The organism is Bradyrhizobium prioriisuperbiae, from assembly GCF_032397745.1.
Lineage (GTDB): Bacteria > Pseudomonadota > Alphaproteobacteria > Rhizobiales > Xanthobacteraceae > Bradyrhizobium_A > Bradyrhizobium_A prioriisuperbiae.
Window position 1 is genome coordinate 4,598,476 of the sequence record NZ_CP135921.1, and the last position, 57,410, is coordinate 4,655,885.

Here is a 57,410-nt window from a genome sequence, read left to right on the forward strand (position 1 = left end):
CGCGCACAAGAACCCGATCCCGAACGCCTGCCGCATCGGCAACCTGCTGATATCAGGCGTCATCCTGGGACGCGATCCCCAAACCAACGAGATGCCCGCTGACATTGCGACCCAATGCGCCAACATGTTCGCCCACATGAAGGCGATCGTGGAGGCCGGCGGCGGTTCGACCGATGACATCATCAAGATGACGGTGTGGCTGCAGGACCGCTCCCAGCGCGCCCCGGTCAATGTCGAATGGCTCAAGATGTTCCCCGACGAACATTCGCGCCCGGCGCGTCACGCCCAGCAGATGGACATGGAAGGCGGCGCGCTGGTGCAGTGTGATTTTGCGGCGGTGATCGGGTGAGGATTGGATCACCTCGCATTGTCGTTGCCGGGCTTGTCCCGGCAACCTCGCTTAGGGACGCACTGCCCACCTAAGCGGGATCACCGGGACAAGCCCGGTGATGACAAAGAGGGAAAGTAAGCATCGCGGAAACACGCGGTCTCGGTCATGACATCGAGCTAAGGACGCATACCATGCCCGCCTATCTCCCGTTCGACCCCAACCCCCGCCGCCCATCTAAACCGCCGCCACCAAAATCCATCGACAGCCAATTCCACGTGCTGGGACCGCTGGACAAATATCCGATACGCGCGGGGGCGGCGTATCAGATGCCGACCGCCACCTGGGAGGCGGCACAACGGGTGCATCGCGCGCTGGGTTTCGAGCGCGGCATCATCGTGCAGACCACCACTTACGGAGCCGACCACGCGGTGGTGCTGAATGCGCTTGCGGCCATGGGGCCGAATTATCGCGGCTGCGCCAATGCGCTGGTGTTCGCGGAAGCCGACGACGCGTATCTGGCGAAGCTGCATGACGCCGGGGTGCGCGGCGCGCGTTTCTCGTTCCGCCAGGAACTCGGCGCGGTGCTGTCGGACAAGGATTTCGCCCGCGCCATCGCGCGTATCCGCGAACTCGGCTGGTACGTAAAGATCCAGCCGGAGAAGGACGGCATCGTCTCCAGCGTGGACAAGTATCGCGCGCTCGATGTTCCCGTGCTGATCGATCACATGGCGCGGCCGGACCCGACCCGTGGCAAGGACGATCCGAATTTGAAGATCATGCTGGAACTGCTGGCGCAGGGCAATTTCTGGGTGATGTTGTCGCTGGGCGAAAAGACCTCCAGGGACGGTCGGCCGTGGGACGACGTGATTCCGATCGCGCGCGCCTATATCGAGGCCGCGCCGGACCGCTGCGTCTGGGCGAGTGACTGGCCGCATCCGGTCTCGGTGGTGCAGCCGCCGAACGATGCCGATCTGCTGGAACTGCTGTATCGCTATGCGCCGGATCAGGCGGAGTTGCAGAAGATTCTGGTCACCAATCCGGCGAAGCTGTTCGGATTCGCGGATTAAGCAGGCTCGTGTGTCTGATACGCGCATGGCCGGGGCGTTTCTACACCCCGCGTCAAGCTGGATTGCCCGGCGACTCGACAAAGCCGCCGCCGCGCCCAGCGATGCCATCCGCTATCTCCCCTTCGCCTTCTCCAGCGCCAGCGCGCGAAAGCGTTTCGCTGTGCTGCTGTCGTGGCGCGGGTCGTAGGCCAGCGCAATGCCGATGGTGGCGGAGGCCGAGGCATCGGCGAGCTTGCGGAACACCACGGCTTTCGAGGCGCGGGATGCGGCAATCGAGGGCACCAGCGCCACGCCGAGCCGGCTTTCCACCAGCGAGACCACGGTGTCGACCTGGACGGCTTCCTGCGCCACGCCGGGCGAAAAACCGGCGTCCTGGAACATCGCGGTGGTGACGGCGCGCATGCCTCCGACTTCGCCGGCGGCATAATGCACGAACGGCTCGTCCGCGAGGTCGCGCAGCGCGAGGCGGCGCTTGTTCGCCAGCGGGTGGCCGGCCCACAACGCCGCGATCAGCACGTCGCGTTCGATGGTGATGCAACGGATCGCATGGCGATTGCGAAACGGCATGCGGACAATGCCGATGTCGAGGGTATGGGCCTCGAGCATGGCGACGATCTGCCCGTTGGTGCCTTCCTGCAGTTCGAGTGCGACGTCCGGATAGCGCGCGCGGAACAGCGGCAACAGCCGCGGCAGCAGCGCGTAGGTTGCCGATCCCACGAATCCGATGCGCAGCCGGCCCGCTTCGCCGATGTCGACTGCACGGGCGATGCGCACGGTCTCCTCGATATGAAACAGCGCCGCTTTGGCTTCGCGCAGTGCGCCGGAGCCGGCCTCGGTCAGGCTGACGCCGCGCGAGGAGCGGTTGAACAGCCTGACGCCGAGCTCGGTCTCCAGTTTGCGGATCGACACCGACAGTGGCGGTTGCGCCATGTTGAGCCGCTCTGCCGCGCGGTGGAAATTGCAGGTTTCGGCCAGCACGACGAACTGGCGAAGCTGACGCAGTTCCATGGTGTGATTCCCTGGGGCGTTTCCTCCGCCCGGCGAAGTGATATTCAAAACGTATCGAGTGATGGTCAAACGATATTGGACATATAAAGTCGCAGCAACCATTGTCGTCGCAAAATCAAGCAATCATCAGGGGGAATTATGCTGCCGCTGTCCGGCATGAAGGTCGTCGATCTCTCCAGCGTCGTGTTCGGTCCGCTGGCCGGGCAAATCCTCGCCGACTACGGCGCCGATGTCATCAAGGTCGAGGCGCCCGAGGGCGACATGACGCGGACCATCGGTCCCGCCGCCGAGCCCGGCATGAGCGCGATCTTCCTCGGCGTCAACCGCAACAAGCGCAGCATCGTGCTGGATCTGAAGCGGCCGGAGGCGCGTGCGGCGCTGCATCAGCTGCTCGCCACCGCCGACGTGCTGATGCACAACATCCGGCCGCAGAAGCTGGCGGCGCTGGGGCTGCAGCCGGAGACCTTGCTCGCGGCCAATCCCCGCCTGGTCTATGCCGCGCTGAACGGCTTTGCCGAGGCCGGGCCGTATGCCGGCAAGCCGGCCTATGACGACATCATCCAGGGGCTCGCCGGCTGCGCCGCGCTGATGGAGCTGCAGGGCGGCGTGCCGAACTATTTTCCGACCATCGCCGCCGACAAGATCTGCGCCCAGGTGGCGGTCCACGCCATTCTCGCGGCTCTGCTCGGCCGTGCGCGCACCGGCCGCGGCGGTGCCGTCGAAATCCCGATGTTCGAAACCATGACCGCCTTCAACCTGGTCGAGCATTTCTACGGCCGGCATTTCGACCCGCCGCTCGCACCGGCGGGCTATGCGCGGCTCCTGAGCCCGTGGCGGCGGCCGTTCAAGACGCAGGACAGTTATGTCTGCCTGCTGCCCTATACCACGAAGAACTGGCAGGATTTCTTCAGCGAGGGAGGGCGGCCAGACCTCGCCGGCGATCCGCGTTTTGCGAGTGTCGGTGGGCGCACCCAGCATATTGCGGAGCTCTATCAGGCTGCGGCCGGCATCATCGCGACCGGGACGACGGAAGCCTGGCTTGCATTCTGTCGCAAGGTCGATATTCCGGCCTCGCGCGTCAACCGCCTGGACGAACTCGATGCCGATCCGCATCTCGTCGCCACCGGCTTTTTTGTCGATGTCGAGGACGATCGCAGCGGCCGGATGCGTTTTCCGGGATCTTCAGTGCGTTTCGACGGTGAGCGCGCGGCTGTGCGCATGCCGCCGCGGCTCGGCGAGCACACCCGCGAGGTGCTGGCCGCTGCGGGAGTGAGCGATGGAGAGGTCGACGCATTGATCGCAAGCGGTGCCGCGCAGGCTGTTTGACCATGGCGCGGCGAGCCTTCCGAGACCATTCGAAATACAGAGGCAGAAAGCCCAGATACGTTCGCAACCGAGGAGGATGCATCCAATGAGGCTTGCTATGAAACGATTTGGCATGAAACGATCTGGCGCGATGCGACTCGATCGCGCCGCATCTTGCGTGCTGGCGGCGCTTGTCGCCACGACGGCGATGGCGCTGACGACGGCCGCTCGCGCGAGCGATTATCCCAATCGTCCCGTCAAACTCGTGGTGCCGTATCCCGCGGGCGGTCCCACCGATATCTTCGGTCGCACGGTAGCGGATTTCCTGGCGAAGGATCTCAAGCAGGCCGTGGTGGTGGAGAACAAGCCCGGCGCCCAGGGCGCGATCGGCGCGGAGGCGGCGGCGCGCGCCGAGCCCGATGGCTACACCCTGTTCGCCGCCGCCGGCTCGATCATCGTGATCAATCCGCTGCTGTACAAGAAGCTGCCCTACGATGCGGTCAAGGATTTCCGCATGGTGTCGCTGATGACGGAGGTGCCCGTCGTCATGGAGGTCAATCCGTCGGTGCCGGCCAGGACGGTCGCCGAATTCGTCGCCTATGCCAAGGCCAATCCCGGCAAGCTCAATTTCGGCTCCTCGGGCACCGGCGGCACGCTGCATATGGCGGGGGAAATGTTCAAGCAGATGGCCGGCATCGACATGGTCCACGTGCCCTACAAAGGCGTGGCGCCGGCGTTGACCGATCTGTTGTCGGGGCAGGTCAACGTGATGTTCGACACACTCAGCACCTCGCTGCCGCATATCAACGCCGGCGCGCTGCGTCCGCTCGGCGTCACCTCGGCGGAGCCGGTGCCGGACCTGCCGAACGTTCCGACCATCGCTGCGAGCGGCTATCCGGACTACAGCGTGAGGGTCTGGTACGGCGTGGCGGTGCCGGCGAAGACGCCGGACGACGTGGTGCAGAAACTCACCGCGAGCCTTGATCGCGCCCTCGGGGAGGCGGCGTTCCGTGCCACGCTGGAAAAGGTCGGCTATGTGGTGTTCAAGCCGCGCAGCAGCGAGGCGATTGCGAAGTTCGTCGACGAGGACCGCGCGCGCTGGAGCAGCGTGGTGAAGACGCAGAAGATCTCGCTGGACTGAGCGTGTGAGGCCGTTGCGAGGCCAGGACTTCAGGTGCCGGGATTTCAGGTACCAAGACTTCAGGTACCAAGATTTTTGAGACCAAGACACTTGGTACCAAGGCTCTTGGTACCAAGACGTTTTGATGACTCGAGGTCTTCCACATGACATCTTGGCACATCGTCCATCGCAGTGCTACATCGCCGCATGACCGAAATCGATCTCCGCGCACTCGTCGTCGGCGGCACCGGCGTGGTCGGGCGTCATATGATGCACCACCTCGCCGTGCGCGGTTTTCAGCCGACCGGGCTGTCCCGTTCGGCCCGGATGGAGCCGGGCTGGATTCGAGGCAATGTCGCCGATCCCGGCGCATGGATCGACCAGTTGCAGCCTTGCCATACCGTCTATACGTCGGCATCGATTCCGTTGCTGGTGCCGGCAGTTTCCTGTTTCGCCGACAACGGCGTGCGCCGTATTGTCGGAATTTCCACGACCAGCGTGCTCACCAAGCTGGAATCGGTGATTGCGGAAGAACGCGACGCTCTCGCGGGACTGGTGAAAGGCGAGGAAGAGTTCATTGCCGCCTGCGAGCGGCATGGCATCGGCTGGACCATCCTGCGGCCGACCCTGATTTATGACGAGGGCAGGGATGTCAATGTCACGCGGCTGGCAAACCTGATCCGGCGCTACGGGGTCATCCCGCTGGCCGGCCGGGGATCAGGCTTGCGTCAGCCGGTGCATGCCGAGGACCTCGCAATCGGCGCCATCGATGCGGCGGCGAGCGAGGCCGCAGTCAACCGCACCTATGTCGTCCCCGGCGGCGAGACCCTGACCTATCGCGAGATGGTCGGGCGGATCTTCGATGGTTTGGGGCGGCGGCGAAAGGTCGTGCCGGTGCCGGCGCCGCTGTGGCGCGCCGCGTTCAAGCTGGCGCAGCCGCTATTCCCCCGTGCCAATTTCGCGATGGGCGATCGCATGAGCAAGCACATGACGTTCGACGCCTCTGAGGCGCAACGCGACTTCAACTGGCGCCCGCGCGGTTTTCGTCCGCGCTTTACGGATTAGAGCGGAACAAAGTCAGGGTGAATCGGTCTTTTCCGCGTCCTCGGTTCACCTCTCCCCGCCTGCGGCTCTCGTATGCACACATCTTGCCAGATGATTTGATCACTGATTCCGTGGGTTGTTCGATGATTCACGGAGCGTTCGATGTCTGGACTGGAATTTGGCCTGGGGCGGTTCGGCGACCTGCGGCTGGAAAAAGGGGGGCGCGTTTGCACGCGGCGCTGGTCGACCGACCGGGGTCGTGCATCCGCCGGCTGGGCGGGACGCGGGCCGGCGAGATGCAGTTTACGCGCTTTCTTCGCAATGGGTCGGTGACGGCGACAGCGATGGCTGAGCACGCGGCGGAGCGGACGGCGGCGCGAGTTGCAGGGCGCGATGTTTTGGTCGTGCAGGATACGAGCGAGCTTGCGTTGGGAGGTCGTCGTGCCAAGGCCAATGGCTACGGTCCGGTGGGAAAAGGCGGGGCGCTGCGTGGGCTGTTGCTGCACGCGGTTTTAGCGGTGGATGCCGGTACCGGTGCGGTGTTGGGCCTCGTCGATGCGCCGGTGAGGAACCGCAGCGGCGGCAAGGTCAAATCCCGCCGATCGCGGACGACGGCGCAGAAGGAATCGCAGCGCTGGCTCGATGGGACGGCGCGTGCCGGTGCGGTGCTGGCAGCGGCGCGGAGCATCACTGGCGTATCGGATCGGGAAAGCGACATCTACGAGCACTTCGTGCAATGTCCGGCCAACATGCATCTGATCGTGCGGGCGTGCCAGAATCGACGGATTGAAGCCGACGATGAGGAGCAGACGAGGCTGCTGTTCGCGCACGTTGACAGCCTGCCCGAACAAGGCCGCTTTAGCGTTGAAATCCCGGCGGCTCCGGGACGGGCGGCGCGCACGGGCGAACTGGCTGTCCGCTTTGGCCGCGTCGAGTTGCGCAGGCCGCTGCATGGCGCCTCTGATCTGCCGCCCGCGACCACGGTGAGCGTTGTCGATGTCCGCGAAACCTCGGCAACTGAGGGCGAAAAGCCGATCCATTGGCGGTTGCTGACGACGCACACGGTCAGGAGCCTTGCCGATGCGCAAAGGATCGTCGGCCTCTATCGGATGCGCTGGGTCATTGAAGAATACTTCCACACCATCAAGACCGCAGGCTTCAGCATCGAACAGGCCGATATCGCCGACCCCGAAGTCATGATCAAGCTGGTCGCGGCCATCGCCATCGCGGCAGTCACGGTGATGCAACTTGTCAAAGCTCGCGACGGTACCACCGATCAAAGCCTGCTCGAGGCCTTCGAACCAGCCGATCAACCAATCCTGGAGGCCGTCTCGGCCCGCCTGGAAGGCAAAACCGCACGCCAACAGAACCCGCATCCGAAGGGATCGCTCGCCTTCGCCGCATGGGTCATCGCTCGTCTCGGCGGCTGGACCGGTTACTATGATAAACCTGGTCCAAAAACCATGCGTCGGGGTCTCGACGACTTCCAGCGCATCAAATACGGCACCACCTTGAGGCTCCAAGATGTGTGAATCGGAGAGCCGCCTGCGGGGAGAGGGAGCGCGCATCCGTTGCTGCAACGGTTCGACCCCACCCATTATGACAGATGATCGAACCAAATCTTATCATGCTGTTGAGTGTTCAGGGCACTATCGTCACACGATCGGCACGCCGCCGGGGTGCTTGGCTTTCTCTTCCGGCTCGACGTGGATGTGGATGATCAGGTCCGGGATGTCCTTGTGAAGCGCGGCTTCGATCTGGTCGCACAAGGCATGCGACTCGGAGACGGTCATGGTGCCGGGGACCACCAGGTGAAATTCGATGAAGGTGGCGCGCCCGGCGTGCCGGGTGCGCAGATCGTGGGCCTCCAGCGCGCCGTTGGCATGGGTCGAGATGATGTTGCGGACGCGGGCCAGCGTTTCCGGCGGCGTGGCCTCGTCCATCAGCCCGCCGATCGATTCGCGCATCAGCTTCCAGCCCGCCCACAGAATGTTCAGCGCCACCAGCGCCGCGAGCAGTGGATCGAGCTGCAGCCAGCCGGTCATGGCCGTCAGTCCGACACCGATGATGACGCCGCCGGATGTGATGACGTCGGTCCACAGATGCTTGGCGTCGGCGACCAGCGCCGGTGATCGCCAGCGGCGGCCGTATCGCAGCAGGATGGCGCACCATGCCGCATTGATCAGGCTTGCGGCCGCATTGACGATCAATCCCTCGAACGGAGCGTCGAGCGGTTTCGGCGCCAGAAATCCATGATAGGCCTCGCGCAGGATGGAGAGCGAGGCGACGACGATCATCACGCCTTCGAGAATGGCGGACAGATACTCCGCCTTGTAGTGCCCGTAGGGATGATTGGCGTCCGGTGGTTCGGCACTCAGCCGGACCGCGAAAAATGCGGCGATGGCGGTGGCGACATTGATGATGCTTTCCAGGGCGTCGGAATAAAGCGCAATGCTGCCGGTCAGATGGTACGCAAAATATTTGAGGCCGAGAACAAGCGCCCCGACGGCGATGCTGCCGAGGGCGAGCTTGAGAGTCCTGTCCATGAATCTATCTGCCGGGCAACGAAGGAGATGCAGCGACCGTGCGCCGTGGCGGGAGATAGCGGAGGGCGCCGCATGCGGCAACGATTATGTTCGCTATTGAGACTGACTTGCATCTTTTCAACAGCGCGGCCGCAGCCGGTGCTCCCAACGGCGCGCGCAGCATGTTTTGTTTCGCAAAAATCGATGAATTCGAAATTTTGACATGCGCCTGCACGGGGTGGTCGGGTACCGGATTGAGAATGGTTCCACCGTTTCCGTGATTTTTCGCGCGATGGGCCGGTATGCCGCCGGCGGTTCGGCTGTTAAGCTGCCGGCATGCCGTTGCCCACGGAAACCGAGATCAAGCTCGCGCTGCCGCCTGCCAAGGCACAGCAGCTGCAGCACATGCCGTTGCTGCGTGGGGTCAACGGGGCGACATCGCGTGCGACGCAGATCTCGACCTATTTCGACACCCGGCGCTTCAAGCTGAAACGCAAGGGCGTGATATTGCGCGTGCGTCGCAGCGGCGCGCAACACATTCAGACCATCAAGACAGAAGGCTTGGGCGTGGTCGACCGCCATGAGTGGGAGACCGAACTCGCCGGCGACGCGCCGGATTTCGCCGCCGCGCGCGGCACGGCGCTGGCGCCGCTCCTGACCAGGAAACTGCGCCGCAAGCTGCGGCCGGTGTTCGAGACCCGCGTGCGCCGCACGACCTATCCGCTGCAAACCAGGGACGCCGAGGTCGAAGTGACGCTCGACCGCGGCAAGATCGTTGCCGGCCGGCAATCGGCGCCGCTGTGCGAGATCGAGATCGAACTGAAGCGCGGCGACAAGAGCGACCTGTTCCGCGTGGCCCGCAGCGTCGCGCGCGCCACCGCCGCGGAACTCGCGATGAAGAGCAAGTCGCAGCGCGGTTACGAACTGCTCGATGGCAATGATGCGCTGGCGGAAAAACCTGATGCGATCGTGCTCACGGCCGATCTGCCGGCGCGCGATGCATTTCGGCTGATCGCCGCGTCCTGCCTGAAGCAGGTGATCGGCAACAAGCGCGCGGTGCTGGCCGGGGACCCCGATGGTGTGCATCAGATGCGGATCGGATTGCGCCGCCTGCGCGCCGCGATATCGCTGTTTTCGGATGTGCTGGAGCCCGACGAAACGCCGGCCATCAAGGCAAAATTGAAGTGGCTGACCGGCGAACTGAGCCCGGCGCGGGAGTTCGAGGTGTTTCTCACCCGCGTGGTCACGCCGGTGCGGCAGTTGCACACCCAGCTCGCGGGCATGCAGAGCCTGTCGCACGATCTCGCGGAACAACACCGCGCCGCGGTCGAACGTGCGCGCAAGGCGGTGGGCTCGGAGCGGTTTCGCACACTTGTGCTCGATGTCGCGGCGTGGTTGGAAACCGGCAGATGGCTCGATCCCGCCGACCTCGACGCGCGTGCGCGTGGCGATCAGCCGATCGGCGTTTTGGCCGCGGCGCAGATGACGCAGCGCTGGCGAAACATCCGCAAGCGGTCGCGGCTGCTGACCAGGCTCGATCCCTACCGGCGGCACAAGCTGCGGATCCAGGCCAAGAAGCTGCGTTATGCCGCGGAATTTTTCGAAACCGTATTTCCCGGCAAGAAGGCCGCGCGCCGCCGCAAGACGTTCCTCAGCGCGCTGCGCGGCATGCAGGATTGCCTCGGCGATCTCAACGACATCTCCGTGCATGAAGCCATGATGGCGGAGATCGCGGGCACCTCGAAAGCGCAGGGCAGCCCGCGCGGAGAGAGTCCAAAACGCGCTTATGTCGCCGGTCTGTTGAGCGGTCACGAAGACGCGCGCCTCGCCAGGGTCCTCGCGACGGCGAAAGGCGCCTGCAAGCAGCTTCAGAAGACGCGGCGGTTCTGGGGCTGATCTGTCTGCGTCATAGGCAAACTTTCCCCTCTGCGTTGCACTTGCGCCGCACGGCGCGCCTCGGCTGGTTCACCTCGCCCGCTTGCGGGGAGAAGGAGCGCGCTGTCCGTTGCCGCAACACGTCACCCCAAACTCATCGTGGCGGATGTCGCTGACCGAGCCACCACGGCCCTGATTTTCTGTGCTTGTTATGTCGACGATCGCACGCGGATTTCTGCATCTCACCAGCGCATGCCGCGCGTTCCCCATTGTTGCCATCATGTTTCTGCGCGTGTCAGCTTGGTGTAAGCACAGGGACATAATGTCGCGTCATTCGCTGACCAGCGTCCGACTCGCGGGGAATTTGCTCCTGTGAGGGACGAACATGCGACATCTACGTCTAACGATTGCGCTTATGGCCGCGCTCGCGGTTCCACCTGCCGCCAAGGCCCAGCTTCTCGGCATCAGCATCACCATCGCGCCGCCGGTGCTGCCGGTGTACGAACAGCCGCCGATTCCGGCAGCGGGTTACATCTGGACGCCCGGCTACTGGGCCTATGGTGCCGACGGATATTTCTGGGTTCCGGGCACCTGGGTGCAGCCGCCGACGGTCGGCCTGTTGTGGACGCCCGGCTACTGGGGCTGGCGAGACGGTGTCTATGCCTGGAACGTCGGCTATTGGGGGCCGCGCATCGGATTCTATGGCGGCGTCAATTACGGCTTCGGCTACGGCGGTATCGGTTATGAAGGCGGCCATTGGGACAATGGCGTGTTCGCTTATAACCGCACCGTCAACAATTTCGGCGGCGTCTCGGTCACCAATGTCTACAACAAGACGGTGATCAACAACGTCAGCGTCACGCGGGTCAGCTTCAACGGCGGCAGTGGCGGCACCAACGTGCAGCCGACCGCGCAGGAACAGGCGGCCGTGCACGATCACCACATCGCGCCCGCCGCCACACAGACCCAGCAGGAACATCTGGCCAGCACCAACCGCGCGCTGCTTGCGTCCGAAAATCATGGCCATCCGGCGATCGCGGCGACATCCAGGCCGGGCGAGTTCACCGGCCAGGGTGTTGTCGCTGCACACGAAGCCAAGCCGGGAGGCGTGCCTCCGTCAGCACCTGGCGCCAAGCCCTTGCCGGTGCCCGCGGCGGCTTCGAATGCCGCTCCCAATCCGGCTGCCAAGGCTGCCACTCCGCAGGCTGCGATCAATGCATCGGCGGGCAAGCCCGTCCAGAACAAGCCTGTCGCGAGCAACCCGCCGGCAACTGCGGGCGTGCCCGCTCAGCAGCATGCGACGACAAACAACGGTGCTCCTTCGGCTGCGCAAGCGAAGCCCATGAATCCGGCGTTGAATGCGGCGGCCAGGCCTGTTCCACCAGCGCCGCGCCCCGCTGTCGCCGCCGCGGCTCCAAGACCGATGCCGCATCCAGGCGTTCCGCAGGTCGCGCATCCGGCGCCGCATCAGCAGGTCGCAGCCGTGCGACGTCCGCCGCCACATCCCGCGCCGCATCCGCCAGCGCGACCAAAGGCTCCGCCGCATCCCGAAGGTCACTAGGACGTTTTCCCGCGAAGCATCCCCCGGACTTGATCCGGGGGATGTTCGCAATCTGCAGACACATATCTGCGGCCGTTCGCATCAGTTTTGAGGCGTTCTAGAATGCTTCAGTGACAAATCGGTCGCGCGTCGGCGCGGAGCCGGTACAACGCCCCAGGGATTGTTGGGGAGTTGAATTCAGGTGCGTTGTCCGTCGTTTGAGAAGTTCCTGCTGAGCACCATGCTCGCAGGCGTGGGCCTTGGTTTTAGCCTTGGCTTCTGCCTCACTTCATCTCCCGCTCTCGCCCAGGCCGCTGCCCCATCGGGGCGCTCACTTCCCGCCGTGACGGTCGATGCGCCGCAGCAGCGCCGGGTGCAGGCAAGACCGGCCGCGGGCCGCGCCGCGTCATCCCGTGCTGCGCGCCGGGCCACGGCCGCGCGACAAGCGGCTCAACAGGCGGCGCAATCGGCCACCTCGCAGGAGAAGAGCCGGATCGAGAGCGGCAACGGCCCGATCAACGGTTATGTCGCCGGCCGCAGCCTGGCCGGCACCAAGACCAACACGCCGATCCTGGAAACGCCCCAGGCGATTTCGGTGGTGGGGCGCAGCCAGCTGCAAGATCAGGGATCGCAGAGTATCGTCGAGGCGCTGCGTTACACCGCGGGCGTGTCGGGCAACTCCAATCCCAACGACAACCGCTTTGAAACGATCCGCGTTCGTGGCTTCGAGCCGCTGCTCTATCTCGACGGCATGCAATTGCCGGTCGGCACCCAAGGCTTTGGACGGACCAAGGTCGATCCCTGGATTCTGGAACGGGTGGAGGTGCTGAAAGGACCGTCCTCGTCGCTCTACGGCGCGGTGGCTCCGGGCGGCCTGATCAATCTGGTCAGCCTGCTGCCGACAGCGACCCCGACCCATACGGTCGAGATGCAGGCGAACAACTATGGCCGCATGCAGGGCGCCTTCGACCTCGGCGGTCCGATCGATCCGCGTGGAGAGTTTCTCTACCGCGTAACCGGTGCGGTGCACGGCGGCGGCACCAGCTTCGATTACATCGACGATTTCCGCGGCGTGATCGCGCCGTCGTTCACCTGGAAGCCCAACCTCGACACCACCTTCACCGTGCTCGGCGCCTACCAGCGTGACGTCAGCGGCGTGACCATCCAGTTCCTGCCCGCCAACGGCACGCTGCGACCGAATCCATTCGGCACGGTGCCGATCAGCAAGAATGTCGGCGAACCCGGTTGGGACAGCTACAAGCGCTCGCAATATTGGGCCGGCTATCAGTTCGAGCATCACGCCAGCGATGTCTGGACCGTGCGGCAGAACCTGCGTTACGCCGGACTCGATACCGATGTGCAGGCGGTGATCGGTCAGGGCGGCCTGATGGCCGACAACCGGACGCTGCGTCGCTTCGCTTTCATCGTGCCGGAGAATTCCACGGCCTTCACCATGGACAACCAGGCGGAGGCTCGCTTCAACACCGGATCGCTCGCTCATGTCGCGCTGTTCGGCGTTGATTATCGCCACACCACCAGCGATTTCAGCCAGTATTTCGGCTCGGCGCCGTCGATCGATCTGTTCAACACCGTGTATGGCCAGCCGTTCACGCTGCCACCGCTGACAACCAAAACGCGGCAGGTGCAGGATCAGGTTGGCGTTTATGCGCAGGACCAGATCGCGCTGGGTGGTTGGCGTCTGACCCTGAGCGGCCGACATGACTGGGTGACGACCGACAGCACCGACTTCCTGAAAAACACATTGCAAAGTCAGGACAACAAGGCGTTTTCCGGCCGCGCCGGCCTCAACTATGTGTTCGATTCAGGCGTGTCGCCTTATGTCGCCTATGCCAGGTCGTTTCAGCCGACGGTGGGTCTCGCCTGGGTCGGCACGCCGTTCGTGCCGACCACCGGTGAGCAATACGAGGTCGGCATCAAGTATCAGCCGGTCGGCACCAATGTGATGGTGACCGCGGCGCTGTTCGACATCACCCAGCAGAATGTGCTGACGGTTGATCCCGCCCATGTCGGCTTCTCGTTGCAGACCGGCGAGGCGCGATCACGTGGGCTCGAACTCGAGGCCACCGCGAGCCTGACCAACGGGCTCAAGATGATCGCCTCATACACCTATACGGATACCGAGACTACGAAGAGCACTACGCTCGCCAATGTCGGCAAGCAGTTGATCAACGTGCCGCGCAACCAGGCGGCGCTGTGGGGCGACTATACTTTCCAGGACGGCAAGGCCGCCGGCTTCGGCTTCGGCGCCGGCGTGCGCTATATCGGGACGTCGAACGGCGATGCGGCCAACACACTGCTGATCCCGGACTACACCCTGGTCGATGCCGCCGTGCACTACGACCTGTCCAACCTCGATCCGAAGCTGCGCGGCACCAGGGTGGCGATCAACGTCAACAACCTGTTCAACAAGGAATACGTCTCGACGTGTCAGAGCATCAACGCCTGCTTCTACGGCTCAGACCGCATGGTGACAGGCAGCCTGCGTTATACTTGGTGATCAGGAAGGTCTCCCCGGCATGACACCCCGCGCGGTCGGTATCTGGAAAAGCGTGCACACCTGGACCAGTCTGGTCTGCACGCTGTTCCTGTTCGTGCTGTGCCTGACCGGGCTGCCGCTGATTTTCCAGGAGGACCTCGACCGCGCCTTCGGTCAGCGCGCCGTGCCGGATCAGGCGCCGGTGTCTGCGCCGCTGCTTCCGGTCGACCAGCTGATTGCGATCGCGCGGGCGGAGCGGCCGAACGAGGTGGTGCGGTTCGCCACCAAGGTCGATGACGCGCCGCTGTGGAATATGGAGATGGGCACGTCGATCGACTCGATGAAGCTCACCTCCCTCGTCACCATCGACGCCCGCACCGGCAAGATCATGCGGGTGGGGCAACGGCTGCGCAGTCCCGTGATTCAATTCATCAAAGATCTGCATACCGAACTGCTGTTGAGCCAGCCGGGCGAACTGTTCCTCTGTGCGATCGGCCTGTGTTTCCTGGCGGCGATTGCCTCGGGCGTGGTGGTGTACGGCCCGTTCATGCGGCGGCTCGATTTCGGCACGGTGCGCGCGGCGCGCGCGCCACGGCTGAAATGGCTCGATCTGCATAATCTCACCGGCATCGCCGTCACGCTGTGGCTGCTGGTGGTTGGCGTCACCGGCGTGATCAACACCCTGTCGAAACAAGTCGCCAATCGCTGGATGCGGACTGAGCTTGCCGAGATGATCGGCCCCTGGCGCAACGCGCCGCCGCTGGACAAGGTCATCCCGGCGCAACTGGCGATCGAGACCGCTCTGAGGGCCGCGCCGGGCATGGAGGTCGCGACCGTCGCAATGCCGGGCTCCATGTTCGCCGGCCGCCACCACTACAATGTCTTTCTCAGCGGCAACGAGCCGCTGACCTCGAAGCTGATCATGCCGGTGCTGATCAATGCCGCCGACGGCACGCTGACCGAAAAGCGCAGCCTGCCGCTGTATGCGCAGGTGCTGTTCCTGTCGAAACCGCTGCATTTCGGCGACTATGGCGGCATGCCCTTGAAAATCATCTGGGCCTTGCTCGATCTGATCACACTGATCGTGCTCGGCAGCGGGCTGTATCTCTGGGCGGCGCAGCGCTGGCCGTCGCGCGCGCGCAGCGCAGTCGCCGTCGAGCAGACATTAATTCCCCAACCCGTGGAGCATCGTCCGTGACCACAACCACCCGCCATCAGACCGCGGCGCAGATCTTCCTGGTCCCCGCTATCATCGCCGTGATCATCGCCTTCGGCCTGGTCTCGGCGCTGCTCGGCGATGGCATCTGGGATGCGCTGTCGTGGCTGGCGCTGCTGCTGCCGGTGGTGGTGATCGCGTACTACTGGCTGCGCAGGACACAGCCGCGGCGCTGAACAGGCTGCACCGCCGCGTCAGGAGCTGGGCGGACACGACCCTCGAAGCCAGACCTCGCGACCCCGCATCGCGAACACCAGGGGAAGTCGAAACGACGTACTGGCCCTTTTGTAACCGGGCGGAGCTGGCGGAAACGGAGAGGCCCGCTGCAGCAGGTCGAGAGCTTCATGATCGAGGGCCTTGTCGCAGGATGATCGTTCGATCCAGCTCTTCAGCAACTGGCCATCCGGGCCAACCTGAAAGCCGACGATCAGAGCTCCGACTTTCTGGCGCATCCTCGCCATATACGGATAATCCTTGAAGCCGTTGACCCGTGCCGCGATGGCGCCCGCCCAAGGGCGCGGTATTGGCTCGGCCCGGGCAGGCCCCGAAAGGCCCGAGAGCGGAACAATCGACACCATCAAGCCCAATATCATTCCTGGCGCCGTCAAAGACGCCATCACCGCGCGCAGCATCTGTCCCCCATGATCGCCCCCGATCGCGGGACACAGGATAACGTTCGTATTGAGCGCTGCAATCGTCTTCCGTGCTTGAGGCGAGAGGGGCCCCAGCCATGCTTTAACAGTGGTCCATCCCGGCTATCCGCGGGTCGACGGAAAGCTGTCTCCCTGTCATCGTACCTGCCTTGATGATTCAGGAGACGATATGCCTCACCAACAGGATCTTTGGCGCTGGTCGGCGATTGATCTGGCGCAGGCCATCGGCAAGCGCAGCATCTCGAGCCGCGACGCCGTGCAAGCGAGCCTCGACCGCATTGCGGCGGTCAATCCGGCCGTCAATGCGGTGGTGCAGGTGCTGGCGGACGAAGCGATGGTCGCAGCGGATGCGGCCGATGCGGCGGTGAAATCCGGAGTGGCCACCGGGCCACTGCATGGCGTGCCCGTCACTATCAAGGTGAACATCGACCAGAAGGGATGCGCCACCACCAACGGCGTGGTGGCGTTTCGCGATGTGATCGCTGAGGATGACAGCCCGCCGGTGGCCAACCTGCGCAAGGCCGGGGCCGTCATCGTCGGGCGCACCAACACGCCGGCGTTCTCGCACCGCTGGTTCACCGACAACGACCTGCACGGTGCGACGCGCAATCCCTGGAGTTTGAGGCTGACGCCCGGCGGCTCCAGCGGCGGGGCCGCGGCCGCGGTCGCTGCCGGCATGGGCGCGATCGCCCATGGCAACGATTTCGGCGGCTCGATCCGTTATCCGGCCTATGCCTGCGGCGTGGCCGGCCTGCGCCCGACGCCGGGGCGGATTCCGGCCTTCAATCCCTCGGCGACATCGGATCGCCCGGTCACCGCGCAGCTGATGTCGGTGCAGGGTCCGCTGGCATGCTCGGTCGCCGATCTGCGGCTCGGCCTCGCGGCGATGGCGGCCTTCGATCCGCGCGATGCGCTGTGGGTGCCGGCGCCGCTGAACGGCCCGCCGCCCGCGACGCCGATCCGGGTGGCACTGGTGCCCGATCCGTTCGGCGATGCGGCGCCGGAGGTGAGTGCCGCGGTGCGCGCCGCCGGGCGCCTGCTGGCGGACGCCGGTTACGCGGTGGAAGAGGCCATGCCGCCGCGCTTCCAGGAAGCAGCCGATCTCTGGCATCGCCTGGTCGTCAACGAGGAGCGCATCTTCCTGCAGCCCGCGATCCGTAGCTTTGGCGACGACAAGAGCAAGCGCAATCTCGACGGCCATATCGCTTATGCGCCGATGCTGACGGCCGACGAGATCATCGTCAGCCTGCAGACCCGCGTCGGGGTGATGCGCGACTGGCAGCTGTTCCTCGACCGCTATCCGGTGATCGTGATGCCGGTGTCGCAGCAGCTGCCGTTCCGCGACAACCAGGACATGGAAGGGCAGCAGGTGTTCAGCGCCATGCTCGACGCGCAGCGCTCGCTGCTGGCAACCCCGGTGCTCGGATTTCCGTCGGTGGCGGTGCCGACGGGGCTGGCCGGCGGCACGCCGGTCGGCGTGCAGGTGGTCGCCGGCCGCTTCCGCGAGGATCTCTGCCTCGACGCGGCCGAGGCGATCGAGCGGCATGTGACCATGGGCACGCCGATCGATCCGAGGCGGTAGGGTTGCGTTCGGTGGAGGCCGAGGCGTCTCACACTCTCCGTGTCATCGTCCGGCTTGACCGGACGATCCAGTACTCCCGGTGCGCGTGGTGAAGTGAAAACGCCCGCGATGAAGTGCCGGCCGCTTTAACGTCAGCGTTCCAACCATCAGCCTTGCCGCCTACTGGGTCCCCCGGTCAAGCCGGGGGACGACACTGAGGGGATGATACGCTTCTCTCGCCTACCGCCCCGCGCTCCTTGAACGCTGCTGCGCATAGCGGTCTTCGTGCGGCTGGCGGCCGACGGTGCCGTCATGGCCGATGCTGGGATGGCCGGTGACGGGCTGCTGGCTTGCCGTCAATTCGTCGAGAAACACCGGTTTCGAGAAATAGAAGCCCTGGGCGTATCTGATCCGGCTCGCGGCCTGCAGATAGGCGAGCTCCTCGAAGGTTTCGACCCCTTCCGCGATCACGCTCATGCCGAGCGCCTCGCTCAGGGATTCGATGGCGCGCAGCACGGCCTGACTGCGCGGGCGCTTGTGGATGTCGGTGATGAAGGAGCGGTCGATCTTGATCTCGTCGGCGGTGATTTCGGCCAGCGCCGACAGGGACGAGTAGCCGGTGCCGAAATCGTCGATCGAGACGCGCACGCCCAGCTTGCGCAAGTGGGGCAGGATCTCCGACTGGAACTGGCTCTTGCGCAGAAAAGCCTCTTCCGTCACCTCGATCATGAAGCGCTCCGAGCAGCCGGTCGCCTCCAGCGCCTGCACGAAGGCACGCATGAAGACGGCATTGCCAGCCTGCTTGGCCGCGACGTTGAGGCTGATGCTGGTATTGCGGCCGAACCGCTCGTCGATCAGGTCGATCGACATCATCACCTCGTCCAGCACCAGGTAACTCAGCTCGTCGATCAGCCCGAGTTCGACCGCGAGCTCGATGAAGGTGGCGGGCGCCTGGATGACGCCGCTCTCGTTGGTGAGCCGGATCAGGGCTTCGACGCCGATGATCTCGCGGGTGCGGATGTCGACCTTGGGCTGGAAGGCGCAACGGAAGCGCTTTTCCAGGATCGCCAGCCGCAGCGCCTGCTCCAGTTCGGTGCGCGCCGTCGCCTCGCGTTCCATGTGGCTGTCGAAGATGGCGAAGCCGCCCTTGATCTCGCTCTTGACCCGATACATGGCGATATCGGCGTTGTGGCACAGCATGTCGTAGCTGCGGCCATGCTGCGGATAAAGGCTGGCGCCGATCGAGGCGGAAGCGAAGATCTCGAAATCGTCGATCAGCAGTGGCGCCTTCAGGCGCTGCAGCAGGTGATCGAGGGCGGTCGCAAGCTCGATCTCGCTCTCGATGGGATCGAGCAGCAGCAGGAACTCGTCGCCGCTGATCCGCGCCACCACGTCGCCGGGGCGCAGTTCGCTCTGCAGCCGCTTGGCGAACTTCACCAGCAGGGCGTCGCCGGCGGCGTGGCCGTAATAGTCGTTGATGTGCTTGAAATTGTCGATGTCGAGAAACACCAGCGCGAACCGGCCGCCGCCGCTGTCGCGGGCCAGGATATCATTGATGCGGGCTTCCAGCACCGTCCGTTTCGGCACGCCGGTCAGTTCGTCGAAATAGGCGCGGCGCGACAGCTCCTCTTCGGTGGTCTTGTGCCGGGTGAAGTCGATCGAGGCCGACAGCATCAGGGTCCGGTCGGAGATCCTGATCGGCCGCTCCGTGGTCAGCAGCACGCGTGTGCCGTCGGCCTGGGTCACGTAATGCTGCAGCACCTCTGCCGCCGCGGCCGGCGGCGCGTCGGATCCGGGCAGCGTTTCGACGCTCGCGGTGTCCGGCTCGGCCAGCGCCTTGGCGGTGGTTTCGAAATGCGCGGCTGCGGCTTCGTTCACCAGCAGGAAATCGCCATGCTCGTCACGGACCGTCAGGCCGATCGGGAGCATGCGGATGATTTCGTTCAGCAGATTCAGTTCCGGCACCACATTCGCGGGCCGCTGCGCACCGTCGGTTGCGGTCTCCGAGGGGACTGATGGCCGATCTAACAGGTCACGCGACATGTCGATTTCACGCAGGCCGAACCCGGCTGGTCGAGGCCCCGCGCTCCTTCCTATTTCGGATGCTGCAGGGGGGAGACCGGCGCGGGCGAAACGCCCTCGATCGGCCGTTTCAGCAGTTTATAGCGATCGGGGTCGAGCGCGCGGGGCTGCAGCGGCGGCGCCGCCGCCGGATTGATCAGCCGCGCGCCATCGGCCGTGGCGCCGACCGCCTTCTGGCGCGCAAGGCCGCGCCAGCGCTGGATCACCGATCCCAGCGAATGATCGGCGGTGGTGCCGATGTCCAGTCCGTTCGGGCCGGTGGCTTCGCTGCGGGGAATGAGATGCGGCGGCAATTGCCGGAACTTGAACCGGGTCGGCAGCGAGACGCCTTCGCCGAACGCGAAGACTTCGCCGGTGCCCAGTGAAGGAAGAAAAGCCAGCAGATTGGCGGCGGTGTCCGACACCGCGGAGCGCAACAGCTTCTGGTCGCGTTCGTTGGTCAGGCGCATCGCGAACAGCGTGCTGCACTGGGACAGGATGGTGGCATCGAGTTCCGCCGGCCGCTGGGTCACGAGGCCGAGGAAGACATTGTACTTGCGGCCTTCCTTGGCGATGCGGGCGACGGCGCGCCGTGTCGGTCCGAAGCCCACGGTCTTGTCCGCCGACATGTAACGGTGCGCTTCCTCGCACACCACCAGCAGCGGATCGCGGCCGTCGCTCCACAGTCCCAGATCGAACGCAAGACGGCAGATCACCGAGACCACGGCGTCGATCACTTCCGAGGGGAAACCCGCCAGTTGCATGATCGAGATGGGAACGCCGTTCAGCGGCAGCCGGAACAGCTTCGACAGCACCTCTTCCATGACGTCGCCGCCGACATTGGCGTTTTCGAACATGAAGGCATGGCGCGGATCGTTGCAGGCGGTCTCGATGCGCGCCATCAGCTTGTGATAGATCATGCGCGACGAGCGGTTCTCCAGCTTGCCCATGCGGCTGTCGAGCAGCGCCATCAGGTCGACGATGCGATAGGGCAGCGGCACATCGGCGGTGTAGCGGACGTGGCCGCCGTCGGGGGTCTGGTTGGCGGCGCCGACATACTGGGCGTACGCCCCCTTCGCCAGCGGAATGACCTCGGCCAGCAGGTCGACCTCCTCGTCGACCGGCGGGCGGCCGCCGAAGAACACGTCCACGATCTCTTCGAAATTGAACAGCCAGAACGGCAGGCGGATGTTGGCCGGGTTGAGCACCTGCGCGCGATTGCCGAAGCAGCGCCCGTATTCGTTGTGGACGTCGAGAATGAGGACGCGCAGGTCGCTGCGGACCCGGACGATCTGATCGATCAGGTAAGCGACGCCGCTCGATTTGCCGACACCGGTGGTGCCCAGCACGGCGAAGTGCTTGCTCAGCATGTCGTTGACGTCGACATGGGCTGATATGGCGTTGCCCTGCTGCAGCTCTCCGATATCGACGGCGGTCGCGCCGGAGACATTGAAGATCAGCCGTAGTTCGCCGGAGCCCACCGGGACGACTTGATCGCCGATCGCCGGATAGTCGAGCACGCCGCGATGGAATTGCATGGACGCGCCGGCGGCGCGGATCTCGCCGATCAGGTCGAGCTGGGCCATCGCGATGGCGCTGCCGGTCTGCGTGGCCGGGCTGCTGTCCAGCGAGACCTTGGTGACGACGCCGATCTGCAGCGATGAGCCGACCCTGATGCCGAGAAATTTTCCGACGGTGGCGCGCATCGTGTCGTCAAGGCCCGGCGACGACGGCAGCCTGACGCTGACATTCGAACCGGAGACCGATATGACACGGCCTGACGCAAGACCGGCACCCGGGGGCCGATCGGTCGTGCTTCGAAGGTCAGGTGCTTGCATCGCGTCGCTCTTCTGGCTCGGTTGTCTGCAAATTGCAGCCGGCACTGTAGCGGCGTCGCCAGCGCTTTCCTGTTAAACGACAGGGTAAATCCCGCGTTGTGCATGTTTGCGCCGTCTTATTGTTAGCGAGGTATGAACGGTCGGTTTGAAACTACCGTTTTGGTGTCCCGTAAGGAGAATACAACTTTAATTTTGTGCAAGTTGAGACAGCGTCGGTCGCAATTCTCAACTTGCGGTGGCGGTACGCCGGTCACGACGGTGACAGCGCCACCAGGGCGGCCAGCGCCAGCAGCAATGCCGGCGGCATCACGATACAGCCGAGCCGCAGGAACTGCAGCGCCGAGACGTGCTCATTCTCGCGGCGCAGTGCGATCAGCCACAAAATGGTGGCGAGCGAACCGGTGACCGACAGATTGGGACCGAGATCGACCCCGATCAAAAGCGCGCCGGTGACATGGGCCGGCACCTGCGCGGCCTGGCCGGTGGTGGCGGCGATCAATCCCATCGGCAGATTGTTGATCAGGTTGGACGCAATGGCGACAACGATGCCGACGATCCCGGCGGTCGCTTGCGGCGAGGTGGATGCCGCGTCCTTCAAGAGAGCGGCCAGCGCCGGCAGCACGCCGGTGCGGTTCAGCGCCTCCACCAGGATGAACAGGCCGGCCACCAGCGGCAGCACCGACCAGGAAATATCCCTGAGGATCGGCAGCGGCGATTGCTTTCCGATCAGCACGACCAGGATCGCCACCACGGCGCCGGCAACGAAAGTCGGCAGGCCCAGCTCGCGATCCAGCGCCGATGCGACCAGCAGGATGACGGCGGTCGCTGCGATCCCGAGTGCGGCCAGCTTGCCGCCGAACGACAGCGGCGCGATGTCGTGGACCGTCGCAACCGGCGCATCCAGCGCGTGGCGTTGGGTCCAGCGCAAAGCGAGATAGGTCGCGACGATGGCCAGCACCGACGGCAGCGCGAACACCCGCAGCCATACCGGCAGCGGCGGCATCTGCGAGCCGAACACCACGAGATTGGCCGGGTTGGAAATCGGCAGCACGAAACTCGCCGCGTTGGCGATGAATGCGCAGATCAGCAGATACGGCAGCGGCTCGACTTTCGCGGCCCGGGTCGCGGCATAGACTGCCGGCGTGAGCACCACGGCGGTGGCGTCGTTGGAGAGAAACACCGTCACCAGCGTGCCGACCCCATAGACGATCAGGAACAGCCGTTTCGCCGAGCCGTCGGCATGGCGCACCGCCCAGGCCGCGAGCCAGTCGAACAGGCCTTCCTGGCGCGCGACCTCCGCCAGCAGCATCATGCCGATCAGGAAGAAATAGACGTCGAGCCCCTTGCCGGCGGCGGTCAGAGCCTCGCGCCACGGCAGCAGGTTCAGCAGCACCAGCAGCACGGCGCCGGCCAGCGCCCAGATGAATTCGGGCAGGCGCCAGGGGCGGATGATGACGCCGAAAGTGGCGAGGGCGGCGATGGTCCAGGTCAGGATATTCAAGGTGCTGAAATTCACAGGTTCGATTGTCGGCATCATCGGTCCGTTGAGCGCTCCCCACCGCGAGCGCTTTTTGCGGACTGGATGTGCCAGATTTCGGCGGCTGCGCGCAAGCCGCGGCCGACAACGCCGGTCGGGCAAAAAGGTTCGAGGCGAGGGAGCGCAAAATACATGGGGGAGGGCAACAGCTTCTCGAATTGCGCTATGCTGCTTCGATGAGCGACACGATTCCCGATGTCTACAGCGATCCCTTGGCGCACTGGTTCGTCACCGAGGCCTATCTGATCACCGACACGGTGGCCTTCATCACCGCGTCGGCCGAGCAGATCGTCGCCGCCGGCATCCCGCTGTACCGGATGGCCTACTTCCAGAACACCCTGCATCCGGAAATCTCCGGCAAGAGCTACATCTGGCGGCGAGGCAGTACGGCGGTGGCGGGGTCCGCGCCGCACGGGCCGGACACCGAGGAGGAGTATCGCAACAGCCCGATGCCGCCTGTGGTCGAGGAGCGCAAGACCATCCGCTTTCGCCTGGAAGAGATCGCGCTGGAGGACCTGACGTCGCCGGTGCTGCGCGACCTCAAGCGCGAAGGCTGCACCGATTATGTCGCCCAGCCGCTGGTGTTTTCCACCGGCCAGGTCGATGCGCTGAGCCTGGTGTCGGACCGTCCCGGCGGCTTCGACAACGCCGACCTGCGCCGGCTGTATCAGCTGCATTTCGCTTTCGCACGGATCACCGAGGTTCACACCCTGCGCGACACTGCCGAGTATCTGCTCAATGCCTATGTCGGCCGCGCGGCGGGGCGGCGGATTCTCGCCGGCGAGATCGTGCGCGGCACCGGGCAGACCATCGAGGCGGTGATCTGGTTCTGCGATCTGCGCGGCTTCACCGGCATCTCAGACCGGCTGCCGCGCGATGCCGTGATCGCGCTGCTCAACGATTATTTCGGCGCCATGGGCGCGGTGGTGACCGAAGCCGGCGGCGAAATCCTGAAGTTCATGGGCGACGGAATGCTGGCGATCTTCCCGGTGGAAGATCCCTCAGCGCGCGCCGCGATCGTGGCCCATGCGGTTCGCGCCTCCGGCGCGGCACGCCATGCCATCGCGGCGCTCAATCTCCATCGCAGCGAAGCCGGCACCCATCCGGTCGATTTCGGCCTGGCGCTGCATATCGGCGAAGTCATGTTCGGCAACATCGGCGCCAGCGACCGTCTGGATTTCACCATCATCGGCCCCGCGGTCAATTACGCCGCGCGGCTGGAGAAGCTGTGCACCGTAACGGGCCACCCGGTGGTGCTGTCGTCGGCGATCGCGGCGCTGTTTCCGGCGAACGATCTTACGTCGCTGGGGCGGCATGCGCTGAAGGGCATTGATGAGCCGCAGGAGGTGTTTGCGCTGAATGTGGCGGCGGAGGGATGTGGGTAGGCTCAAGGCCCCCACACCCTATCAACTCGCCACGGTCCAGGGATCGATGATCGTCAGACCGGCAGCTTTGAACGCACTGGTGTCGCGCGAGGCCACGGCGAACCCATGCGCGGCGGCGATCGCAGCGATGTAGCCATCTGGCGTGGGGAAGCCTTTTCCGGCCGCGCGCGCCTTGACGGCGAGTTCGGCATAGCGCCGCGCCGCGGCGGTATCGAACGGCAGGATGCGGGCCGTGAACAGGTCCAGCACGCCGTCGAGCGCAGCTGTCAGCCTGTCCTTACGCTTGCCGCGCGGCAGCGCGCCGATGCCGAAGAACAGTTCGGCGATGGTGACGCTGGAGAGAAACAGCGTCTCGGCCGCTTGGGCGTCGAGCCAGTCACGGACCGATTGATGCGGTTCAGGCTTTATCGCCTCGGAGACCACATTGGTATCGAGCAGGATCATTCGAAGCGCATCGGCTCAGCGGCACGCGCGTCGCGGCCATGTTCAAGTGCCTCGACGTCGGCATTGGTGAGGCCAATCTTCCGGCTCATCTCCGAAAGGGCGGTGCCGAGCCGCAGCCGGCCCTCGGGACGCACGGCGGCCTCCAGAATGGCGCGCATTTCCGCTTCCGCGCTGCGATTGTGCTGCGCCGCGCGGACTTTCAGGGCGCGATGCGCCTCCTCAGAGAGGTTGCGGATGGTGACAGCGGCCATGATGGCGTCCTCCGGCGACTGACTGCGATGCTATCAAATTAGAGTAGTTGATAGCATTTTTCAAGAGTGATTGCGCCGCTCGCCCTACGAGTTGCTACCTTCCGTCTGCCGGTACTGACTCAAATCCGGATCATGCGTCATCGCCCAGTAGTCGACAAACCGCCAGGGCATCGCCGAGAACACCCGTCCCTGCCGGTTGCGATAATAGGTGGTCATGCCGGGATGGGTCCAGATCAGCTGCTCGTGTTCGCGGTCGACGGTTTCGATATATTGGTCGTGCACCTCGGGGCGCACGTCGATCGCCGAGATGCCGCGCTCCATCATCTCGACCAGGCAGGCGGTGATGTAGCGCGACTGGCACTCGGCCTGGAAGATCACGCTGCCGCCGTGGGCGGGACCGGAGTTCGGCCCCAGCATGCAGAACAGATTGGGAAAGTCCGGCACGGTGAGGCCGAGATAGGCGGTCGGGTTGTCGTCGGCCCAGGCCTGCGCCAGTGTCTTGCCACCGCGGCCCGTGATGTTGAGCCGCGCCGCCATCTCCGAGACCTTGAAGCCGGTGGAGATCACGATGACATCGGCGGGGCGCGACGTGCCGTCGGTGGTGACGATGCCGTCCTGCGTGAAGTGGTCGATGCCGGTGTCGACCAGTTCGATGTTCGGCTTGGTCAAAGTGCGGAACCAGCCATTGTCCAGCAGGATGCGCTTGCCGTAGGGCGGATAGCTCGGCACGCATTTGGCGATCAGATCGGGGCGTTCCGCAAGTTCGGCGTGAATGAACTCGGTCATCTCGCGCCGGTGCCGGTCATTGGCGCGATTGACCGCGCGCTCCGGATGCGGCCAGTCCGGATCCTTGCGCAGCATCGGCAAGAGGCCGTCGCCATAACGCCAGAACATGTTGAAGCGATACCATTCGGCGTAGAACGGCACGTGCTCGAGCAGCCATTGCGAGCTGTCGCTGATGCGATCGGAATAACCGACCACCGGCCGCGACCACTGCGGCGAGCGCTGATACACCGTGACGGAGGCCGTGCGATCGACGATTGCCGGCACGAGTTGCATGGCGGTGGCGCCGGTGCCGATCACGGCGACGCGCTTGCCGTCGATGGCGATGTCTTTCGACCAACGCGCGGAATGGATCGTGGTGCCCTTGAAATCCGCGGCGCCCTTGAAATCCGGTGTCGAGGGATCGTTGAGCTGGCCGATCGCGCTGACCAGCACCGAGGATGAAAATTCCTCCGAACCATCAGCGGTTTCCAGTATCGACACCCAGCGCTGCGCAGCCTCGTCCCAGCGCGACGAGGTCAGGCGGGTGTTGAGGCGGATGTGGGCATCGACGCCATGCTCCGCCGCCACGCGTTTCAGATAGGCCAGCAGTTCCTCGCGCTGCGAGAAGTAGCGGCTCCATCTGTTGCGGGTGCCGAACGAGTACGAATAAGAATGATTGGGGGTGTCGACGCCGCAGCCGGGATAGCGGTTGACCGACCAGGTGCCGCCGAGCTCGCCGGTCTTCTCCACGATGGTGTAGGGAATGCCGAGCCGGCCCAGCGCCACGCCGAGCGCGATGCCGCAGACCCCGGCGCCGACAATCAGCGCGTGCTGGCTTTGCAGTTGTGCCGTGGGCGGGCGCCTGCTCCAGGTCGCCGCGCGTTCCACCATCGCCATTTCCTCGCGGATCAGTGGCGCGTATTCCGGCGCCACCTGCTCGCCCAGGGTAACGCACATCATCTTCAGCATCAGGTCGTTGCCGGGATCGTGGATCGCGGGCTGGGTCTCGCCGCGCAGGATCTTGAATGCAGCGGCCTTTATGCGGTCCTGCACCTCGTCGGACAGCCCCGCCTGCGGATCGGGAATCAGCCGCACATCGCGCTTGGGCGTGTAGGGCGGCTCCAGCCAGTTGAGGTCGCCGGTCATGTGCACCAGCACCATCAGCAGCACGCGGATATCCGCTTCCGCAATCGCGGCTGCGAGCTGTGTTTCATTGCGCGCCGTGCTGTTCGTCATCGCTGTTATTCCCTGCTGATCTCAAATACGATCGGTTTCTTCACCTCGCCCCGCTTGCGGGGAGAGGTCGCCGCGCTTGCGCGGCGGGTGAGGGGGCGCGTCCGCGAGTCAGAATTCTCTAAATGCCCCTCACCCCGACCCTCTCCCCGCAAGCGGGGAGAGGGGGCGCGCTGTTCGTCATCGCAACGCATCTGGTTCAAATTCATCATGCGCTAGGGTGCCGCCGTCTCTGGTCCGGGCAGGCCGCCATAGGCATCCCATGCGAGGCCGGCGAGAAAGCCGGCATCGACCGGAATGTTGATCCCGGTCACGCCGCTGCTGTGCGGCCCGAGCAGCCAGACGATGGCGCGAGCCACTTCAATCGGCTCGACCAGCCGGCCCATGGCGGTGCTGCGGGTGAGATTGTCTGCATTCAGCGCGCCCGAGGCGATGCCGGCTTCCAGTGCCACAGTGCGGGTGAAGCCCGGCGACACCGCATTGACGCGCACGCCCGAGCGGCCCCAGGAGCCGGCCAGGGTCTGGGTCAGGCGGATCACGCCGGCCTTGGCCGCCGCATAGGCGTGGATCGGCCCCGAGGTCATGCCGGCGACTGACGCGACATTGACGATGGCGCCGTGTTTGCGCTGCGCCATGCGCACGCCGACCGCGCGCGCCACCATGAAGGTGCCGCGCAGGTCGATGTCGAGCTCGCGATCCCAGTTGTCCATGCGGATTCGCTCGACCGGATGCATCTTGCCGAACACGCCGGCGGCATTGACGAGACCGGTGATCGGCCCGTGCGCCGCTTCGATCGCGGCAATGCCATTGCTGACGCGGTCTTCGCTGGCGACATCGAATGGCTCGGGCCACAGCGTCGCTGTGAGGCCCTCGGGTTTTTCGGGAGCGATGTCGACGATCACCACGCGGTCGCCTTGCTCCGCTAACAGCGCCGCGGTCGCAGCGCCAATGCCGCGGCTGCCGCCGGTCACCAGGACGATGCCGGAATCCAGGCTCATGGGGTCGTCTCCTGTGTGTCCGGCATCTTGAACAACCCCCGCGTCAACAGCTTGTCATAGGCCGAGATGACGTGCTCCGGCACCTTGGTCACGCCGCCGGCGGCGTAGGAGTAACGGCGGCTGAGATAGCCGCGCGCGCCCATGAACATGTGCACGATGGCTTCCAGTTCCTCGTCGCTGTAGGCGGCGACCTCGTCGGCATTGCGGGCGCGCCGCAGGATGCGGACATAGGCGGTGGAGATATTGTCGAGGTGCTTCTGATAGCCGGCGGGCGCGAAGAATTCGGCCTCGTTGAGAATGCGCAAAAACTCCGGCACGTGGTGCAGGAAGTCGAAAAACGCCTGGAAACGTATGATCTCCTGCACCGCGGCATGGCCCGTGGGCGTGCGTTCCCGGATGAACCTGACCATGTCGAGCCCGATCGAGGGCAGCAACTGGTCCAGCAATTCCTGCCGGTTCTCGAAATGATTGTAGAACGTGCCTTGCGCCACGCCCGCGGCCTCGGTGATGCGGGCGACGGAGGCCTCCGCATAGCCGTGTTGTCCCACCATCTTGGTGGCGGCATCGAACAGCCGGCGCTTGGTCTCGTCATTGCGCTGGGCGCGGTTGAGCTTGACCACTTTCTTGGCCGCGACGGGAGGTTTAGTCATGGCGTGAGGCCTTCGAGTTCGGCGCGCAGCACACGCTTGAGCACCTTGCCGGAGGGATTGCGAGGCAGGCTGTCGCGCACGATCAATTGCTTCGGCACCTTGAAAGCCGCGAGCCGTCCCCGGCAGTGCGCGGTGATATCAGCGAGATCCAGCGTTGCGCCGGCAACGAGCGCCACCACCGCCACCGGACGTTCGCCCCAGCGCGCATCGGCAACGCCGATCACGGCGACCTCGCTCACGGCAGGCAATTCGTAGATCACCCGCTCGACCTCGGAGGAGGCGATGTTCTCGCCGCCGGAGATGATGATGTCCTTCTTGCGATCGGTCAGGAACAGAAAGCCGTCGGCATCGAGATAACCGATGTCGCCGCTGCGAAACCAGTCGTCGGCGAAAAACGCCGCTGCTGTCTTCTCCGGATCCTTCCAGTAACCTTTGGTGATCTTCGGCCCGCGCAGGCAGATCTCGCCGCTTTCGCCTGATGGAAGCGCACGTCCCATGTCGTCGCGGATCTCGATCTCCACATGGGCGATGGCGCGGCCAGTGGAGCCGATTTTTTCGATCTCGCGTCCCGCCTCCATGAAAGTGTCGCCGCCGCAAGTCTCGGTCAGGCCGTAGGCATCGATGTAGCGGGCGTTGGTGAACACGTCCGAAAAGCTGCGGATGCGCGCTTCCGGCGTGCGCTCGCCGCCGCCGATCGCCCATTTGAGACTCGAGACGTCGTAACGCTCGCGCGCGGGGCAGGCGAGCATCGCCGTGGTCATGACAGGCGCAAGCCATGCGGCGTTGAGCTGATCGGTTGCGATCGCGGCCAGCGCCTGCTCCGCATCGAAGGTGCGCTGGATCGACAATAATCCGCCCTGCCAGAGCACGGCGATGCCGGGCAGGTCGAGCGCGCCGACATGATACAGTGGTCCGGTCACCAGCAGCCGCGTGTCGCGGCTCAGTCCCAGCACCAGCACCTGGTCGGCGGACTTCCAATAGATGTTGTCGTAACTCAGCATCACGCCCTTGGGGCGATCGGTGGTCCCTGACGTGTACATCAGCCGCATCAGGTCCGAGGGCTGGCGGCGCTGCATCGGCGCCGGCGGCGTGCCGGGCGCGGCCAGCCGCGTGGCGTTCATCTGCGTGGCGTCATCCACCCGCACCGCCGGCGCGGGTCCCGCAGCATTCCCCGCAAGCTCGTCATCGACGATCAAGAGCTTCGCGCCGGAATTCTCCACGATATAGCCGACCTCGTCGGCGGAGAGGCGGAAGTTGATCGGCAGGAACACCGCGCCGATGTGGCTGACCGCAAAAGCGATGTCGAGAAACGCCGCGCTGTTTTTCATCAGCACCGCGACCACGTCGTCGTGCCTTATGCCGCGTGACACCAGCCAGCCGCCGACCGTGCGGATGCGGGTCTCGAAGGCGGCGTAGGAAATATCCTCGCCACGGTATTTCAGCGCACAGCGCTGCGGCGTCTGCCGGGCGTGAAATGCGATGAAGCTGGATAAATTGATCATGCGACGCCCAAAAAGCGGATAACCGACGTTGAAACGACCCTGCAAACACCAAATATGAATTATGACTCGTAATTCATCTTTCGCTTGACGTCACCCCCCAATTTCTGAAATCCTCCATTTCAACGGAGACGGAACGATCTCCGCTGGGAGGACGCGATGACGATCACTGACAAGACCGGCGTGAGCCGGCGTTCGACGCTGGCGTTGTTAGGTGCAGGTCTTGGAGCGAGTGCTGTTTCGCTCGCCGCGCCGCATGTCGCGCGTGCGCAGGCCAAGACCATCAAGATCGGGATGCCGACCATTCTCTCGGGACGGGTGGCGCAGCTCGGCACCTCGTCGCGCAATGCGCTGCTGATGGAGGTGGAGAAGGTCAACGCCGCCGGCGGGCTCGCCGGCCGCACCATCGAGATGGTGATCCGCGATTCCAAAGGACAGCCGCAGGAAGCCGCCCGCATCGCCCGCGAACTGGTCAATACCGATGGTTGCGAACTGCTGATCGACGGCGAGGCGTCATCCGGCGCGTTCGCGGTGCACGAGGTGGCGCGCGATCTCGGTGTGTTCTGCCTGCACACCAATTCGGAGACGTCGTCGCTCACCGCCGATCCCAAGCAGCGCATTCCCAATGCGTTCCGCTGCGCCCGCGTCGGCGTGCACGACTCCATTGTCGGCGGCCGTTATGCAGCCGAAATTTCCAAGGCCAAGGACCTGAAGAAGTGGGCGACATGTTCGCCTGACTACGCCTACGGCCGCGACACCACCGGCGAGTTCACCACCTACCTGAAGCAGTTCGCCCCCGATGTCGAGATCATCAGCGAAGCCTGGCCGAAACTGTTCCAGCCCGACTACACCGAAGTGGTCACCAAGATCCTGCAGGCCAAGCCGCAGGCGCTGTACTCGTGCCTGTGGGGCGGCGATCTCACCTCGTACATCGACCAGGCCAACATCTATGCGATGTTCACCCAGATGGAGGTGTTCGCGGTCAATATGGCGGACTACACCGCACTCACGGTCGTGAAGAACCTGCCCAAGGGCATCCACTCCGGCAACCGCTACATCAAGACCTATCCGAAGACGGCGGAGAACGCTGCCTGGGGCGACGCCTACCGCGCCAAGTACAACGAATATCCCACCAACTGGTCATGGCAGAACGCCACCGCCGTGGCGCTGGTGACGGAAGCCGCCAGGAAGGCCAACTCCACCGACGGCAAGAAGATCGCCGACGCGCTGCGCGGCCTCACCATCAAGTCACCATTCGGAGCCGACGGCACCGTCACCATGCGCGCCGAAGACCAGACCATGGTCGGCTACGCCATCGGCTGGGGCACCACGATCTCGCAGGAGCCGTACGTGCCGGAGGTGAAGCCGGGCGACTGGAAGACCATCTTCGAGCTGGAAGCGCAATGGAAGAAGAGCAAGGGGTATGCGTGAGACATGAACTCGGACTTGTAGCCCGGATGAGCGCAGCGATATCCGGGATGTGAGTCAATGTGTGGTTCCCCGGATGTCGCTTCGCTCATCCGGGCTACTCCAGTTATCCGTCATCCTGAGGTGCGAGCGTAGCGAGCCTCGAAGGATGCACGGCCCGGGCCGTCGCCCTTCGAGGGCCGTACTGTGCACGGCCACCTCAGGGTGACGGTTTTCAGTTCTGTCGCGCAGGCGACTTGCGCTTTTAGGATTACACCCCTTGGACCTCGACACGCTCTTCAACTGCCTGACCAGCTCCGCGTGTCTCGTGACGCAGACCACGTCGGGCTTCATCATCGGCATGCTGCTGTTCCTGGTCGCGGTCGGCCTGACGCTGATCTTTGGCGTGCTCAAGGTGGTCAATTTCAGCCACGGCGCGTTCTATATGTTCGGCGCGTATTTCGCGATGTCGGCCTATCAGGCCAGCGGCAGCTTCATCGTGGCGCTGCTCGCCGGCTCGCTCGGCACCGCCATCATCGGCCTGGTGTTCGAGCGCGTGTTCATGAGCCGGGTCTATGGCAACGACGTGCTGATGCAGCTTCTGGTCTGCTACGCCTTCGTGCTGATCTTCGACGACAGCGTGCGCATCATCTGGGGCCCTGAATTCAAGTCCATGGGCATGCCCACGGCCTTCCAGGTGCCGCCGCTGTTCATCGGCGGCGGCGTGGTGCCGCCGTTCTACCTGCTGCTGATCGCGGTTGCGCTGGCCGTCGCGGCCATCCTCGGCCTCGGCCTGGCGCGCACGCGGCTCGGCAAGGTGATCCGCGCCGCGGCGCATAATCCGGCCATGGTGTCCTCGCTCGGCATCAACACCGGCTTGATCTATGGCGGCGTGTTCGCGCTCGGCGGCTTGCTGGCTGGGCTTGCGGGCGCGCTGGCGGCGCCGGTGCGCTCGCTGACCCCGGGCATGGGCTTCTCGGTGCTGATCGAGTCCTTCATCGTCACCGTGATCGGCGGCATGGGCTCGATCCTGGGCGCGCTGATCGGCGCGCTCCTGATCGGTTTGATCCGCGCCTTCGGCTCCCTCGGCTTTCCGCTGTTCACCGACGGCCTGATGTACCTGTTCATGGTGATCGTGCTGGTGGTCCGGCCGACCGGCCTGTTCGGCAGGGATGTGGCATGACCGAGTTGCGCGCCGACAGCACCACCGATGTCGTCAGCGAAACGCGCGCGGCTGCGCCGTCGCGGCCGCGGCGATCGACCGATTGGGTGATCGCCCTCGTCGTGTTCGCTGTGCTGGCGACGCTGCCGCAGCTCACCAGCAGCAAGTATCTGCTCGACTTCGTGATCCGCTGCGCGGCCTTCGGCCTGTTCGCCACCTCGCTCAATCTGCTGGTCGGCTACACCGGCATGATCTCGTTCGGCCATGGCATGTTCTTTGGGCTGGGCGCCTACGGCTTCGGCCTGATCATGCAGCGCACCGGCATGCCGATCCCGCTGGCGATGCTCTGCACCCTGCTGCTCACGGCGGTGGTTGCCGCCGGGATCGGCGCCATCTGCGTGCGCCTGAAAGAAATCTATTTCGCCTTTGTCACGCTCGCCTTCCAGATGCTGATCCACAGCCTGATCCTGTCCTGGGTGCCGCTGACCGGCGGCGACCAGGGCCTGCGCGGCGGCATCCCGCGCCCCACTTTCCTCGGCATCGATCTCGCCAATCACACCCATCTCTACATGCTGAGTTGCGCGCTGCTGGTGCTCGGCCTGTTGCTGATGCGCCAGATCGCGCAATCGCCGTTCGGCTATACGCTGCGCATGATCCGCGACAACGCCACCCGCGCCAGTTTCATCGGCATCGATGTCTGGCGCGCCCGGCTCACCATCTTCGTGCTGGCGGCGCTGTTTGCAAGCCTCGGCGGCATCGTGATGGCGCTGTTTGTATCAGGCGCCTATCCGGAATTCGCCTACTGGACGATTTCGGGCGAGGGCATCTTCATCAACATGCTGGGCGGTGTCACCACCTTCCTGGGGCCGATGGTCGGCACTGTTGTCTTGCTGCTGCTCAACGACACCGTCACCCGGCTGACCGAGCACTATGGCCTGGTGCTCGGCATCGTCATCCTGTTTTTCGCCATCGGACTCCGTAAGGGCCTGATGGATTTTGTCGTCGAATGGATCGCGGCGCGCCGCGACAACAAAAAAGGGCCAACGACATGACCATCATGGAAACCACAGGGGTGGCATCAAGCGGGCGCGTCAGCGTCGTCACCGGCGGCGCCAGCGGCATTGGCGAAGCCTGCGTGCGCCAGCTTGCGGCCACCACCAGCACCATGGTGGTGGTGCTGGATCGCGACCTCGACAAGGCGAGGGCGGTTGCCAAAAAGGTCGGCGGCCGCGCCTATGCCGGTGACGTCGGCGATGCCGCCGCGCTTGAGGCTTGCGCTGCCACCATCGAGCGCGAATGCGGCCCTGTCGATGTGCTGGTCAACAGCGCCGGCATTCTGCAAGTGCCGCAGCGGCCGCACGATCTGCCGATGGCGATATGGGATGACGTGGTCAAGGTCGACCAGCGCGGCACCTATGTGGCGTCGGTGGCGTTCGCGCGCGCCATGATCGCGCGCCGCCGCGGCAGCATTGTCAACATCGCTTCCATCGCCGGCATGCGCTCGATGCCGCTGCATGCCTATGCGCCGGCGAAGGCGGCCGTCATCGCCATGACCGAATGCCTGGCCTCAGAGTGGGGGCCTTCGGGCGTGCGGGTCAACGCGGTGTCGCCGGGATTTACGCTGACGCCCGCCCTGCAGGAGGCGATCGATCGCGGCGAGCGCGACACCGCACACCTCATCGTCAACGCCGCGCTGCGCCGCCTGGTCACGCCCGACGAGATCGCCCGCGTGGTTGCATTCCTCGCGTCGGACGCCGCCTCCGCCATGACCGGCGCCAATGTTCCGGTCGATTGCGGCTGGCTCGCGGGCACCTCGTGGAGCACCTATGGCGGCCTGAGGGAGGCGACGGGTTAGCTCATGCTTAGCGTCCAGCACCTCAACAAGGCATTCGGCGGGCTCAAGGCCAGCGACGACGTGTCCTATGATTTTGCGACCGGTTCGCTCACCGCGGTGATCGGGCCGAACGGCGCCGGCAAGAGCACGTTCTTCAACCTGATCACCGGCGCCCTGAAGCCGGACAGCGGCCGCATCCTGCTCGACGATGTCGATCTCGCGGGGCGTTCGCCGCCGGAGATCGTGCGCGCCGGCATCGGCCGCGCCTTTCAAGTGGCCAGCATCTTTCGCTCGCTCACGGTGGACGAGACCATGCGGGCCGCGGTCGGCGCCGACCAGGGCCGTGCCGCGGTGATGTTTCGGCGCTTTCCGCTGGCCGAGACCCGCGATCGCGCCGATCACGCCATGGAGATGCTGGGCCTGATCGACAAGCGCCATCGCACCGCGGCGACACTGTCCCACGGCGACCAGAAGCTGCTGGATATTGCGCTCGCGCTGGTGCTCGATCCCAAGGTGCTGCTGCTGGACGAGCCGACCGCCGGCATGGGCACCGAAGAGCGCTGGCGCATGATCGACAAGGTGCGCGAACTGTGGGAGCGCGAGAAGATCACGGTGGTGTTCATCGAGCACGACATGGACATCGTGTTCAAGATCGCGCCGGCCATCGTGGTGCTGTGTTACGGCCGCATCCTGGCCACCGGCACGCCTGATGCCATCCGCAGCAATCCCGCCGTGATCGAGGCGTATCTGGGCACAGAACAGCATGCGGGGGCGGCATGAGCGCGTCGCCTGTCGTTCAGGTCGAGGACCTCGACGTCTATTATGGCACCAGCCAGATCCTGTTCGGTGTCGGCCTCGACGTGCGGCTCGGCGACACCATGGCGCTGCTCGGCCGCAACGGCGCCGGCAAGTCCACCACCATGAAGGCGATCGCGGGGCTCGCCCCGGCGCGGCGGGGACGGGTGACATTGCGCGGGCAGCTCGTGTCCGGCCTGAAGCCGCATCACATCGCGCGCGCGGGCCTCGGCTTTGTGCCGGAAGACCGCCAGATCTTTCCCGAGCACAGCGTCGAGGACAATCTCATCATCGGCCGCAAGACGGGCCCGGAGGGCCAGGACGACTGGCCGCTGCGGCGGATCTATGACGTGTTTCCGCTGCTGGAGCCGCTGCGCCATCGCATCGCCGGGCGCCTGTCCGGCGGTGAGCAGCAGATGCTGGCGATCGCCCGCACCCTGATGGGCAATCCGGTGCTGCTGCTGCTGGATGAACCCAGCGAAGGCCTTGCGCCGATCATCGTGCAGCGCATCGGTGAGCTGCTGCGCCAGTTGCGCTCAACCGGCGCCACCATCCTGATCGCCGAACAGAACATGCATTTCTGCCTGGGACTCGCCAGCCGCGCCACCGTGATCGACAAGGGCCAGATCGTCTACAGCGCCGGCATCGAGGAGCTGAAGGCAAACGAGACGGTGCGGCAAAGGTATCTGGCGTTGTAGAGCTGCGGCGGGAACATGTTCACCGTCATCCTGAGGTGCGAGCCGAAGGCGAGCCTCGAAGGATGGACGGCCGCAGCCTCTCAACGCGGGCCGTGCGCCCTTCGAAGGCCGTGCTGCGCACGGCCACCTCAGGACGACGGGGTTAGCTCATTCGACTGTCCTTTTGTTATTTTCGTGAGTGAGAATGAACAGATGTCCACCCTGACCCATCAGATCGCAACCTTCACCTCCGCGCTCTCCCCGGACTCCCTGCCACCCGAGGTCACCGAAAAAGCCCGCACCTGCATCCTCAACGCCTTCGGCATGGCGCTGAACGGCCAGGACACGCCTTACGCCAAGGTCGCGCGCGAGGCGGTGCTGGCCATCGACGGCGAACTGCGCGGCGGCGCGACACTGCTGGGCGATGGGCGGCGCACCACCATCGGCGGTGCGTGTCTTGCCAATGCGGCGCTGTTCCATGGCCGCGCCCAGGAAGATACTTGCGGTGCGGCGCATTTCGGCACCGTGCTGATCCCGATGCTCACCGCGATGATCGAGGTGCATGGGTATCCGCTGGAGCGGCTGATCCCGGCTCTGGTCGCGGGATACGAAGCCGGTGGCCTTTTGGAAAACGCCTTTGCCGGCCAGACCACGCCGAACAGCTTTCGCTCCACCGCCACTTTCGGCGTGATCGCCGCGGCTGCTGCCGCCTCACGCCTGATGGCACTCGATGCGGCGACCACCGCGTCGGCGCTCGCGAACGCCGTGTCGTTCACCGGCGGAGTGCTGCAGTCGTTCGCCGACGGCACCGACGAGTGGCGTTATCAGCCGGGCCTGGTGGCGCGCAACGGGCTCGCCGCCGCGGCGCTGGCCAAGGCCGGCTCGGTGTCGGCGCCGCTGGCGCTGGAAGGCAAGGCCGGTTTCATCAAGGCGTTCGCCGGCGTGGCGGCGCCGCCGGATCTCGCCAAAACCCTCGGCCGCGACTGGGCGACGCTGCGTGTCACCTTCAAGCCGTTCCCGGTGTGCGCCTTCAACCAGACCCCGGTGACCGGTGCGCTCAAGCTGCGCGAAATTCTCGGCGCCCACGTGCCCAAAGCGGTCCGGGTGCGCATGAATCCGTATGAGACCGGTTATGCCGGCATGGATGCGGTCGGCCCCTTCAATTCGATCTCCGGCACCCTGATGAGCATTCCCTTCTGCATCGCCACCACCTTGGTACATGGCGCACCGGACATGGCGCGGATGACGACCTATGACGATCCCGCCGTCGCGGCGCTGATCGGCCGCACCACCCTGGTCAGCGATGCCGCGGTGCCGACGCTATCGGCGGTGATCGAGGCCGATACGGAAGAGGGCACGCTGATTCAGGAGCAGCGCATGACGCCGGCCGACTATGCCTATGGCCGCTCCGCGGTGTCGGACATGCTGCGCCGGATCGGTCGGGAACAGCACGTGTCACCGGCGGCGTTCGATCGCATCGAGGGCTTTGCGGAGCGGCTGCCGGCGGGCGGCATCGCGGATGCGATCGGTGCGTTTTCTATTGCGGCGTAACGGTTGCTACAGTCCTGAAAAGTCCGGCTTGCCCTGCACCACGAACGTCTCGAGCATCGCCCAGCAATTGTCGCGCAGATAGGTCTCGGTCCCCGCAAGGCGATCGCGCCAGCGTGGGCGCAGTTCGTCGGCCATCCGCGACACCAGGACCTGCTCGTAATCCTGGTGCAGGTCCCAGGCGCTCTTGCCGTCGCGGCCGGGCGGATGCTGCGTCAGGAAGGCCGGAAACGGCAGCGCGGCGTAGGCGCGTCCGGCGGCGTCGGCCAGATCCTTCAGGAGCTCAACCTGCGTGGTGACGTCGGCGCGGCGACCGGGACGGCTGACGTGGCCGGCCACCAGCGTTTCGAAATCGTAGGCCAGGATCTGGCGATGGGCGGCGACGAAGCCCGGGATATCGACGGCGACGCCGAGATTCTTGTAGGGCATCCATCCGGGATAGACGATGTCCACCGCCATCAACGCCTTCTGGCGCGGCGCGAAGATGAAGATGCTGTCCACCGAATGGTTGGCGCCCTTGTACGCGAGGTCGAGGCGCTGGCCGCCATGGTCCAGCGTATAGCTGTCCTCGAACGTCACGGACAGCGGTGGCCGGCGCGCATCGTTGCGCGATACCAAAAGCTCGGCGGTGCGGCGATGGCCGATGATGGTGATGCCTTTCGGAAACAGATGCGCACCCGCGATGTGGTCGACATGCTCATGGCTGTAGATCAGGTGGGTCACCGGTCTGTCGGTGACCTCCGCGATCGCCTTGAGATAGTTGGCGCCAAGTGTCGGCGGCGCATCGCAGGCGATCACGCCGGCGGCCGTGACCAGAAACATGGTGCTGTAGGCGCCGTCGGTGATCCAGTAGAGATCGTCCCCGATCGGTTGCACGGCATATCCCTTGGCGGGATCGATGGTAGAGTCGGCCCCCGCCGCGGCGAACGCGCCGTGTTGGCCGCCGTCGCACATCATCGCCGCGCCAATTGCACCGGCGGCGTAGCGAAGAAACTGGCGTCGTTGCATGCGCATGGCAGGACTCGTCGAAAGGTCGTGAGACGGCGGTGGGCTTACGGGCAGGGCGCGCCGGTATGGACCCAGGTTTCCGCTGCCCGCATGAAGTCGTCATAGGGCACCGGCGGTGGCGTGCGTGGACGTCCCCTGTGATCGGTGCCCGGCGACCAGGCCCACATCACGAGGTGGGTCTTCAGGTGAGCGATGATCTGGTCGCCGCTGCGGCCGCCATTGTGCTGCGGATCCTTCAACTGGCGGCAGAGCGCTGCAATGGACAGGCCGTCCCAGCCCATGGCGCGCGGCGCCAGTCGCCACGCTTCATCGGCACCGGGCACCCCGCTGGCCGCATTGTTGGTCCGGCCGTGACAGGCGGAGCAGGGCAGGCCCGGCGCGCCGTGGTCTTCGCCGCGGGTGACGTGAAAGAGATGCGGATGCCGGTCGTCGCCCTGGCGCGGAAAGTTCGTCGAGGTATGGCAGTTGTGGCAGCGCGGGCTCAGCATCACGCTGGCGACCCGGTCGAAGGCGGTGGCCGCATCGGCTGCGCGGCCGGTCTGCGACAGCGATGGCTGGGGCGCCAACAAAGCGAGCGCCGCGGCCGTCACCGCGCTCGCGGCCACAGCCATGCCGATCATGCTGGCTCTGCGCATCACGCCTTGCCTCGCGCCGCGCGATGGATCGCCGAGCGGATCCGCGCATAAGTGCCGCAACGGCAGAGATTGGTGATGGCGGCGTCGATCTCCGCATCGGTCGGATGCGGCCTGGCCTTCAGCAGCGCCGCCGCCGCCATGATCATGCCGGACTGGCAATAGCCGCACTGCGGCACCTGCTCGGCGATCCAGGCCTGCTGCAGCGGATGCGAGCGGTCCGGCGACAGGCCTTCGATGGTCTGCACATGCTTGCCCGCAGCCGCGCCGAGCGGAAACGAGCAGGACCGCACGGGATCGCCATCCACATGCACGGTGCAGGCGCCGCACGCCGCGATGCCGCAGCCGAACTTGGTGCCGGTCATGCCCAAGCGATCGCGCAGCGCCCACAGCAGCGGCATGTCCGCATCGGCATCGACGGTGACGGCTTGGCCGTTCACTGAAAATTGCGTCATCCCACCCTCATGTCAGCTGATAACCGCTACGCAACAGCGGCAGCGCGCGGATGCGTTCGCCGGTGGCGGCAAAGATCGCATTGCAGACGGCGGCGTGGATCGGCACCGGCCCCAGCTCGCCGACGCCTGTCGGCTTTGCCTCGCTGTCGATGAAGCGCGTGGTCATCGTCGGCGTCTCCCACAGATGCAGCGGATCGAACCCATCGAAATTGGTTTCCTGCACCTCGCCGCCGCTGAACGTCACTTCCGTGCGTAGCCCGGACAGGCCCCACACCACGCCGCCTTCGATGTTGGAGGTCGCAATCCCTGGATCGAGCACACGCCCGATATCGACCGCGCTCCACACCTGGTGGCATTTGACCGCCTTGGTTTTGCCGTCGCCGGTCGCGACGGACAGCTCCACTACCTGGGCGATATAGCCGCCGAACGCCTTGGCCAGCGCCAGCCCCCGGGTGCGTCCGGCCGGCACGGTGCCGCCCCAGCCGCTCTGGGTGGCGACGCTCTTCAGAACAGCGACGGCGCGGAGATCGCTCGCGGCCAGCGTGAGCCGATAGGCCAGCGGATCGCGCCCGGCGGCATGCGCCAGATCGTCGATGACGCTTTCCAGCACGAAATTGTTCGGCCCGTGGCCGGTGGTGCGCCAGACCGAGACCGCCAGCGGCGTCTCCACCCGGTGCTGCTCCACGCGCGTGTTGGCGATGGCGTAGGGCGGCGCGGCCACGCCCTCCACCGACATCTCGTCATAGGCCTGCGGCGGCGCGATCGGGCGGGTCCAGTCGCCGTCCGCCTGCAGCACGCCGCGCGGAAAGATGTAGAGCATGTGCGAGGGCGACACCACGCGGTGGGTCATGGCGACGGGCAGGCCGTCGGTGCCCAGCGCCGCCGTCACCGCATGGGTCATCGGCGGGCGATAGGCGTCGTAACGGAAATCCTCCTCGCGGCTCCAGATCACCTTCACCGGCTGGCCAACGGCTTTCGCGACAACGATCGCAATCTGCATGAAATCCGCGAGCAGCCGCCGGCCGAAGCCGCCGCCGAGCAGGGTGCGATGGAGGATGACGCGCTCGTCAGGCAACCCGGTGAGGCGTTTGGCGACGGCGTGGGCCATCTCGACCCCCTGGGTCGGGCACCACAGCTCGCAGCGCTCTGGAGTCACATGCGCCGTGCAGTTCATCGGCTCCATGGTGGCGTGGGCCTGGGCCGGAATCTCGAAGGTGGCGTGATAAGTCTTGCCGGCTGCCGCGAGGGCTGCCTCGCTGTCGCCGACCTTGGCGGTGACGTCGAAGGCCGCTGTCTTAAGCCGCGTGGCATGATCCGCACGCTGCGCTTCGGTGGAATAGTCGGCCAGCGGGCCGGGCGCAAAGATAAGCTCGGTCTGGTCGAGCGCGCGTTTCGCGGTCCAGTAATCCTGCGCCACCACCGCAAGGCCGGACGGAATCTCGACCACCGCCCGCACGCCCGGTCGCGCCTTGAGGGCGTCCCTGTCGAACGGCTTCAGCGTTGCCCCCGGCGAGGGGGCGCGACGAATGGCGGCCACCAGCATGCCCGGCAGCTTGACATCGATGCCGAACACGGCGGAGCCGTCGACCTTCGACGGGATATCGATCCGCGGCTGCGACTTGCCGATCAGCTGCAAGGCGCTGTCGGGTTTGAGCTGAGGGGCCTTCGGCACGTCGCGTTTGGCCGCCTCAGTTGCGACGGCGCCAAATGACAGCTTGCGTTTTGTCGTGTCGTGAAAAATGCGGCCGGCCTCGACACGCAGGCTGTCGGGCGCGACGCCAAGCCTGACTGCTGCGGCTTCGACCAGCAGGATGCGGGCCGCGGCGCCGATCGTGCGCATCATCGGAAAGAAGGTCGAAATCGACTCGCTGTTGCCGGTGAACATCCATTGATATTGCGGATGGCGATAGGCCGGATCGAAATCGCTCCATTCGAGCTTGACGCGTGGCCAGTCGGCGCCGAGTTCGTCGGCGAGCACCATCGGCAGCGTCGTGGCGATGCCCTGGCCCATCTCCGATTGCGCCAGCATGATGGTCACTGTGTCGTCAGGCGTGATGCGCAGCCAGGCGTCGACGGCGGCGCGGGTCGGTGGCTGGGCGGCTGCGGGTTGCGCCTGCGCCAGCGTGCGCCCGTGCAGCAGCGCCGCGGCGCCGGCCCCGGCGGCGAGCACTTGTCGGCGCGAGGGATGCTGGTGCGATGAGGGGCTGGAGTCGTCTTCGGCGGCGACTTTCATGGGGACCGTCAGGCTCAAGGGGCGCCGCCGGCGGGAGCGCATGCCGTGGCCGACAAAGTGTCGCGTCCGGGGTACAAGGCGGCTATTATTCATTCAAATGAAAACGCTGGATAAGCGATATGAACAAAATCGATATCGATCAGATCAAGCTGCGGCGGCTGGATTTTTCAATGCTGATGATTTTTCGCGATCTGGTCCGGCTGCAGAAGACCACGGCGGTCGCCGCGCAGCTTCGCCTCAGCCAATCGGCGATCAGCCATGCGCTGGCGCGGCTGCGTGAGGTGTTCGCCGATCCGCTGTTCATGCGCCGGCCCAACGGCCTGGAACCGACATTCCGCGCCATGGAGCTGTTGCCCAAGGTGGAGACGATCCTGCGGATGGCGCAGGAGGCGCTCGATGTCCCGACGCAGTTCGACCCAACGTCATCCACCCGCTCGTTCCGGCTTGCCGGCAACGACCTGGTCGGCGGCGTGATCACCCCGCCGTTGCTTGGCCTGTTGCGGCGGGAGGCGCCGGGCTGCCGTGTCGCGTTCCAGTTCGCGGTCGGCGTCGAGAGCTTGAATGCGCTGAGGAGCAACGACCTCGACCTTGCGATCGGACGGATCTGGAATCTGCCCGATGATTTTCAGGCGACGCCGGTGTTCGAGGAAAGTTTCGTCGTTGTGGTGCGCAAACATCATCCGCTTGCGCGCGCCGGCAAACTGGGCCTGGAGGCCTATCTGGCGCTGGACCACATCCTGGTCTCGTTCCGCGGCGGCTACTGGGGCATGGTCGACCAGGCGCTGAAACGCCGCCGCCTGAAGCGGCGCGTGGTGGCGAGTGTGCCGATGTTCATGACGGCGATGACGGCGGTGGCGCAAAGCGATCTCGCCGCCACCGTGCCGGCACGGCTGGCCGCCAAATATGCCCCGCAGCTCGGGCTCAAGGTGTTCGAGGCGCCGGTGAAGATCGACGCCTTTACGATCAGCCTGGTGCGGCATGCGCGCTCGCTCGCCGATCCCGGGCTCGACTGGCTGGCCGGCAAGATCATGCAGGCCGAGCAGGGCTGACGGACCCAAGCGGTCCACATGCGCTTACCGACTGATCCAGATCTCAAGGTCCGTATTTTCTATCGTCTTAACCATGACCGCACGCAACGGGCGGCCCGGGATACCTGCTGATCGCGCGCTGCTCGCCACGGCCGCAAGACGTTCGGCAAGCGCGCCGTCGCCACGCGGACCAAAACGGACCTCGTTCACATTTGCGGCCTCAGGACGTTGCTCGCCGCCTTGATCTGCGCCCTGAATGTTCCAACCCGTCTGCAGCAGCGAGTCGGCAAATTGCACCATAACGGGGCGCTCAATGCTCCCGGCAAACCGGATCGTCACGTTGGGGCCGGCCGGAAGCATCGTCAGCTGCGGAGCTTGTTGGGGGGTGACCTGCTCAGTTGGCGGCGTGGTGCGCGGCGACGGTAGCGGCAGCGCCGCCGTGCTGGCGCAGCCTGGTCCGGTTGGAAGATCGGCAAATGGCAGGGCGGCGACGCGCCGCAGCGATGACAGATGATGAATGCGCACACGACCATCGAGGCTCGCGGCGGCGAGATATTGTTCGTTGTGTGAGACCGCGAGGCGGCTGATCGGTCCGCCATGGCCCCACAGCGTCGATGTCACGGAGATCGAAGGAATGCGTGTGGCCAAGCTGCTGGATCCCGCGAACATCGCGACGTTGCCGAGATCTATCTCCCTGATCGAACAGTCCTGTGCCGCCACGTAAAGTCGCGTCCCGAGCCGTGACGACAGCGCCGATGCGGTGGCCTCAACATCAAGCGGCAGCCGTACCATGGTCATCGAGGGGGATGGCAAGGCAGCCGCGGGGCCGGTCAGGCCGCGCCTCTCCAGGCGCGCAACGTAGATGTCTCCGTTGGATGTGCGAACGGTCAGCAATCGACCGTCGTCCGACATCTCCAGGCTGTCGGGCGCCAGCAGAGGTGGGGGCGTGCCTTCGGGAAACAGAATGTCTTGCGATACGATCGCGCCCGAGGAGCGCGCCGGATACCAGGCCTTGATCGATCCGTCGCTGGCGGCTGAAGCGAGCTGTGCCCGGCTTTCATCCAGACTCCACGCCCCGGCAGTGGCGAGCGCCACCACCGCCGCCCCGTGGCTTCCTGCCCCTTTTCTGGCGGCAGTTTGTTCTGCACTCACGATTGGCGTGCGGTCCTCCCGGATGAAGGCGATGCGGCCATCGATGCCACCGACAGCGATCCGGCCTGGACTGGGGAGGGCAATCATCGCCGTCACCGTCGTATCCCAGGGCAGCGCAGGCTCGAAGCGCACGGGTTGCCTGGCTTGATCGGGCTGGGATTGTGCGTTGGAGGCCGATGTCCGCCAGACGGTTCGCGGGTCGGGTGCGATCGCCACGATGCCGCGTTCGTTGCTCCTGTCCGGATTGCGCAGGCGAGTTGCACCTGTGACATAGAGTGCACCGTCGTCGTCGACCACAGCCAGTCCGCCCGGTATCACGAGTTCGAACGAGGTCGTGCGGGCGACCAGGGCGCCATCGTCCGCCGGCTGCGCGATGGAGGCGGCGAGTTCGGCACGAGCACCCGTCAGAATGGGAGCCAGCGGCAGCGGAGCGGACCCGACAAAAGCGGATGACGAGGGAATGGTGCCGCTGGGCTGAACAAAGGTTGACGCTCTGCGATCATCCATAAACACGACGGCGGTGTCGTTCGCGAACCAATGCATCCCGCTCATTGCCGCCAGTCTTGTCCCTGGGGTGCGCGCGGCCAGTGGTGCGCTATCCGCGATCCACTGTTGCGACCATTGCGCGATCCACAACCCGCCGAGCAGGCCGACCACGCCCGCCGTCAGGATCGGCGCCCGCTTGACGATCATGACCGCAAAAGTCGCATTGATGCGAAGGTGGGCGAGCGTGATGCCGATCAGCTCCGCCCAGCGTGGTCCGGAGGTGCGCGGGGTCACATCGGTCATGCGGGCGGCCTTTCCGACGGTGATCCGGCGGGCGTTTCGGGCGTCTCCTCGCGGCGTTCGGTCTGGGACGTCTCGCGGGGGGGCGATTGCGATTCCGGCTCACCGCTCGCTGCGGGCGGAGCGGGAGTGGATGACGTGTCCGACACGCCGGCAGGTCGCTGAGGTGACAGGGATGGAAGCAGCCTTGGCTGGTACGGCAGTGAACGGCGCAGCAGGATGCAAACGCCCGCGGTGACCAGGCAGAACAACACGAAGACGAACAGTGGAAACCAGGCTCCTATCGGATGCGGGCTGGTGCGGAAATCGGGGACGAGCGATGCGGCGCCGATGCCGGCGCCGGCGATCAGCGCCGCGATGCCGGCTTCGCGCCGGAGAACGGCGCGGCCGGCGGCGGCGCGCAGCAAGGCTTCCCGCTCGGGTGTGACGGGGGGCGGTTCAAGATTCACGTTTCCGGCAAGAGCACGCACCATCACCGCGTCCGGAGGCAGCGCCAGCGCGCCGGTGCGCGGCCACCAGATCGCCAGCGGCCCCGGGGCTTCGCCTGTCCGCGGTGTGAACAGCGCGCGAATGACCTCGCAGGCGCGCTTGAGGTCATCCCCGTCGATCGCGGCCAACACTTCGCGGCGCAGCCATTCGGGCATGCGTCCGGTGCGGAACCAGGGCAGCGTGGTCAGGCGTTCGAAAATGCGGCGGTCGCCCGGCGTGTCGCGGAACACCATCGGTGCTTCCGGGTGAGGGCCGGCGCGAAGATGCATGCCGATATGCTGCGTCAAGTCGAAGCGCAGTTGCGGATAGATCGCGCAACCCGCATGCCAGAGAAATCCTTTTGGCCCAAGCCAGCGTCGCAGGTCGCTGATGATCTCGGCGATGCTCTCGGGCGACGGCGCGAGATCGGTGACGAGCAGCACCCTGTCGGGCAACAGATGCGGGCCATACGAAACCCTGGCGCCGGAGCCAAACTTGTCCGCAATGGCCTTCCACCAGACGTCGAGCTTTGCCAGCCCGATGACGCCGCGGGCGCGTTGAAGTGCGAGGCGGTGGCTGGCGCGCCCATAGGGTAGCCGGAAGCCCTGTGCAAGATCGGCCGTCATGTCCTGTGTCGTGCGGCCGAGCGGGACGTTGAGGTCGCGCGACATCGCAAACTCCACCTCACCCCAGTCGCCGACGGGCACAGGCGTCAGCACCATCCGTTCCTCCCAGAACGACAAGCCCTTGCCGACGGCTTCGCGCACCCGTCCGGTGATGCGCTCGACGAGGTCTCTCCCGTCCGTCACCAGGATTAGGCGCGCATTGGGATGCAGATCGCGAAGCGAGGGCAAGGCGAGCAATTCCTCCCGTCCGTTCAGCCCGCCGACGTGGGCCCGCGTCTGCGCCGCCACCACCCGGCGGACGAACAGCGGGTCGCGTTCGTAATCGTAGATGCTCATCGACAGGCCGCGTTTGGCCATCGTTTCCATGACGCGGCGGACACGCAGGCGCTCATGGTCATGCGGCTGCCAGCGCTGGATGATGACCAGATAATCGACCATGCGCTGGACGCGCCGCATCACCGGCTCGGCGTAGCCAGCCTGGCGCAGCACGGCGGTGACGCTGCGGCGCGCATCGAGACGGCGCCCGGCCACGGGCCGGTAGCGCATCAGTGCACGCAAGCTGTCCCGCGTGATGAATGGCTCCGGCGCGCGGCTGTCGACGGCGCCGCTGGCCTGCCGGATGCCTTCCAGCGCCGGGGGGCCGCCCAGCGCCCGCATCTCCTCATCCTTCCAACGTTCGAGCACGTCGTTGGTGCGGCGGCGAAACCTGAACGGCGCATAGAAAATGAACAGCAGCAGCGGCAGGCCCGCGAGCAGGAGCCACGCCCGCGACCAGGGGAGCGGCGCCGCTGCAGTGGATGCAGGCGTCGTGCCGGTCGCCACGGCGAGACTGCCGGGCTGCAGCGCCTTGTCGTCCGCGACGATGCGGCTTTCGAACAGGACGCGCGGCAAGTTCGCAGACATCGCGGCGATTTCGGCGGTCAGCCGTTTGAGACTGGTAATGCCGCGGGCGTCGGCGGTCAGCGCATCGTCGGGCGGCAGCGGCCATCCGCGCAGCATAGCGACCAGGAGCGTATCTGACGTGCCGAGTTGCGGTGTCCGGCCGGCATGTGCGGCGGCCAACAGGCGCGGCGTTACGCCGCTCTGCGTTGCAGCGCGAGTGTCGAGAAGTTGGCGGGTGGTCGCCATGGCACGGTCGTAGGCTTCGGCAGCTCGCTTGTCCAAATCTGCCGTCGGCGGCGGGGACGGTCGAAGCACAGGAACGATGATCCGCCGCGAGTTCTTGATCGGGTCGGGTACGGCTTCGATGATGGGTGTGGAATGCATGACGACGGCCAGGGATAACGCGCCCGCGGCGGCCATGCGGACCAGCCTCCAGATGCTGGTCGGTTCCGGCGGTTCCGGTGGCTGAGGCGCGGGCGGTTCGGGCGCGAAGCCGGCGAGAACGTCCGCCAGCAGGCGCCGTGCGGCGCCGTTTTCGGCGAGGATGGGGGCGAGATAATTGATCCAGACCTCAGGGCTGGCGCCATGTTCCGCAATGCCGCCGGGACTTCGCAGGTCGGTGATGAGACGATGTAGGTCGATGCGCTGGCCGGGCGTCATGCGCCATGCGCGGTCGCCGCTCTCGCTCAGCCGCCGCGCAGTCTCGTACACCACGATGAGCTCGTCGGGATTGATCGCGATGGGGGCAGCGGCCGCGTCGGACATGTGGTCACGTCGTCATGACGGCCACGCGGGGCGGCGCGGCGGGCAGGGCATCGAGGGCGACCTTGAAGACCGGCAGGTCCGATTTGAGTTTGATGAGTGCGGGGGCAAGCCGCGGCATCCAGGCCGCGAGCGTCATTTCGTAAGGACGTGCCGCCACGATGCGGCCGGCATCGATCAGTTCGGCGATACCGGGATCTTTTTGCATGCCGCTTTTGCGCAGTGTGCCGAACAAAGTCAGCAGTGTGCCGCGCTCGACCTCCGGAAACGGACCGTCGCGGCCCGATGAGCCGAAGTGGAGATCGAGTATCTCCTTCAGAACGTTGGGTTCGGGAAACTCGATCGCGAGGAACACGCAGCGCCGCAAAAACGCATCCGGCATCTGGCTTTCTTCATTTGATGTCGCGATGACGATCGGCCAGCGGTCGGTGGGTATCTTATCACCAGGCGGCGTCGCGTCGCGCTCGCCGGCCCTGTTTCCGAGCTCGGGAACTCGGAAACTCATATCCTCGATCTCCCGCAGCAGATCGTTAGTGAAGTCGCGCGGTGCCTTGTCGATCTCGTCGATGATCACGACGGATCGTCGCGGCTGGTTGGGCGATGCCGCATGTCCCGAGCCTTTCAGCAGATCCTTCACTTGGTCTCGCGGATGGGCGTCCAGGATGGCCCGGCCGAGCCCCTGATAATGGATGAAGTCGCCGGACGTCATTTGCGGCGCTGCCGCCCGCTCTTCCGGTGTTCTGGTCGCGTTCAGTTGCGCTTCGCGAAACCGCCCGACCGCATCGTAGGTGTAGAAAAGCTCGCGGGCTTCCGATGACGATTTGGTCGAGAAGAAGTACAGCGACCCGATGCCGAGCCGCCGCGCGACGGCGTAGCCGAGTTCGGTTTTTCCGCATCCCGGTTCACCGGCGACGAGTAGCGGTCTCTTCAATCCGATCGCCACATCGACCGCCGCCTCGATGGCCGGCGTGAACCGATAGATGCGGCCCTTTTCCGAGGGGTCGTCGTTATCGAGCAACTGCGAACTGCTGATGTCGGAAGGGCTGGACGAGAGCTCCATGAAGATCGTCATGGCGTGTTCATCTCCGTTTCGCTGCGGATCTGGGCAATGGCGGCGTTAGTGATCGGTCCTTTGAGCATGGCGATCACCTCGGCCATGTAGAATTTGTCTCCGGGATTGAACCCGGCGGGGATTTCAATCGGCGTGTTGCTTTTCTTCCAGGCGGTGTTGATGTTCGTTCGCCACGCTTCGATGTCGTTGCGCGTCACTTTCGGCAGCGCGAAGCTCGCGCCGCAGTGGCGCGGAGGCATTTGCGTCCACAATGGTGCGATCCGGCCGAGATCGACCTGGACCACCGGCAAATGCTCGTAGACCACGAGGGCCTGAAGCGCCTGCCAGGCGTTCGCCGTATGGATTTTCTTTTCAAGAATATATTTTGCACACTCCTCGCCGAGGATTTCCATGTACATCCTCTCTTCGTCCGGCGAACGCTCGGCGAGATCACTCACTGTGTACACGAGAAGCGTTCGTTCGGCGATCGCCCAGGATCCGAACTCATTCGCGATCTCCTCGCGCGCCTGCTGCGGCGGCGTATTGGGGGCGGGCCAGTTCAATCCAAAGCTCCTCCAGGGCGGAGCCGCGCCTTCAGTCTCCTTCGATCCGCCGAGATAACGCGCGATGAAGTCCGGCGCGCTCTTCGCTTCTGCCTGCACCACGCCGATCATGATACGTTCGATGAACTCTTTGACTTGATCGTCGTTCTGCCGGCACAAGACGTGATTCACATGAACGGTCGCGGGACCGTTTCCGCGGAGCTTGGCCTGGATCAGGTTATTCTGCTTGTCGCGATCGATCAGACTTACGGCGGCCATGACGCGTTGGTCGATCGCGCTCTGGGTGCAGCTACTCAGTTGTTGCCCCGCGTCCATCCGGCGGACTTCGATGGGTGGCGGTTCGCTGCCGATAAGTTTGGCATGAAGCGCCGGCGATGTGACGGCGAGGTCCGCAAGGATGCGGTCGATCGGGATGAACTGGTTGTTGGTGTTGCCACCATTCTCTTTCCCGGCATTGTGCAGTCCGACCAGCGTCGTGTCGTCGAAGACGGGAGAGCCGGAGGATCCCCTGCCTGTCGATGCGCCGTACTTCATGCGCAGGCCGTTCGCAATGAGCTCTGACTCCTTGGTGTCCGATGTCTGTAATGATTGCTGGCTGAACCCACCGCCTGTTCCGATGCGCTCCGGAAACTGGAAAACCGTGAACTTCCGATTGGCAAGGTCCGTGCGGTTCTCTTTCATCATGATCCAGCCAAGCGGCCGGACCTCCGGATTTAGGGGCGTTTGCCCCGCATACTTTCCGACGGGTGAGGTCAATTTCAGAATGGCGTAGTCGAACAAAGGCTTTCTCGTCACGGGATCGAGGTATCTGTCGTCGTCATCGAGACCGAAATCCACGTCGCCGGCGGCGGTGGGGCTCAGCGCGACGAAGGCCTCCTTCTCGCTTTGCGGCAGGGCGATCCAGTTATGCTCGTCGTCTTCATACTGACCATCCGTGAAGAAATTGAAGCGGCATTTGATCAGGCTGGGCGCGAACAATTTGCCGTCCTTGTCGGACACCACGTGATAGTTGGTCATGACCAGATCTTCCGCGATCAGGAATCCGCTGCCGCGGCCTGAGCTGCCAACCACGATGGAGCAAACGCAGGCGAACCGCCGGGCTTCGAGCGTTTCGCGTTCGGAGGCTGCAACAAACCTGCTTTTTGGATTGAGGGCCTGCAGGTTGTTCTGTTTGTCCTTTGGCGCGCTCTGCTGGCCGGACCAGGCAGATCTCAACGGTGCCAGGAGTTGTGAAAGCCCAAGCGGCATCAGAGCGCTCCACCGCCGGGCGCTTGACTATAAGTGCACTGAAGTCGGACAGACCTGAACGGCGAGGCGGTGATTGGCCTACCCTCGCTCTGAAACTGCGGCTCGAACGGTTCGAGCCGATGGAACGTCTGCCCGCTTCCAACCATTTTTCCGCCGGATCGAATTTTATCAAAGGTTGATGAACGGAGAATTTACACGTCGCTCAAAGCAGTGCAATCTCAAAGGTGCACGGCTTCAAATGAGGGGTGGTCAGATGAGCAGCAGTTCAGCTGGGAAATTCCGCCGCATTGGCACGCTTGCCACCATCAACCGGTCGCGCGCCGAGAGCGGAGTGGAGACGACCGGTGCGACAGAAGCAATCGAGGCGGAGGCGGTCGGCGCAGACGTCGTGAATGCCTCGGTCTCCGCGCTTCAGGATCATATCGCGCGTGTCCGCGGCGGCAGCGGACAAATGACCGATAGCGATCGTGCCTTGATCGAGACCGGCCGCCGTGCCGGCGAAAAACTCGTGGCCGAAGGAGCGACCGCACATTTGTCCCCTTCGGAGGAAGCCGCGCTTGAAGCGATCGCGGTGGCTGATGGCAGCCGGCCCGCACTCCTCCTGCGCGACGATACGTTCGATCCTCATGATGCAACGATCGGGGACTGGTCGAAAAAGCTTCAGGGCATTTCGGACGCGCTCAAGGCCGCGTCGCAAAGCGTTGGGCGTGTCAATCTTGGTGGGGAGCATCTCGGCACGGGCTGGATTGTCCGCCCGGGTTATGCTGTCACCAATCGACATGTCGCGCAGGAGTTGTGCAAGAATCCGCAGGAAAAGAAATTGACCTTCGGTCCGCCCAAGGGGGCGACCATCAGTTTCGGCCATCAGACCGGCGAAGCGGTGCCGCGTCCGGCTCATTCGATCGAAGCCATCGTGTTTGCGGGCGAGGATTACATCGATCCTTTCGGCGATAACAAGGCCAAACTCGACCTCGCGATCCTGAGACTCGCGCGAGCACCGGACGAGGCGCTGCCCCCACCTCTGCCATCCTTCTTGTTGCCGGCGGAACAGACGGTCGCGGGAAGGGACGTTTTCGTGATCGGTTATCCGGGGCCGGCGTTCCCTCGATCCGATCTGCCGGAAAGCGTCGTTCTGAGTCTGATCGGCTCCGCCGTGAGCCTCAAACGCCTGTCGCCCGGCGAAATCGCGCTGCCGGCCGGCACGGTCGCCGGTGACACGAAATCCCGGACGATTGCGCACGACGCAACGACACTTGGCGGGAGTTCGGGGTCGGCGATCCTGGGCTTCGATCAGGCGAAGAAGCCATTGATGCTTGGACTCCATTTTGGCGGTTACGAGGTCAAATATGGTCCGGGTGGCGTCATCAAGCGTCGTGGTCGCAATTTCGCGCACAGCTTTGCGGCGATGCAGGACGTCATCGCCGCCGTTGACGCAGCTATCGCGAAAGACCGGACCGAGCAGAAGCTCGCGTGAGCACGATGATCGCGCGGGAGCGCGATCCTTCGCGCGCTACTTCTTCTCCAGCATCCGGTTGGCGCGCTCGCGGATCATGGTCTGGGCGCCGTGCGCGATGCCGGCCAGCAGCCACGGCAGCACCACCTCGAGGCGGACATGATCGTCGGCGACATCGAGGGTGCCGCTGGCCTGCTGGTTCAGCGCGGTGATGCGGAACGCCAGCCGGTCGCCGCTCCAGATCTCCTCATTGACCTGCAGCACCTTGCCGTACTGCGACTTGATGCTGCCGAGCCCGGCCTTCATGCGGCGGGTGGCCTCTTCCTTGCCGAGCTTGTGGGGAATCGAGACGATGAAGGGCTGGGCCATGACGCGTTACCTGCGCGCCTTGCGCTTGCGGTGATGCCTGCGGTCGCCCGGATATGGCGAGGGCGGCTGCAGATAGGGCTGCGTCGCCTCCTGCGCGGGGCGCCGGGATTCCTGCAGCCGGCGATCGTAACCGGGCGAGGTGGTGGTGGTCGGCGGCCGGGCGAATGCCATGGTGGTCGAAACGAGGATCAAAAGTGCGGCGGTGGCGTATGTCTGTCGGCGCATGTCAACGGCTCCTGCGGTCTTTCAGGCTATCACGAAAGCGCCGTTGGGAAGACGGGGCGCTAAAACGGAAATGGCCGGGTTTGAGCCCGGCCATCACGCAGAAGTGTGAGACGTCGCGACGGAACCAATCGCCGTTCAGCCGCCGATGCCCTTTTCCTTGAAGTACTTCAGCGCGCCGGGGTGGAACGGGATCGGCGAGCGGGCCTGGATCTGGTTGTCCAGCGAGAAGCTTTCGGCTTCCTTGTGCACGGCGACGATGTCGGCCTTCTTCTCCACCAGGGTCTTGACGATGGCGTAGGCGTCGTCGTTGCTCATCTTGTCGCCAGTGACGATGATGTTCCAGACTTCCGCGATCGAGTTGTCCTTGTCGGTGCCCGGATAGGCGCCGGCCTTGATCTTGGAGGCCGTGTAGAGCGGGCCATATTTGGCGTTCATCTTCTCGACCACGTCGCCATGATCGACCAGCTTCATCTTCAGGCCGGGGGTGGCCGCGAGGTCGGTCACCGCCGCGGTCGGAATGCCGCCGACCCAAAAGAACGCATCGATCTTGCGGTCCTTGATGGCGTTGACGGACTCGGCGACGCCGAGCCGCTCGCGCTTCATGTCCTTGTCCTTGTCGAGGCCGGCCGCTTCGATGACACGGAACGCCATCACTTCGGTGGCGCCGCCCGGCGATCCCGTGGAGACGCGCTTGCCTTTGAGGTCTGACATCTTCTCGATGCCGGTGCCTTCCACCGTCACCACATGCATGCGGTTGGGATAGACCACCAGCAGGGTCTGCAGCGGCACCTTGCCGCTTTTGAATTTGTCCCGGCCCTGCAAGGCGTCGAGCGCCGCATCGGCCATGGTGAAGCCCATCTCGCTCTGGCCCGAGGCGATCAGCTTGAGATTGTCGACCGAGCCGCCGGTGACTTCGGCTGTGGCCTGCACATTGGGCAGGTTCTTCGACAGCACGTTGGCGACGGCGCCGCCGAGCGGATAATAGACGCCGCCGGTGCCGCCGGTGCCGATCGACATGGTCTTCTGCTGCGCAATGGCAGCGCCGGCCAGTCCGGCCGCGACCACAAGCGCGACGGCGGTTCTTGTCAGTTTGGTCAGCATCGGTTCACTCCCTCATTCATGTTGTCACCGGTCGTGTCGGCGCCGGCGTTTTCAATTGCCACAGGACCACGCCGAGACCGATGATCAGGCCCGGCAGATAAGTGTAGCTGATGTCGCGCCCTATGATCGCTTCCAGCAGCGCCTCGATCAAGCTCGGAAACACCAATAGCAGACCCGACAAAAGCAGTAGTCCGCGTTCGATCAGGGTATTTTGTCGCAGTGCCCAGTTCTGGGCGAAGGCAGCGAGCGCCAGCAGGCCGAAGGTGGTCTTGATGGTGATCTCCACGATGTCGACCCACGAGCCGCCCTTGGGGATCGCCAGCAGCAATCCAGGCCCCTGCGGATCGAGCACGAACACGAACGGCACCAGGAACGCGGGCAGGGTGTATTTCCACGACTGCAGCGTGGTGCGGTAGGGGTCGCCGCCGGTGATGGCGGCGGCCGCGAACGGGGAGAGCGCAGTGGGCGGCGAGACCTCGGAGAGCACCGCATAATAGAAGATGAACATGTGCGCGGCGTAATCAGGCACGCCCAGCTTGATCAGCGCGGGCGCGGCGATCACCGCGCAGATGATGTAGGACGCGGTCACCGGCACCGCGAGGCCGATGATCCAGACGATCAGCGAGGTGTAGATCGCGGTGAGCAGGAGGCTGCCACCGGCGTACGCGATCACGATGGAAGAGAACTTCAGTCCGAGTCCGGTCAGCGTCACCACGCCCACCACGATGCCGGCGCAGGCGCAGGTGGTGGCGGCATTGAGCGCGCCGATCGAGCCGTCGGCCAGCGCCTTCACCAGCTTGCTGGGAACCAGCGCCGTGTCCTTGCGCAGGAACGACAGCGCGAAGGTGACCACGATGGCGTAGAACACCGACAGCGACGGCGAATAGCCGATCAGCATGAACACCACGACCGCGAGCAGCGAGATGAAATGGAAGCCGTAGCGGCGTGTCATCTCCCACAGCGACAGCTCCTGCTTGAAGGAGACGTCCTGGGCGCCGAAGCGCTTGGCATCGAGCTCCACCATGAACAGCAGCGACATGTAATAAAGGCAGGTCGGAATGGTCGCCATCCAGATCACGTCGAGGTAGCTGATCTTGAGGAACTCGGCGATCAGGAACGCCGCCGCCCCCAGCACCGGTGGCGACAGGATGGCGCCGAGCCCGCCGGCCGCCAGCAATCCGCCGGCGGCATTCTTTTCGAAGCCGGCCTTGGCCAGCATCGGGGCCGCGACGGTGCCGATCATCACCGTGGTGGCGACGCCGGAGCCTGAGGGTCCGCCGAGCAGGAACGAGGACAGCACCACGGTGCGTCCCGCGCTGTTCGGCTTGCCGCCCATCAGCGCCAGCGAGAAATCGATGAAGAACTTGCCGGCGCCGGACTGCTGCAGGAAGGCGCCGTAGATCGTGAACAGGATGATCAGCGTGGCCGACACGTCGACCGCGACGCCGAAGATGCCTTCCAGCGTGATGAACAGATGGCCGACCATGCGCGCCAGGTCATAGCCGCGGTGGGTCCACGGCGCCGGCAGATGCGGGCCGAGCATGGCGTAGGCGATGAAGAACAGCGACACCACCGGCATGATCGGCCCGGTGGTGCGGCGTGTCGCTTCCAGCACCAGCACGATGAAGGCGATGCCGACGATCACGTCCCAGTGGTCGGGAACGGTGGCGCGATCGAGGAAATCGTCGCCGCCCCACAGCGCGTAGGTGATGGTTGCAATCGCGACGATGCCGGGGACGATGTCCCACCAGCGCACCCGGTTGCGGAACCGTGCCGCCACCGGAAACAGCAGGAAGCTCAGCACCAAAGTGAACGCCACATGGGTGTAGCGCAACTCCTGGGTCGGCACGATGGCGTAGGCCGCGTAGAGGTGGAACAGGCTCATGACCACGGCGATTGCCGTCGAGATCCGTCCGGCCCAACCCATCAGCCGATTGGTTGCGCCTTCTTCGGCCTGGACGAATTCCTCGGCCTTGCGCAGCGCCTCGTCCGAAACCGCAACGGTTTCGTCACCGCGCGGTGATGAATCTGCCGTCATGAAATATCCCCCAGAAGTCGTATTTTCTTGTTGTGCGTGATGGCATGCCGGTCCGGCAAATTGCGCCGTATGATGCGGATTTGACGGGGCATGGCAAGCTTTAAACGGGTCATTCTCCCGGCTTGCCCGTCTAAAGAGTCGTGGATTTCGAGCGGTGCCGCTTTGATGCTGAGACGATGATTCTCTGCTCCCTCCCCCCTTGTGGGGGAGGGCTGGGGAGGGGGGTACCCAGCATTCCGAAATCAAGACGAGTCACGCGAAGCATCCGATCCGATGCGCTGCGGAGTTATCATCACCCCCCTCCCTAACCCTCCCCCACAAGGGGGGAGGGAACGATCAAACGAACTGCTGGAGCAAGTTCGCCGGGAATCTCCGGACTAACGATGTGTGAAGGCGACAATTCCTACTTGAGCCTGATGTCGATCCAGCGCCCGATGCCGTCGATCACCTCGGCTTCGATGCCATAGTAGCCGTGCGGTGTCAGCGATCCGCAGTCCCGGCGCGACCTGTCGATGCCGCCGCTGACATACAACACGTCGACCTTGGGCGAGGCCGTCATCGCCGCGGCGATGCGCGGCGCATCTTCGGGCCGGGCAACATCGCAGCGGTCGTCGCGATTGGCGACCACCAGCGCCGGCACGCGCACCGCCTCGGGGCTGGCGCTGAACACCGTCTCGTGGCTGCCGCCCATCCGCGACACGGATTCGGTGAGGATCACGCCTGCGATCAGGCCGGCCGGCGCATGGGCCGCGCCATTCATGGCCGCGATCGAGCCCTGGCTGGTGCCGAGCAGGAACACCGGGGCCTTGGCTTGCACGGCCGCGAACCGGGCGAGATCGCCGACCAGCGCCGCATATTGCGGCGAGCTGCGCAGCCCACGAAGGTTGGTGCGATCGATGGTGTCCGGAATCACCACTGCATAGCCGCGTGCCACCCAGAGCGCGCGGGTGCGGACCACGAAGTTGTGGCCGTGGCGCAGGTCGCCGTCATCGTCGAGGCCGACATCGCCGGCGCCGCCGGGCAGCATCACCACCGTCGCGCGCGGGTGCGCCGGTGCGGCGTAGAGCACGCGCTGGGTCAGGCCATCCGCCAGCGGCAGATCGATGGTGCGTTCGCCCGGCACACCGGGCGCGGTGGTGGCCGCATCCACCGGTTGCGGATCGGCTTTCGCTGATCCCTGAAGGAGGAGGGCGGTGAGCAGCACTGCGCTCCCCGCCAACGAAATGAACTTTATCATCCCGGCAAGCGTCCGTTACAAACAAGGCAGCCGCAAGACCGCAATCCGATGATTGGAGCCATTCATGATCGCAATCGACCAGCAATCCGATGTGACACTCGTCACCCTGGCGCGGCCGCCGGTCAATGCGCTGGACCTGCCGATGATCGAAGAACTGGATGCGACCTTCACCCGTCTCGCGGTCACGCCGGCGCGGGCCGTTGTGCTCACCGGGGCGGGCCAGGCGTTTTGCGCCGGCGTCGATACCAAGGCATTCATGTCCTGTGA

48 protein-coding genes (2 of these 48 only partly in view) are annotated in these 57,410 nt (G+C 64.9%); 23 read left to right on the forward strand and 25 right to left on the reverse strand.

What is annotated here, in order from left to right:
* Window positions 1-349, forward strand: partial view of a RidA family protein gene (locus tag RS897_RS21665; protein ID WP_315830771.1) — the 3' portion only. Its footprint begins 41 nt before the window's first position; 349 of the gene's 390 nt are visible here — the last part of the coding sequence; its start codon lies off the left edge, out of view; the stop codon is at window positions 347-349.
* A gap of 173 nt (window positions 350-522) precedes the next feature.
* A complete protein-coding gene (locus RS897_RS21670; protein WP_315830772.1) occupies window positions 523-1,398 on the forward strand; it encodes an amidohydrolase family protein in 876 nt (291 codons plus the stop codon).
* Window positions 1,399-1,509: 111 nt separating this feature from the next.
* Here the strand turns inward: RS897_RS21670 and RS897_RS21675 are convergent, their stop codons facing one another.
* Complete coding sequence (locus RS897_RS21675) at window positions 1,510-2,406, reverse strand: LysR substrate-binding domain-containing protein (RefSeq protein ID WP_315830773.1); 897 nt, start codon at window positions 2,404-2,406, stop codon at window positions 1,510-1,512.
* A gap of 138 nt (window positions 2,407-2,544) precedes the next feature.
* Here RS897_RS21675 and RS897_RS21680 point away from each other — a divergent pair, with 138 nt between their 5' ends.
* The 4 genes from RS897_RS21680 to RS897_RS21695 all read left to right on the forward strand — a co-directional run bounded on the left by RS897_RS21680 (window position 2,545) and on the right by RS897_RS21695 (window position 7,407).
* Entirely contained in the window at window positions 2,545-3,732 is a 1,188-nt protein-coding gene (locus RS897_RS21680) for a CaiB/BaiF CoA transferase family protein (protein ID WP_315830774.1), read from the forward strand.
* 112 nt (window positions 3,733-3,844) lie between these two features.
* A complete protein-coding gene (locus RS897_RS21685) occupies window positions 3,845-4,852 on the forward strand; it encodes a Bug family tripartite tricarboxylate transporter substrate binding protein (protein ID WP_315830775.1) in 1,008 nt (335 codons plus the stop codon).
* Between the two features lie 186 nt (window positions 4,853-5,038).
* A complete protein-coding gene (locus RS897_RS21690; protein ID WP_315830776.1) occupies window positions 5,039-5,896 on the forward strand; it encodes an NAD-dependent epimerase/dehydratase family protein in 858 nt (285 codons plus the stop codon).
* A 206-nt stretch (window positions 5,897-6,102) separates the two neighbouring features.
* On the forward strand, window positions 6,103-7,407 hold the full coding sequence (locus RS897_RS21695) for an IS4 family transposase (protein ID WP_315830777.1): 1,305 nt from the start codon (window positions 6,103-6,105) through the stop codon (window positions 7,405-7,407).
* Between the two features lie 123 nt (window positions 7,408-7,530).
* Here RS897_RS21695 and RS897_RS21700 read toward each other — a convergent pair whose 3' ends face one another.
* Entirely contained in the window at window positions 7,531-8,421 is an 891-nt protein-coding gene (locus RS897_RS21700; protein WP_315830778.1) for a cation diffusion facilitator family transporter, read from the reverse strand.
* A gap of 315 nt (window positions 8,422-8,736) precedes the next feature.
* On the opposite strand from RS897_RS21700, the gene RS897_RS21705 reads away from it, so the two are divergent.
* The 5 genes from RS897_RS21705 (at window position 8,737) to RS897_RS21725 (ending at window position 15,704) form a co-directional block, all read left to right on the forward strand.
* Window positions 8,737-10,296 (forward strand): CYTH and CHAD domain-containing protein, encoded by a 1,560-nt coding sequence (locus RS897_RS21705; protein WP_315830779.1) that lies wholly within the window; start codon window positions 8,737-8,739, stop codon window positions 10,294-10,296.
* Window positions 10,297-10,690: 394 nt separating this feature from the next.
* A complete protein-coding gene (locus RS897_RS21710; RefSeq protein WP_315830780.1) occupies window positions 10,691-11,836 on the forward strand; it encodes a YXWGXW repeat-containing protein in 1,146 nt (381 codons plus the stop codon).
* 181 nt (window positions 11,837-12,017) lie between these two features.
* Window positions 12,018-14,333 (forward strand): TonB-dependent siderophore receptor, encoded by a 2,316-nt coding sequence (locus tag RS897_RS21715; protein ID WP_315830781.1) that lies wholly within the window; start codon window positions 12,018-12,020, stop codon window positions 14,331-14,333.
* A gap of 19 nt (window positions 14,334-14,352) precedes the next feature.
* Window positions 14,353-15,510: a PepSY-associated TM helix domain-containing protein gene (locus RS897_RS21720; RefSeq protein ID WP_315830782.1), complete on the forward strand. Its 1,158-nt coding sequence runs from the start codon at window positions 14,353-14,355 to the stop codon at window positions 15,508-15,510.
* Complete coding sequence (locus RS897_RS21725) at window positions 15,507-15,704, forward strand: hypothetical protein (protein ID WP_315830783.1); 198 nt, start codon at window positions 15,507-15,509, stop codon at window positions 15,702-15,704. The genes RS897_RS21720 and RS897_RS21725 overlap by 4 nt, the downstream gene beginning before the upstream one ends.
* Before the next feature lie 18 nt (window positions 15,705-15,722).
* Here the strand turns inward: RS897_RS21725 and RS897_RS21730 are convergent, their stop codons facing one another.
* Window positions 15,723-16,160, reverse strand: a complete 438-nt coding sequence (locus RS897_RS21730; protein ID WP_315830784.1) for an energy transducer TonB family protein — start codon at window positions 16,158-16,160, stop codon at window positions 15,723-15,725.
* Window positions 16,161-16,350: 190 nt separating this feature from the next.
* On the opposite strand from RS897_RS21730, the gene RS897_RS21735 reads away from it, so the two are divergent.
* Window positions 16,351-17,763 (forward strand): amidase family protein, encoded by a 1,413-nt coding sequence (locus RS897_RS21735; protein WP_315830785.1) that lies wholly within the window; start codon window positions 16,351-16,353, stop codon window positions 17,761-17,763.
* A 219-nt stretch (window positions 17,764-17,982) separates the two neighbouring features.
* On the opposite strand, the gene RS897_RS21740 is transcribed toward RS897_RS21735, so the two are convergent.
* The 3 genes from RS897_RS21740 to RS897_RS21750 form a co-directional block, all read right to left on the reverse strand.
* Window positions 17,983-19,785, reverse strand: a complete 1,803-nt coding sequence (locus tag RS897_RS21740; protein WP_407654275.1) for a putative bifunctional diguanylate cyclase/phosphodiesterase — start codon at window positions 19,783-19,785, stop codon at window positions 17,983-17,985.
* Window positions 19,786-19,835: 50 nt separating this feature from the next.
* Window positions 19,836-21,641 (reverse strand): ATP-binding protein, encoded by a 1,806-nt coding sequence (locus RS897_RS21745; protein WP_315830786.1) that lies wholly within the window; start codon window positions 21,639-21,641, stop codon window positions 19,836-19,838.
* A gap of 250 nt (window positions 21,642-21,891) precedes the next feature.
* A complete protein-coding gene (locus RS897_RS21750) occupies window positions 21,892-23,178 on the reverse strand; it encodes an arsenic transporter (RefSeq protein ID WP_315830787.1) in 1,287 nt (428 codons plus the stop codon).
* A 176-nt stretch (window positions 23,179-23,354) separates the two neighbouring features.
* Here RS897_RS21750 and RS897_RS21755 point away from each other — a divergent pair, with 176 nt between their 5' ends.
* Window positions 23,355-24,563, forward strand: coding sequence for an adenylate/guanylate cyclase domain-containing protein (locus RS897_RS21755; protein WP_315830788.1), 1,209 nt, complete (start codon window positions 23,355-23,357; stop codon window positions 24,561-24,563).
* 21 nt (window positions 24,564-24,584) lie between these two features.
* Here RS897_RS21755 and RS897_RS21760 read toward each other — a convergent pair whose 3' ends face one another.
* The 6 genes from RS897_RS21760 to RS897_RS21785 all read right to left on the reverse strand — a co-directional run bounded on the left by RS897_RS21760 (window position 24,585) and on the right by RS897_RS21785 (window position 30,406).
* The gene (locus tag RS897_RS21760; RefSeq protein WP_315830789.1) at window positions 24,585-25,007 is read right to left on the reverse strand and encodes a type II toxin-antitoxin system VapC family toxin; all 423 of its coding nucleotides are present in this window, start codon (window positions 25,005-25,007) and stop codon (window positions 24,585-24,587) included.
* On the reverse strand, window positions 25,004-25,258 hold the full coding sequence (locus tag RS897_RS21765) for a FitA-like ribbon-helix-helix domain-containing protein (protein ID WP_257177968.1): 255 nt from the start codon (window positions 25,256-25,258) through the stop codon (window positions 25,004-25,006). Before RS897_RS21765 ends, RS897_RS21760 begins: the two co-directional genes overlap by 4 nt.
* A gap of 84 nt (window positions 25,259-25,342) precedes the next feature.
* Window positions 25,343-27,259: a flavin-containing monooxygenase gene (locus tag RS897_RS21770; protein WP_315830790.1), complete on the reverse strand. Its 1,917-nt coding sequence runs from the start codon at window positions 27,257-27,259 to the stop codon at window positions 25,343-25,345.
* Window positions 27,260-27,471: 212 nt separating this feature from the next.
* Complete coding sequence (locus tag RS897_RS21775) at window positions 27,472-28,254, reverse strand: SDR family NAD(P)-dependent oxidoreductase (protein ID WP_315830791.1); 783 nt, start codon at window positions 28,252-28,254, stop codon at window positions 27,472-27,474.
* Window positions 28,251-28,904: a TetR/AcrR family transcriptional regulator gene (locus tag RS897_RS21780; RefSeq protein ID WP_315830792.1), complete on the reverse strand. Its 654-nt coding sequence runs from the start codon at window positions 28,902-28,904 to the stop codon at window positions 28,251-28,253. The genes RS897_RS21775 and RS897_RS21780 overlap by 4 nt, the downstream gene beginning before the upstream one ends.
* Window positions 28,901-30,406, reverse strand: a complete 1,506-nt coding sequence (locus RS897_RS21785; RefSeq protein ID WP_315830793.1) for an AMP-binding protein — start codon at window positions 30,404-30,406, stop codon at window positions 28,901-28,903. Before RS897_RS21785 ends, RS897_RS21780 begins: the two co-directional genes overlap by 4 nt.
* A 156-nt stretch (window positions 30,407-30,562) precedes the next feature.
* Here RS897_RS21785 and RS897_RS21790 point away from each other — a divergent pair, with 156 nt between their 5' ends.
* The 7 genes from RS897_RS21790 (at window position 30,563) to RS897_RS21820 (ending at window position 37,829) form a co-directional block, all read left to right on the forward strand.
* Window positions 30,563-31,834 carry an ABC transporter substrate-binding protein gene (locus tag RS897_RS21790; protein ID WP_315830794.1) on the forward strand — a complete coding sequence of 424 codons (1,272 nt, stop codon included), beginning with the start codon at window positions 30,563-30,565 and terminating at the stop codon, window positions 31,832-31,834.
* A 256-nt stretch (window positions 31,835-32,090) separates the two neighbouring features.
* Window positions 32,091-32,993: a branched-chain amino acid ABC transporter permease gene (locus tag RS897_RS21795; RefSeq protein ID WP_315830795.1), complete on the forward strand. Its 903-nt coding sequence runs from the start codon at window positions 32,091-32,093 to the stop codon at window positions 32,991-32,993.
* Entirely contained in the window at window positions 32,990-34,024 is a 1,035-nt protein-coding gene (locus tag RS897_RS21800) for a branched-chain amino acid ABC transporter permease (protein WP_315830796.1), read from the forward strand. The genes RS897_RS21795 and RS897_RS21800 overlap by 4 nt, the downstream gene beginning before the upstream one ends.
* A complete protein-coding gene (locus RS897_RS21805; RefSeq protein WP_315830797.1) occupies window positions 34,021-34,827 on the forward strand; it encodes an SDR family NAD(P)-dependent oxidoreductase in 807 nt (268 codons plus the stop codon). The genes RS897_RS21800 and RS897_RS21805 overlap by 4 nt, the downstream gene beginning before the upstream one ends.
* Window positions 34,828-34,830: 3 nt before the next feature.
* Window positions 34,831-35,586, forward strand: coding sequence for an ABC transporter ATP-binding protein (locus tag RS897_RS21810; RefSeq protein ID WP_315830798.1), 756 nt, complete (start codon window positions 34,831-34,833; stop codon window positions 35,584-35,586).
* On the forward strand, window positions 35,583-36,299 hold the full coding sequence (locus RS897_RS21815; protein WP_315830799.1) for an ABC transporter ATP-binding protein: 717 nt from the start codon (window positions 35,583-35,585) through the stop codon (window positions 36,297-36,299). Before RS897_RS21810 ends, RS897_RS21815 begins: the two co-directional genes overlap by 4 nt.
* A gap of 192 nt (window positions 36,300-36,491) precedes the next feature.
* Entirely contained in the window at window positions 36,492-37,829 is a 1,338-nt protein-coding gene (locus RS897_RS21820) for an MmgE/PrpD family protein (RefSeq protein WP_315830800.1), read from the forward strand.
* A gap of 6 nt (window positions 37,830-37,835) precedes the next feature.
* Here RS897_RS21820 and RS897_RS21825 read toward each other — a convergent pair whose 3' ends face one another.
* The 4 genes from RS897_RS21825 to RS897_RS21840 are packed head-to-tail and all read right to left on the reverse strand — an operon-like array spanning window position 37,836 to window position 42,154.
* Window positions 37,836-38,840, reverse strand: coding sequence for an MBL fold metallo-hydrolase (locus RS897_RS21825; protein WP_315830801.1), 1,005 nt, complete (start codon window positions 38,838-38,840; stop codon window positions 37,836-37,838).
* A 38-nt stretch (window positions 38,841-38,878) separates the two neighbouring features.
* Window positions 38,879-39,469, reverse strand: a complete 591-nt coding sequence (locus RS897_RS21830) for a hypothetical protein (RefSeq protein WP_315830802.1) — start codon at window positions 39,467-39,469, stop codon at window positions 38,879-38,881.
* On the reverse strand, window positions 39,469-39,921 hold the full coding sequence (locus tag RS897_RS21835) for a (2Fe-2S)-binding protein (RefSeq protein ID WP_315830803.1): 453 nt from the start codon (window positions 39,919-39,921) through the stop codon (window positions 39,469-39,471). Before RS897_RS21835 ends, RS897_RS21830 begins: the two co-directional genes overlap by 1 nt.
* A gap of 7 nt (window positions 39,922-39,928) precedes the next feature.
* Window positions 39,929-42,154 carry a xanthine dehydrogenase family protein molybdopterin-binding subunit gene (locus RS897_RS21840; RefSeq protein ID WP_315830804.1) on the reverse strand — a complete coding sequence of 742 codons (2,226 nt, stop codon included), beginning with the start codon at window positions 42,152-42,154 and terminating at the stop codon, window positions 39,929-39,931.
* Between the two features lie 119 nt (window positions 42,155-42,273).
* Here RS897_RS21840 and RS897_RS21845 point away from each other — a divergent pair, with 119 nt between their 5' ends.
* Window positions 42,274-43,203 (forward strand): LysR family transcriptional regulator, encoded by a 930-nt coding sequence (locus RS897_RS21845; RefSeq protein WP_315830805.1) that lies wholly within the window; start codon window positions 42,274-42,276, stop codon window positions 43,201-43,203.
* Between the two features lie 24 nt (window positions 43,204-43,227).
* Here the strand turns inward: RS897_RS21845 and RS897_RS21850 are convergent, their stop codons facing one another.
* Genes RS897_RS21850 through RS897_RS21865 form a run of 4 tightly spaced genes read right to left on the reverse strand, consistent with a single transcriptional unit; the run spans window position 43,228 to window position 50,720 of the window.
* Window positions 43,228-45,123, reverse strand: a complete 1,896-nt coding sequence (locus RS897_RS21850) for a WD40 repeat domain-containing protein (protein ID WP_315830806.1) — start codon at window positions 45,121-45,123, stop codon at window positions 43,228-43,230.
* The gene (locus tag RS897_RS21855; protein ID WP_315830807.1) at window positions 45,120-47,861 is read right to left on the reverse strand and encodes a hypothetical protein; all 2,742 of its coding nucleotides are present in this window, start codon (window positions 47,859-47,861) and stop codon (window positions 45,120-45,122) included. Before RS897_RS21855 ends, RS897_RS21850 begins: the two co-directional genes overlap by 4 nt.
* Window positions 47,862-47,865: 4 nt before the next feature.
* The gene (locus tag RS897_RS21860; protein WP_315830808.1) at window positions 47,866-48,930 is read right to left on the reverse strand and encodes an AAA family ATPase; all 1,065 of its coding nucleotides are present in this window, start codon (window positions 48,928-48,930) and stop codon (window positions 47,866-47,868) included.
* On the reverse strand, window positions 48,927-50,720 hold the full coding sequence (locus RS897_RS21865; RefSeq protein ID WP_315830809.1) for a trypsin-like serine peptidase: 1,794 nt from the start codon (window positions 50,718-50,720) through the stop codon (window positions 48,927-48,929). Before RS897_RS21865 ends, RS897_RS21860 begins: the two co-directional genes overlap by 4 nt.
* Window positions 50,721-50,793: 73 nt before the next feature.
* Here RS897_RS21865 and RS897_RS21870 point away from each other — a divergent pair, with 73 nt between their 5' ends.
* Window positions 50,794-52,194 carry a trypsin-like serine peptidase gene (locus tag RS897_RS21870; protein ID WP_315830810.1) on the forward strand — a complete coding sequence of 467 codons (1,401 nt, stop codon included), beginning with the start codon at window positions 50,794-50,796 and terminating at the stop codon, window positions 52,192-52,194.
* A gap of 36 nt (window positions 52,195-52,230) precedes the next feature.
* Here RS897_RS21870 and RS897_RS21875 read toward each other — a convergent pair whose 3' ends face one another.
* The 5 genes from RS897_RS21875 to RS897_RS21895 form a co-directional block, all read right to left on the reverse strand.
* On the reverse strand, window positions 52,231-52,542 hold the full coding sequence (locus tag RS897_RS21875; protein WP_315830811.1) for a polyhydroxyalkanoic acid system family protein: 312 nt from the start codon (window positions 52,540-52,542) through the stop codon (window positions 52,231-52,233).
* A gap of 6 nt (window positions 52,543-52,548) precedes the next feature.
* Window positions 52,549-52,767, reverse strand: a complete 219-nt coding sequence (locus tag RS897_RS21880) for a hypothetical protein (protein ID WP_315830812.1) — start codon at window positions 52,765-52,767, stop codon at window positions 52,549-52,551.
* 135 nt (window positions 52,768-52,902) lie between these two features.
* Window positions 52,903-53,868, reverse strand: a complete 966-nt coding sequence (locus RS897_RS21885; RefSeq protein ID WP_315830813.1) for a TAXI family TRAP transporter solute-binding subunit — start codon at window positions 53,866-53,868, stop codon at window positions 52,903-52,905.
* A 16-nt stretch (window positions 53,869-53,884) separates the two neighbouring features.
* Complete coding sequence (locus RS897_RS21890; RefSeq protein ID WP_315830814.1) at window positions 53,885-55,906, reverse strand: TRAP transporter permease; 2,022 nt, start codon at window positions 55,904-55,906, stop codon at window positions 53,885-53,887.
* Between the two features lie 403 nt (window positions 55,907-56,309).
* Window positions 56,310-57,110, reverse strand: coding sequence for an alpha/beta hydrolase (locus tag RS897_RS21895; RefSeq protein ID WP_315830815.1), 801 nt, complete (start codon window positions 57,108-57,110; stop codon window positions 56,310-56,312).
* Window positions 57,111-57,207: 97 nt separating this feature from the next.
* Here RS897_RS21895 and RS897_RS21900 point away from each other — a divergent pair, with 97 nt between their 5' ends.
* A protein-coding gene (locus tag RS897_RS21900) for an enoyl-CoA hydratase/isomerase family protein (protein WP_315830816.1) crosses the window boundary here: on the forward strand, window positions 57,208-57,410 show its beginning. The gene runs 493 nt beyond the window's last position; the window shows 203 of its 696 coding nt (coding positions 1-203); it begins with the start codon at window positions 57,208-57,210; the stop codon falls past the right edge of the window.

What these genes read in the sequence shown, in the direction of transcription:
- RS897_RS21860 (WP_315830808.1), bottom strand. Translation starts at nt 48,930, where the DNA reads ATGACGATCTTCATGGAGCTCTCGTCCAGCCCTTCCGACATCAGCAGT.
- RS897_RS21770 (WP_315830790.1), bottom strand. Translation starts at nt 27,259, where the DNA reads ATGACGAACAGCACGGCGCGCAATGAAACACAGCTCGCAGCCGCGATT.
- RS897_RS21825 (WP_315830801.1), bottom strand. Translation starts at nt 38,840, where the DNA reads ATGCGCATGCAACGACGCCAGTTTCTTCGCTACGCCGCCGGTGCAATT.
- RS897_RS21805 (WP_315830797.1), top strand. Translation starts at nt 34,021, where the DNA reads ATGACCATCATGGAAACCACAGGGGTGGCATCAAGCGGGCGCGTCAGC.
- RS897_RS21810 (WP_315830798.1), top strand. Translation starts at nt 34,831, where the DNA reads ATGCTTAGCGTCCAGCACCTCAACAAGGCATTCGGCGGGCTCAAGGCC.
- RS897_RS21765 (WP_257177968.1), bottom strand. Translation starts at nt 25,258, where the DNA reads ATGGCCGCTGTCACCATCCGCAACCTCTCTGAGGAGGCGCATCGCGCC.
- RS897_RS21685 (WP_315830775.1), top strand. Translation starts at nt 3,845, where the DNA reads ATGAAACGATCTGGCGCGATGCGACTCGATCGCGCCGCATCTTGCGTG.
- RS897_RS21670 (WP_315830772.1), top strand. Translation starts at nt 523, where the DNA reads ATGCCCGCCTATCTCCCGTTCGACCCCAACCCCCGCCGCCCATCTAAA.
- RS897_RS21675 (WP_315830773.1), bottom strand. Translation starts at nt 2,406, where the DNA reads ATGGAACTGCGTCAGCTTCGCCAGTTCGTCGTGCTGGCCGAAACCTGC.
- RS897_RS21845 (WP_315830805.1), top strand. Translation starts at nt 42,274, where the DNA reads ATGAACAAAATCGATATCGATCAGATCAAGCTGCGGCGGCTGGATTTT.
- RS897_RS21755 (WP_315830788.1), top strand. Translation starts at nt 23,355, where the DNA reads ATGAGCGACACGATTCCCGATGTCTACAGCGATCCCTTGGCGCACTGG.
- RS897_RS21830 (WP_315830802.1), bottom strand. Translation starts at nt 39,469, where the DNA reads ATGCGCAGAGCCAGCATGATCGGCATGGCTGTGGCCGCGAGCGCGGTG.
- RS897_RS21820 (WP_315830800.1), top strand. Translation starts at nt 36,492, where the DNA reads ATGTCCACCCTGACCCATCAGATCGCAACCTTCACCTCCGCGCTCTCC.
- RS897_RS21815 (WP_315830799.1), top strand. Translation starts at nt 35,583, where the DNA reads ATGAGCGCGTCGCCTGTCGTTCAGGTCGAGGACCTCGACGTCTATTAT.
- RS897_RS21850 (WP_315830806.1), bottom strand. Translation starts at nt 45,123, where the DNA reads ATGACCGATGTGACCCCGCGCACCTCCGGACCACGCTGGGCGGAGCTG.
- RS897_RS21800 (WP_315830796.1), top strand. Translation starts at nt 32,990, where the DNA reads ATGACCGAGTTGCGCGCCGACAGCACCACCGATGTCGTCAGCGAAACG.
- RS897_RS21785 (WP_315830793.1), bottom strand. Translation starts at nt 30,406, where the DNA reads ATGATCAATTTATCCAGCTTCATCGCATTTCACGCCCGGCAGACGCCG.
- RS897_RS21855 (WP_315830807.1), bottom strand. Translation starts at nt 47,861, where the DNA reads ATGTCCGACGCGGCCGCTGCCCCCATCGCGATCAATCCCGACGAGCTC.
- RS897_RS21880 (WP_315830812.1), bottom strand. Translation starts at nt 52,767, where the DNA reads ATGCGCCGACAGACATACGCCACCGCCGCACTTTTGATCCTCGTTTCG.
- RS897_RS21720 (WP_315830782.1), top strand. Translation starts at nt 14,353, where the DNA reads ATGACACCCCGCGCGGTCGGTATCTGGAAAAGCGTGCACACCTGGACC.
- RS897_RS21890 (WP_315830814.1), bottom strand. Translation starts at nt 55,906, where the DNA reads ATGACGGCAGATTCATCACCGCGCGGTGACGAAACCGTTGCGGTTTCG.
- RS897_RS21750 (WP_315830787.1), bottom strand. Translation starts at nt 23,178, where the DNA reads ATGATGCCGACAATCGAACCTGTGAATTTCAGCACCTTGAATATCCTG.
- RS897_RS21710 (WP_315830780.1), top strand. Translation starts at nt 10,691, where the DNA reads ATGGCCGCGCTCGCGGTTCCACCTGCCGCCAAGGCCCAGCTTCTCGGC.
- RS897_RS21790 (WP_315830794.1), top strand. Translation starts at nt 30,563, where the DNA reads ATGACGATCACTGACAAGACCGGCGTGAGCCGGCGTTCGACGCTGGCG.
- RS897_RS21780 (WP_315830792.1), bottom strand. Translation starts at nt 28,904, where the DNA reads ATGACTAAACCTCCCGTCGCGGCCAAGAAAGTGGTCAAGCTCAACCGC.
- RS897_RS21690 (WP_315830776.1), top strand. Translation starts at nt 5,039, where the DNA reads ATGACCGAAATCGATCTCCGCGCACTCGTCGTCGGCGGCACCGGCGTG.
- RS897_RS21760 (WP_315830789.1), bottom strand. Translation starts at nt 25,007, where the DNA reads ATGATCCTGCTCGATACCAATGTGGTCTCCGAGGCGATAAAGCCTGAA.
- RS897_RS21680 (WP_315830774.1), top strand. Translation starts at nt 2,545, where the DNA reads ATGCTGCCGCTGTCCGGCATGAAGGTCGTCGATCTCTCCAGCGTCGTG.
- RS897_RS21885 (WP_315830813.1), bottom strand. Translation starts at nt 53,868, where the DNA reads ATGCTGACCAAACTGACAAGAACCGCCGTCGCGCTTGTGGTCGCGGCC.
- RS897_RS21775 (WP_315830791.1), bottom strand. Translation starts at nt 28,254, where the DNA reads ATGAGCCTGGATTCCGGCATCGTCCTGGTGACCGGCGGCAGCCGCGGC.
- RS897_RS21865 (WP_315830809.1), bottom strand. Translation starts at nt 50,720, where the DNA reads ATGCCGCTTGGGCTTTCACAACTCCTGGCACCGTTGAGATCTGCCTGG.
- RS897_RS21705 (WP_315830779.1), top strand. Translation starts at nt 8,737, where the DNA reads ATGCCGTTGCCCACGGAAACCGAGATCAAGCTCGCGCTGCCGCCTGCC.
- RS897_RS21875 (WP_315830811.1), bottom strand. Translation starts at nt 52,542, where the DNA reads ATGGCCCAGCCCTTCATCGTCTCGATTCCCCACAAGCTCGGCAAGGAA.
- RS897_RS21730 (WP_315830784.1), bottom strand. Translation starts at nt 16,160, where the DNA reads ATGCTGCGCGCGGTGATGGCGTCTTTGACGGCGCCAGGAATGATATTG.
- RS897_RS21700 (WP_315830778.1), bottom strand. Translation starts at nt 8,421, where the DNA reads ATGGACAGGACTCTCAAGCTCGCCCTCGGCAGCATCGCCGTCGGGGCG.
- RS897_RS21735 (WP_315830785.1), top strand. Translation starts at nt 16,351, where the DNA reads ATGCCTCACCAACAGGATCTTTGGCGCTGGTCGGCGATTGATCTGGCG.
- RS897_RS21835 (WP_315830803.1), bottom strand. Translation starts at nt 39,921, where the DNA reads ATGACGCAATTTTCAGTGAACGGCCAAGCCGTCACCGTCGATGCCGAT.
- RS897_RS21840 (WP_315830804.1), bottom strand. Translation starts at nt 42,154, where the DNA reads ATGAAAGTCGCCGCCGAAGACGACTCCAGCCCCTCATCGCACCAGCAT.
- RS897_RS21740 (WP_407654275.1), bottom strand. Translation starts at nt 19,785, where the DNA reads ATGTCGCGTGACCTGTTAGATCGGCCATCAGTCCCCTCGGAGACCGCA.
- RS897_RS21745 (WP_315830786.1), bottom strand. Translation starts at nt 21,641, where the DNA reads ATGCAAGCACCTGACCTTCGAAGCACGACCGATCGGCCCCCGGGTGCC.